Genomic DNA, 56,800 nt, shown 5'->3' on the forward strand with positions numbered 1-56,800 from the left:
CCTGCTCAAGGGCAAGCGCGGTGTCCAGGCAGTTGGCAGCGTGGCCAAGTAAACGCCTGAGCAGATAGACCCAAGCCCGATGCCGGATAACTGGCATCGGGCTTTTTGTTGCCTGTTCGGGCCTCATCGCAGGCTGTCGCCAGCTCCCACAAAGACCGCGCACAGCTACCCTATCGAGGCCTGACCCGGATTCCTGTGGGAGCTGGCGACAGCCTGCGATGGGGCCAGCACAGGCTTCAGATCTGCTCCAGCAACCAGCTGCGAAACGCCCGCAATGATGGCAGTGCTTCGTTGCGCGGCGGGTAGATCAGGTAGTAGCTGCGCTGGCTGGCAAAGGGCTCGCCGGCGCTGTGCAGCTCGCCGTTGGCCAGTTCCTCCTGCACCAGAACCCGCGGCACCAGGCCGATGCCGATGCCGGCGCGGACCGCCTGGATCAAGTGCGAGGTCAGCTCGAAGCTTGGCCCCAGGCGCATCGAACGATGCGCCAAGCCGTGATGGGAAAACCACTCGCCCCATGCATGGGGGTTGTTGGCGACATTCAGCAGCACCTGCCCGCTGACTTGCAAAGGCCCCCACGGGCCCTCGGCCGCGCCCTGCGGTGGCAGAATCACCACCAGTTCCTCGGCGTGCAAACGATGGCAGATCAGCCCCGGCAGGTCGTGGCTGGCAACGCCAATGGCCGCGTCGATCTCGCAGGCTTCGAAGTTGATCGCTTCGATGCGGGAATGAATGTGTACCAGCATGCCGGGGTGAGCACGGTAAAAGTCATGCAAGCGCGGCAGCAGCCATTTCGAGCCGAAGGTCGGCAACGTGGCCAGGCGCAGGGTGCCAACCCCGGACTGGTAGGCCAATGCCTGTAATGTCGCGCTGCGGATGCGCCCCAGCGCTTCGCTGAGTTCGCGCTGGTACAGGCGGCCGACGTCGGTCAATTGCACTTGGCGGCCCTCGCGGCGGAACAAGGTCAGCCCCAATTGCTGCTCCAGCGCCTGCACCTGCCGGCTGACCGCGCTTTGGGTCAGCGACAGCTCCGCGGCGGCGCGGGTGTAGCTTTCGTGCCGCGCCGCTGCCTCGAAGGCCAGCAGCAACGACATCGACGGCGTCAGGTGGCGGTAATTCATTCATAAAGCTCATTGATAGCGGCAGGAATATCCGTTTGCCCCTGGCGCAAAACTACAGGAACATTGGCACATTCGTCATCTGTACAGCCTGCAATCATGCCGGCTGTGCATTCAACACCGTGAATTCGCCCTATACCAAGAGGCCATCCCCCGATGATCGCCCAGCTCGCCACCCGTGCACCTGCCGCCAACTACCCAGAATTCCTCCAAGCCCTGCAAGCCAGTGGCTTCCGTGGCCAGATCAGTGCCGACTACGCCACCCGCACGGTGCTGGCCACTGATAACTCGATCTACCAGCGCCTGCCGCAGGCAGCGGTGTTCCCGCTGGATGTCGATGACGTCACGCGCGTAGCCACACTGATGGCCGAGCCGCGTTTTCGCGACATTCGCCTGACCCCACGCGGCGGTGGCACCGGCACCAACGGCCAGTCGCTTACCGACGGCATCGTTGTCGACCTGTCGCGGCACATGAACCAGATTCTCGAAATCAACGTCGAGGAGCGCTGGGTACGGGTGCAGGCCGGTACCGTCAAAGACCAGCTCAACGCTGCGCTCAAGCCCCACGGGCTGTTTTTTGCCCCTGAGCTGTCCACCTCCAACCGCGCCACTGTCGGCGGCATGATCAACACCGATGCCAGCGGCCAAGGCAGCTGCACCTACGGCAAGACCCGCGACCACGTGCTCGAACTGCACAGCGTGCTGCTGGGGGGCGAGCATTTGCACAGCCTGCCGCTGGCGGACGCCGAGCTTGAGCAGGCCTGCGCCGCGCCCGGCCGGGTGGGTGAGGTGTACCGCATGGCGCGGGATATCCAGCAAACCCAGGGCGAGCTGATCGAAAGCACCTTCCCCAAGCTCAACCGCTGCCTGACCGGCTACGACCTGGCGCACCTGCGCGACGAGCAGGGCCGCTTCAACCTCAATAGCGTGTTGTGCGGTGCCGAGGGTTCGCTGGGCTACGTGGTCGAGGCCAAGCTCAATGTGCTGCCGATCCCCAAGTATGCGGTGCTGGTCAACGTGCGCTACACAAGCTTCATGGATGCCCTGCGCGATGCCAATGCGTTGATGGCGCACAAGCCGCTGTCGATCGAAACCGTCGATTCCAAGGTGCTGATGCTGGCGATGAAAGATATCGTCTGGCACAGCGTTGCCGAGTATTTCCCCGCCGACCCCGAGCGCCCGACCCTGGGTATCAACCTGGTGGAGTTCTGCGGTGACGAGCCGGCCGAGGTCAATGCCCGCGTGCAGGCGTTCGTCGATCACCTGCAGGCCGACACCAGTGTCGAGCGCCTGGGGCATACCCTGGCCGAAGGCGCTGAAGCGGTGACCCGGGTCTATGTCATGCGCAAGCGCTCGGTAGGGCTGCTGGGCAACGTCGAGGGCGAAGTGCGCCCGCAGCCGTTCGTCGAAGACACCGCCGTGCCGCCAGAGCGCCTGGCTGATTACATTGCCGATTTTCGTGCGCTGCTCGATGGCTATGGCCTGGCGTATGGCATGTTCGGCCATGTCGATGCTGGCGTGCTGCACGTACGCCCGGCGCTGGATATGAAAGACCCGGCGCAGGCCGCGCTGGTGAAGCCCATTTCCGACGCCGTGGCGGCGCTGACCAAAAGCTATGGTGGCTTGCTGTGGGGCGAGCACGGCAAAGGCCTGCGCTCTGAATATGTGCCGGAATACTTCGGCGAGCTGTATCCGGCGTTGCAGCGCCTCAAAGGCGCGTTCGACCCATACAACCAGCTCAACCCCGGTAAAATCTGCACTCCACCAGGCAGCGCCGAGGGCCTGACCAAGGTCGATGGCGTGACCCTGCGCGGCGACCTGGACCGTACCATCAGCGAGCGGGTGTGGCAGGACTTCCCCAGCGCAGTGCATTGCAACGGCAACGGTGCCTGCTACAACTACGACCCCAACGATGCCATGTGCCCGTCGTGGAAGGCCACCCGTGAGCGCCAGCACTCGCCCAAGGGCCGTGCATCGCTGATGCGCGAATGGCTGCGCCTGCAAGGTGAAGCCAACGTCGATGTGCTGGCTGCCGCGCGCAGCAAGGTGTCCTGGCTCAAGGGGCTGCCGGCGCGGCTGCGCAACAACCGCGAGCGCAGCCAGGGCCAGGCGGACTTTTCCCACGAGGTGTATGACGCCATGGCCGGCTGCCTGGCGTGCAAATCCTGCGCGGGGCAGTGCCCGATCAAAGTCAATGTGCCGGACTTCCGCTCGCGTTTTCTGGAGCTGTACCACGGCCGCTACCAGCGCCCGCTGCGTGACTACCTGATCGGCTCTTTGGAATTCACCATCCCGTACCTGGCCCATGCGCCGGGGCTGTACAACGCGGTGATGGGCTCGAAGTGGGTAAGCAAACTGCTGGCCGAGCAGGTCGGCATGGTCGACAGCCCGCTGATCAGCCGTTTCAATTTCCAGGCAACCTTGAGCCGCTGCCGTGTGCAAGTGGCCAGTGTGCCGGCCCTGCGTGAGCTCACCCCGGCCCAGCGCGAGCGCAGCATCGTGCTGGTGCAGGACGCGTTTACCCGTTACTTCGAGACGCCGCTGCTGGCGGCGTTCATCGAGCTTGCGCACCGCCTGGGGCATAAAGTGTTTCTGGCGCCCTACAGTGCCAATGGCAAGCCGCTGCATGTGCAGGGTTTTCTCGGTGCTTTCGCCAAAGCTGCCATCCGCAACGCCAGCCAGCTCAAGGCCCTGGCCGACTGCGGCGTGCCCTTGGTGGGCCTGGACCCGGCAATGACGCTGGTGTATCGCCAGGAATACCAGAAGGTCGAAGGCGTCGATTGCCCGCAAGTGCAATTGCCGCAGGAATGGCTGATGAGCGTGCTGCCTGAACAGGCAGCGGCGGCCAGCGGCACGTTCCGCCTGATGGCGCACTGCACGGAGAAAACCAACGTGCCGGCCAGTACCCGGCAGTGGGAGCAGGTGTTCGCACGCCTTGGGCTGAAGCTTGTGACCGAGGCAACCGGTTGCTGCGGAATGTCCGGCACCTACGGGCATGAGGCGCGTAACCAGCAGAGTTCGAAGACTATCTTCGAGCAGTCCTGGGCGACCAAGCTGGACAAGCAGGGCGAAGCGCTGGCGACCGGTTATTCGTGCCGCAGCCAGGTCAAGCGCATGACCGACAAGCAATTGCGCCACCCGCTGGAAGTGGTGCTGCAGTACGCCCAGCGCTGACCGGGCGGCCCTTCGCGGGGCAAGCCCGCTCCCACGACCGCGCTGGGCATCACCATCCAGCGTGGCTTGCGCCTTCAGCGCGTGGGAGCGGGCTTGCCCCGCGAGGCTTTCTGTCGGTACAGGTACACACTCAACATCAGCCCGCAAGCCGCCGCCCCGGCGGCGAACAGGAACATCGAAGCAAAGCCGAACCCTGCCGCCACCGCGCCTACCAGTGGCCCGGTGATCCCCAGCGACAGGTCGATAAACAGCGAATACGCCCCCACCGCCGCGCCGCGGTTGGCTGCTGACACCTGATTCACCGCCTCAACCCCAAGCGCCGGGAACACCAGCGAGAACCCGAAGCCGCTCAGCGCAGCGCCGGCCAGGGCCGTGTGCGCATCGGGCGCCAGCCACAACATCAGCAGCCCGACGGTTTCGACCGAGAGGCAGACAATCGCCACGCGGAAACCGCCCAGACGGTTGATCATGTTGCCGAACAACAGCCGCGCGCAGATGAAGCTTGCGCCGAACAGGCTCAGCGTCAGCGCTGCATCGGGCCAGCTGCGGCTGGCGTAATACAAGGTAATGAAGGTCGCGATGGTGCCAAAGCCGATGGCGCCCAACGCCAGCCCCGAGCCGTGGGCGAACACCTTGCCCAGCACCTGCATGAACGGCAGGCGGACCCCACTCACCACCGGTGCAGCACGCTTGGGCCAGGCGATCAGCAGGCCGATCACGCCGAGCAGGATGATGCTCACGCCCATGCTCCACAGGCCTAGCTTGCCGACCATCCACACGCCCAGCGGCGCGCCGACGGCCAGTGCGCCGTAGCTGGCGATGCCATTCCACGAAATCACCTTGGCGGTATTATCGGCGCCCACGCGGCCGATGGCCCAGCTGATCGAGCCCGAACCCACCAGGCTTTCAGCGCTGCCCAGCACCAGCCTGCCGACCAGCAGGCACATCAGGCTCAGCCATGGCCATGGTGTCAGAACGTAGCAGGCGAGCATGAATACGCCGCTCAGGCCGCAACCGGCCAGGCCCCACATGACGGCCTTCTTGCTGCCGAGGTTATCGATGATACGGCTGGCGGTGGGGCGGCTGAGCAAGGTGGCCAGGTACTGCACGCTGATCACCAGCCCTGCGATCACGGCGCTGAAGCCTAGCTGGTTGTGCACATAGCCGGGCAGCACCGCGAGTGGAATGCCGATGTTGAGGTAGCCGATGAAGGTGAAAAGCACGATGGACACCACCTGCGCGGTGATCGCCAGTGATGAGGGAGACTGTTGCGGCATGGGTGGTTCCGAAAGCGTTGGCGCGTGTTGGCAGGGCCGGGAGGCATGTGGCGGTGTGAAAACGCGTTGGCGTGGAGTGGCTCGCAGGCCAGCCGTTTTCACACTGCCGGGGGCGCGTGGTTATTCCTGATCGGCGCTGGATTGATCGTCGCTGGCCTGGTCGACGGCTGGCGTCGGTTCGCAGTGGGCGGCAACGGGTTGCTCTTCGGGGTTCAGGCTTGGGAAGGGCAGATTCGGGATTTCATGCATCTCGTCGTCCTCGCAAGTGTGAGTGAAAAGGCAGCGCTTGGCGCATCGAAGGGTGGGTGAAACGGGGGCAGGATACCGCAGTCTGGATGACAGTTTGAGGTTTTTGCGTTGCGCTTGTCGGCTGGGTGGGGTTGTCAGAGGGCGTTGCAGGCTTAAGTACCGGTCAACTTCACGCGGTCTCTTGTGTAGAAAATCACCCAGTCCTTCCGGGCTGCGCTGCCGCGAAGAGAGCTGGGCAGCGTGGGAGATTCTATGGTTTTGTACAAACCTGTTCCCGGCAGACATACCTCCTTGCGGCGAGCTCCTTTGTGGCGAGCGGGCTTGCCCCGCGATGGATGGCACCGGCTCCGCAGGCAGTCGTGGTGCCTGCGATGCCGCTGACGCGTTGTTACTTGCGACCTTCTGCGGTCTTGGCCACTTCATCGGTGCGAGCGCACATGATGAAGTCGTTGCGGTGCAGGCCTTTGATCGAGTGGCTCCACCAGGTCACGGTGACTTTGCCCCATTCAGTCAGCAGCCCAGGGTGATGCCCTTCGGCTTCGGCGATTTCGCCCACTGCATTGGTAAAGGCCAGCGCATGCTTGAAGTTCTTGAACAGGAACACCCGCTCAAGCTCCATGTGCCCGTCGCGGGTTTCAATGTTCCAGTCCGGGATGTCGCGGATCAGCGTTGCAAGTTCGTCATCACTGACCTTCGGTGCGTCGGCTTGGCAGGCTTCGCAGTGTTCTTTAGTCAAGGCATTCATGGCTGTTTTCCGATTTTGAGTTGTAATCGACAGGGCGGCTCAGGCCGCAACTTTCGGTGGAAACTTGGGGGCGTGCAGCCCCAGCTGCATAGCCTGTTGGACCATCCCCATGATGTCCTCATGGGCCAGGTCGAACAGCCGTTTCATGCTGGGCAGAACAAAATAGACCGGTTGCAGGATGTCGATGCGATAAGGCGTGCGCATGGCCTCGATCGGGTCGAATGCCTGGTGCTCAGGTTCGCTGGAAAGGCTGTAGACGGTCTCTTTTGGCGAGGAAAGAATGCCGCCGCCATAGATCTTGCGGCCTTGGGCGGTTTCCATCAGGCCGAACTCGATGGTCATCCAGTACAGCCGCGCCAGGTACACCCGCTGCTCTTTGCTGGCCGCAAGGCCCAGCTTGCCGTACGTGTGGGTGAATTCGGCAAACCAAGGGTTGGTCAGCAGCGGGCAATGGCCGAAGATCTCATGGAAGATATCCGGCTCTTGCAGGTAGTCCAGCTCCTGCGGGGTGCGGATGAACGTCGCCACCGGGAAGCGTTTGCTGGCCAGCAGTTCGAAGAAGGTCTGGAACGGGATCAGCGCCGGCACGCGCGCAACTTGCCAGCCGGTGGTAGCGCCGAGCACCTTGTTCACTTCGCCCAGTTGCGGGATGCGCTCATGGGGCAGCTTGAGCTGCTCGATGCCGTCGAGGTATTCCTGGCACGCCCGACCCTCGATCACTTTCAGTTGGCGAGTGATCAGCGTGTTCCAGACCTGATGCTCGGTGTCTGGGTAGTCGATAAAACCTTGCGCATCGGGCTCGCGGGCCACGTAGTGCGTCTGTTTCATGTGGCTCTCCTGGTGAGGGCTTTTCTTGTTATGTGCAGACTTGCAACAGGAATAGCTCGACAGGGGAGGGTTGGAAAGAGCTCTCAGGCGGTGAGAAAACTCGAATAGGCTTCTTTTTGTAACGATAATTTTACAATTTCGGGCAAGTGTCGGAAGATTCGGGGCATCACGTGGGCCGTACGGCCATTTTTGTCAGCTTATCTTTACAACTTTTATGCGCGGCGGTTAAAAACCCCTGCGCTTCGAGAGCTTTCATGCGTATCAAAGTGCACTGCCAGAACCGCATTGGCATCCTTCGCGACATCCTCAACCTGTTGGTGGAGTACGGCATCAACGTGCTGCGCGGCGAGGTGGGCGGCGACCATGGCAATGCTATCTACCTGCACTGCCCGAACCTGATCAACCTGCAGTTCCAGGCGTTACGGCCCAAATTCGAGTCGATTGCCGGGGTGTTCGGGGTCAAGCGAGTCGGCTTGATGCCCAGCGAGCGGCGCCACATGGAGCTCAATGCGCTGCTGGGGGCACTGGACTTCCCGGTATTGTCCGTGGACATGGCGGGCAGCATCGTGGCTGGCAATCGTGGCGCGGCGCAGTTGCTCGGGGTACGGGTGGATGAGGTGCCGGGTTTGCCGCTGGCCCGTTACGTCGAGGACTTCGACTTGCCGGAGCTGGTGCGCGCCAACCAGTCGCGCATCAATGGCCTGCGGGTCAAGGTAAAGGGCGATGTGTTTCTGGCTGATATCGCCCCGTTGCAGTCCGAGCACGATGACAGCGAGGCCCTGGCGGGCGCGGTGCTGACGCTGCACCGCGCCGACCGCATCGGCGAGCGCATCTACAACGTGCGCAAGCAAGAGCTGCGCGGCTTCGACAGCATTTTCCAGAGTTCGCGGGTAATGGCCGCTGTGGTGCGCGAGGCGCGGCGCATGGCGCCTTTGGATGCGCCGCTGCTGATCGAAGGCGAAACCGGCACCGGCAAGGAACTGCTGGCGCGCGCCTGCCACTTGGCCAGCCCGCGCGGCCAGGCACCGCTGATGGCGCTTAACTGCGCCGGGCTGCCGGAGTCCATGGCCGAGACCGAGCTGTTCGGGTATGGCCCAGGGGCGTTCGAAGGGGCGCGGGCCGAGGGCAAGCTGGGTTTGCTCGAGCTTACCGCTGGCGGCACATTGTTCCTGGATGGGGTAGGGGAGATGAGTCCGCGGCTGCAGGCGAAGCTGCTGCGCTTTTTGCAGGACGGGTGCTTTCGCCGGGTAGGCAGCGACGAAGAGGTTTACCTGGATGTGCGAGTCATCTGCGCGACCCAGGTCGATTTGTCCGAATTGTGCGCACGCGGTGAGTTTCGCCAGGACCTGTACCACCGGCTCAACGTACTGTCGCTGCATATCCCGCCGCTGCGCGAGTGCATGGATGGCCTGCAAGGGTTGGTCGAGCATTTCCTCGATCAGGCCAGCCGGCAAATCGGCTGCCCGCTGCCGCGCCTGGCGCCAGCGGCGTTCGACAAACTTTCGCACTATCAATGGCCGGGGAATGTTCGGCAATTGGAGAACGTATTGTTTCAGGCGGTCTCATTGTGTGAGGGCGGCATTGTTAAAAGCGAACATATTCGTTTACCTGAATATGGTGCGCGTCAGCCGTTGGGTGAGTTCTCGCTGGAGGGGGATCTTTCGGATATTGTCGGGCGCTTCGAAAAAGCGGTACTTGAACGTTTGCTGGGCGAGTTTCCAAGTAGCCGTGCGCTGGGTAAAAGACTGGGGGTTTCACATACGACCATTGCCAACAAGTTGCGTGATCACGCGCTGAGCAAGTCGTCAGATTGAACAGCCTTGAAGTTATCCTGTGGCGGGCGCTGGTCATTTAACGGCGAAGGGCCCCAAAGGGGCCCCATGCAAGGCTTAGCCGTTGGAGCAGCCATTGCCCATTACGCGGTATTCGAGGACGTGCCGCTGGCCCTTGGAATCTTCATAGGTCATACGGGCGGGTACAACTTCACAGACATTGGGTACTTCGCTCATTGAGATAACACGGGCGATGTCCAGGTGCTGAGAGTACGTGTAGTGTTCAACCGGAATGTGCTCGGCATCTTTTGCTTCGCCCGCCATTGCCGCGCCGCAAAAACTACCCAGTACCAATACCAGTAAAGCTTTCATTTTAAAGTTACCTGCCTAAGGTCGTGAGGGGGCTCGCAGCGCTTGTGGCGCCGCGAATACAACATGTTTTATCGATCAGGATATACGCAGATTAACGGGTGCCTTCGTGGGGGCTGTTACCTGAAGTTAATCGCGTTGCCGTTGCTGGCGAGGTGAATTCTAGGGCGCTGCCTGCCGCCGAAACAGAGCGGGTTTTGATAAAGACTGTTGGCAGAATCCGTAACAATCGCCTGGCGCATTCGGCCCGGTATTCGAGGTGCTGGCTGCGTGCCACGTTCTAGAGCGGTCGTGGCCGCTGCAGGGGCGGCCGGTTCGTCGTGTTAAGACCAACGTCGAATGGTGTATACCGCTCTGGTACAGTTACAAACGGTCCCATACAAAAACAACTATTACACCGAGGTAACACAGATGAGTGCGGCTCCACTGTATCCCGTTCGTCCCGAAGTTGCGGCCACTACCCTGACCGACGAGGCCACCTACAAGGCCATGTACCAGCAATCGGTGATCAACCCGGACGGCTTCTGGCGCGAGCAGGCCCAGCGTCTGGACTGGATCAAGCCGTTCACCAAGGTCAAGCAGACCTCGTTCGACGACCACCATGTCGACATCAAGTGGTTCGCCGACGGCACTCTGAACGTTTCCTCCAACTGCCTTGACCGCCACCTCGAAGAGCGCGGCGACCAGTTGGCAATCATCTGGGAAGGCGACGACCCTTCCGAGCACCGCAACATCACCTACCGCGAACTGCACGAGCAAGTGTGCAAGTTCGCCAACGCCCTGCGTGGTCAGGACGTGCACCGTGGCGACGTCGTCACCATCTACATGCCGATGATCCCGGAAGCCGTGGTGGCCATGCTGGCCTGTGCCCGTATCGGCGCCATCCACTCGGTCGTGTTCGGCGGCTTCTCGCCTGAGGCGCTGGCCGGTCGCATCATCGACTGCAAGTCCAAGGTCGTCATCACTGCCGACGAAGGCGTGCGTGGCGGGCGCCGTACGCCGCTCAAGGGTAACGTCGACCTGGCGCTGACCAACCCTGAAACCAGCAGCGTGCAGAAGATCATCGTGTGCAAGCGCACCGGTGGCGAGATCGCCTGGCACCAGCACCGTGACATCTGGTACGAAGACCTCATGAAGGTCGCCTCCAGCCACTGTGCCCCCAAAGAGATGGGTGCCGAAGAAGCGCTGTTCATCCTTTATACCTCCGGCTCCACCGGCAAGCCCAAGGGCGTGCTGCACACCACTGGCGGTTACCTGCTGTACGCCGCCCTGACCCACGAGCGCGTGTTCGACTACCGCCCAGGCGAGGTCTATTGGTGCACCGCAGACGTTGGTTGGGTGACTGGCCACAGCTACATCGTCTACGGGCCGCTGGCCAATGGCGCCACCACCGTGCTGTTCGAAGGTGTGCCGAACTACCCGGATATCACCCGCGTGTCGAAGATCATCGACAAGCACAAGGTCAACATCCTCTACACCGCGCCAACTGCCATCCGCGCGATGATGGCCGAGGGCGAGGCGGCGGTTGCCGGTGCCGATGGCTCCAGCCTGCGCCTGCTGGGCTCGGTGGGTGAGCCGATCAACCCGGAAGCCTGGAACTGGTACTACAAGACGGTCGGCAAAGAGCGCTGCCCGATCGTCGATACCTGGTGGCAGACCGAAACCGGCGGCGTACTGATCAGCCCGCTGCCGGGCGCCACCGCGCTCAAGCCGGGCTCGGCTACCCGTCCGTTCTTCGGCGTGGTGCCGGCGCTGGTGGACAACCTGGGCAACCTGATCGACGGCGCCGCCGAGGGCAACCTGGTGATCCTCGATTCCTGGCCAGGCCAGTCGCGTTCGCTGTACGGCGACCACGACCGCTTCGTCGACACCTACTTCAAGACCTTCCGCGGCATGTACTTCACCGGTGACGGTGCCCGTCGCGACGAAGATGGCTACTACTGGATCACTGGCCGGGTGGACGACGTACTCAACGTTTCCGGCCACCGCATGGGTACCGCCGAAATCGAAAGCGCCATGGTTGCCCATCCGAAGGTTGCCGAAGCTGCGGTGGTGGGTGTGCCGCATGACCTCAAAGGGCAGGGCATCTATGTCTACGTCACCCTCAATGCCGGGGTGGAATCGAGCGAGCAGCTGCGCCTGGAGCTTAAAAACTGGGTGCGCAAGGAAATCGGCCCGATCGCCTCGCCGGATGTTATCCAGTGGGCGCCCGGGTTGCCCAAGACCCGTTCGGGCAAGATCATGCGCCGTATCCTGCGCAAGATCGCCACGGCCGAGTACGATTCGCTGGGCGACATCTCCACCTTGGCCGACCCAGGCGTGGTGCAGCACCTGATCGACACCCACAAGGCGATGAACCTGGCCACGGCGTAAGCCGAGTCAAGCCTTGAAACAAACCCCGTCGGGCAACCGGCGGGGTTTTTGCTTTACTGGGACACTGTTACCCCGACATACATCGGTAACCGCCGCTAGCGGGTTTTTCGCAACAGAGTGGGGCGTGAGGGAACAGCCACGCCCTGCCAAGGTGCATTTTGCTGCCTGATTTACCTTAGGTGCCACGCTACACTTGCCGGAATACAAGGCTTTGCCAATAATGGGCGCGCTTATTGCTTTGGATAAAGGTTATTTTCTTTTTGCGCTTGCATAATTTGCAAGAGCTGTCAACATCGCCCGCCGCAGTTTCAGGCGCTTCTATAACTAGTTGTCGCTTTGAAGAAATATCGACTTCCGGGCTGTCGCTAGAATGCCACTCACTCGCTCGTGGTCTGCGACCTTGGTCGAAACCTGCGCGGCTCGCGTTGTACCCATTTGCATATCGGGCAGCTGTTGCAACTGCCTTGGATTGCCCCGTACCGATGGAGTCACCTGATGAAGAAGCTCGCACTGTTCGGCGCCCTGGCGCTTTCCGTGTTTTCCCTGGTAGCGCAAGCCGATGAAAAGCCGCTGAAGATCGGCATCGAAGCTGCCTACCCTCCCTTCGCCTTCAAGCAGCCTGACGGCAGCATCGCCGGCTTCGATTACGATATCGGCAACGCCCTGTGCGAAGAGATGAAAGCCAAGTGCACCTGGGTCGAGCAAGAGTTCGACGGCCTGATCCCGGCACTGAAAGTGCGCAAGATCGACGCCATCCTGTCGTCCATGTCGATCACCGAAGACCGCAAGAAGTCGGTCGACTTCACCAAGCGCTACTACCTCACCCCGGCGCGTCTGGTCATGAAGCAGGGCGTTACCGTCAGCGACAGCCTGGATGAACTCAAGGGCAAGAAAATCGGCGTACAGCGTGGCTCGATCCACGACCGTTTCGCCAAGGAAGTGCTGGCTCCGAAGGGCGCCACTGTCGTGCCTTACGGTACCCAGAACGAAATCTACCTCGACGTCGCCGCTGGCCGTCTGGACGGTACCGTTGCCGACGCCACCTTGCTCGAAGACGGTTTCCTAAAAACCGACGCCGGCAAGGGCTTTGCCTTCGTTGGCCCAGCGTTCACCGACGTGAAGTACTTCGGTGACGGCATCGGCATCGCCGTACGCAAGGGCGACACCGCCAACGCCGAGCGCATCAACGCCGCAATCGATGCCATCCGTGCCAACGGCAAGTACAAAGAAATCGAGAAGAAGTACTTCAGCTTCGACATCTACGGCCCTGACGCCAAGTAAATCGTCGAGTTTCACCTGTGCAATGGTGCAAACAGCAGAGGCTCTGAGGTTTGCACCATTTTTCATTCCCAAGCCCTGAGGAATCCCGAACATGTTGAAAGGCTATGGGGCAGTCATCCTCGATGGGGCGTGGCTGACGCTACAGCTCGCCCTGTCGTCGATGGCCCTGGCCGTCGTCCTTGGCCTGATCGGCGTGGCGCTGCGCCTGTCGCCGGTGCGCTGGTTGGCCTGGCTGGGTGATCTGTATTCCACGGTGATCCGTGGCATCCCTGACCTGGTGTTGATCCTGCTGATCTTCTATGGCGGCCAGGACCTCCTCAACCGCGTGGCGCCGCTGCTCGGCCATGACGACTACATCGACCTGAACCCTCTGGCGGCCGGCATCGGCACCTTGGGCTTCATCTTCGGTGCGTACCTCTCGGAAACCTTCCGTGGTGCCTTCATGGGTATCCCCAAGGGCCAGGCTGAAGCCGGCGCGGCCTATGGCATGAGCGGTGTGCAAGTGTTCTTCCGCATCATGGTGCCGCAGATGATCCGCCTGGCGATCCCGGGTTTCACCAACAACTGGCTGGTCCTGACCAAGGCCACCGCGCTGATTTCGGTGGTGGGCCTGCAGGACATGATGTTCAAGGCCAAGCAGGCGGCCGATGCCACCCGCGAACCCTTCACCTTCTTCCTGGCGGTCGCGGCCATGTACCTGGTGCTGACCAGTGTCTCGCTGCTGGCGCTCAAGGCCCTTGAAAGGCGCTACTCGGTGGGCGTCAAGGTGGCAGAGCTATGATCTTCGACTACAACGTCATCTGGGAGGCCATGCCGCTGTACATCGGCGGCCTGCTGACCACGCTCAAGCTGCTGGCGCTGTCGCTGTTCTTCGGCCTGCTGGCGGCTATTCCGCTGGGGCTGATGCGGGTTTCCAAGCAGCCGCTGGTGAACATGACCGCCTGGCTGTACACCTATGTGATCCGCGGCACGCCAATGCTGGTGCAGCTGTTCCTGATCTATTACGGGTTGGCCCAGTTCGAGGCGGTGCGCGAGAGCTTCATGTGGCCGCTGCTGTCCAGCGCAACCTTCTGTGCGTGCCTGGCATTTGCCGTCAACACCAGCGCCTACACCGCCGAGATCATCGCCGGCAGCCTGCGCGCCACGCCGCACGGTGAAATCGAGGCGGCCAAGGCCATCGGCATGTCGCGCATGAAGATGTACCGCCGCATCCTGTTGCCTTCGGCGCTGCGCCGCGCGCTGCCGCAGTACAGCAACGAAGTGATCATGATGCTGCAGACCACCAGCCTTGCCTCGATCGTCACCCTGATCGACATCACCGGCGCTGCGCGCACGGTCAATGCCCAATATTACCTGCCTTTCGAGGCCTACATCACGGCGGGCGTGTTCTATCTGTGCCTGACCTTCATCCTCGTGCGCCTGTTCAAGATGGCCGAACGCCGCTGGCTCGGCTATCTGGCGCCGCGCAAGCACTGACCGCTCTGTGAGAACCGACAGCATGTACAAACTGCAAATCCAAGACCTGCACAAGCGCTACGGCAGCCATGAGGTGCTCAAGGGCGTCTCCCTCGAAGCCAAGGCAGGCGACGTGATCAGCATCATCGGCTCCAGCGGCTCGGGCAAATCGACCTTCCTGCGTTGCATCAACCTGCTGGAGCAGCCGCATGCCGGCCGTATCCTGCTCAACAATGAAGAGCTCAAGCTGGTGGCCGGCAAGGATGGTGCGCTCAAGGCGGGCGACCCGAAGCAGCTGCAACGCATGCGCTCGCGCCTGTCGATGGTGTTCCAGCACTTCAACCTGTGGTCGCACATGACTGCGCTGGAAAACATCATCGAAGCGCCGGTGCACGTGCTCGGCGTGAGCAAGAAGGAAGCACTGGAAAAAGCCGAGCACTACCTGGCCAAGGTGGGTGTAGCGCATCGCAAGGACGCCTTCCCGGGCCATATGTCCGGTGGCGAGCAGCAGCGTGTGGCGATTGCCCGGGCACTGGCCATGGAGCCTGAGGTGATGCTGTTCGACGAGCCCACCTCGGCGCTGGACCCGGAACTGGTCGGCGATGTGCTCAAGGTAATGCAGGCCTTGGCCCAGGAAGGCCGCACCATGGTGGTGGTGACCCACGAAATGGGCTTTGCTCGAGAGGTGTCCAACCAGCTGGTGTTCCTGCACAAAGGCGTGGTCGAAGAGCGTGGCTGCCCGCGCGAAGTGCTGGTCAACCCGCAGTCGGACCGGCTGCGTCAGTTCCTCTCCGGTAGCCTGAAGTAAAGGCTGCACTTTTGCACCAGTTTGGGGCATGCTGCGCAACGCGCGCAGTTTGCTCCGGCGCCACCCTTTCTCAGGTTTCGGATCACGCCCTATGACCACCCAGCGAATCGGCTTTCTCATCTGGCCCGGCACCCGGCCGCTGACCCTGGCGCTGGCCGAAGAAGTGTTGCTGGTGGCGCAGCGGGTGCATCCGGATGTGGCCTACGAGCTGACCTTCTTGCAGGCCGAGCCTGCCGAGGAGGGCGCCTGGCGCTTGCCGGGCGAGGCCTGGAATGGCCGCCTGGACGGCTGTCACAAGCTGTTTCTGCTGGCTGACGAGCCGCCCGGGCCGATGAATTCTGCGCTGTCTGCGGCGCTCAAGCAGCTTGCTCGTGGTGGCTGCATGATCGGTGGGATGTCGGCGGGGGTGTATCCATTGGCCGCGCTGGGCTTGCTCGATGGTTATCGGGCGGCAGTGCACTGGCGCTGGCAGGACGACTTTGCCGAGCGCTATCCCAAGGTGATTGCCACCAGCCACCTGTTCGACTGGGACCGTGACCGGCTGACCGCCTGCGGCGGCATGACCGTCACCGACCTGCTGCTGGCGGTGCTGGCCCGTGATCATGGCGCCGAGCTGGCTGGCGCGGTGTCCGAGGAGCTGGTGGTCGAGCGCATTCGCGAAGGCGGCGAGCGTCAGCGTATTCCGCTGCAGAACCGCCTGGGTTCCAGCCACCCCAAGCTCACCCAGGCTGTGCTGTTGATGGAAGCCAACATTGAAGAGCCGCTGACCACCGATGAGATTGCCCAGCATGTGTGCGTGTCGCGCAGGCAGCTGGAGCGGATCTTCAAGCAGTACCTGAACCGCGTGCCGAGCCAGTATTACCTGGAGCTGCGCCTGAACAAGGCGCGCCAGATGCTGATGCAGACCAGCAAGTCGATCATCCAGATCGGGCTGTCGTGTGGGTTCTCTTCAGGGCCGCACTTCTCCAGTGCCTATCGCAATTTCTTTGGCGCCACCCCGCGCGAAGACCGCAACCAGCGCCGCAGCAGCAGCCCGTTCGAGCTGAGTTCGGCGCCGGCCGAAAAGGGCTGATTATTTTGCTGCCTGGGCTGGCCTCTTCGCGGGGCAAGCCCGCTCCTACGCTCATGCAAATTGCCAGGCTCTTGTGGGAGCGGGCTTGCCCCGCGAAGAGGCCAGCCCAGGCAACCATCTTCTAAATGTGACCACCCGTTCACCCAGCCCCGCTCTGCCAGTACACTGCGCGATTGCGACACTGTTTGTCGCATTGCCGAAAGCCTTGGTAAAACAGGGTTTGGCGCTGTAACAAGTTGTCGCCTGGCAGCAAGGACAGGCGCCGATCAGTCCTTACAATCCCCCCATCGCTCGCCACTTCCAGGCCAGCGTTCCTCTTCAGGAGACTCAGATGTCCGTTGAGCAAGCCCCGGTGCAACGTGCCGATTTCGACCAGGTCATGGTTCCCAACTATTCGCCGGCGGCCTTCATTCCTGTGCGAGGCGAGGGTTCCCGAGTCTGGGACCAGTCGGGCCGCGAGCTGATCGACTTCGCCGGTGGCATCGCCGTCAACGCCCTCGGCCATTGCCACCCGGCGCTGGTCAAGGCGCTGACCGACCAGGCCAACACCCTTTGGCACGTCTCCAACGTCTTCACCAACGAACCGGCCCTGCGCCTGGCGCACAAGCTGGTCGACGCAACCTTTGCCGACCGCGCGTTCTTCTGCAACTCCGGGGCCGAGGCCAACGAGGCCGCCTTCAAGCTGGCCCGCCGTGTTGCCCACGACCGCTTTGGCGCCGACAAACACGAGATCATTGCCACCGTTAACAGCTTCCACGGCCGTACCCTGTTCACCGTGAGCGTTGGCGGCCAGCCGAAGTACTCCGACGGTTTCGGCCCGAAGATCACCGGCATCAGCCACGTCCCGTACAACGACCTCGAAGCGCTCAAGGCGCAGATTTCCGACAAGACCTGCGCCGTGGTCATCGAGCCGATCCAGGGCGAGAGCGGTGTGGTGCCGGCAGATCTGGCCTACCTGCAAGGCGCGCGCAAACTGTGCGACGAGCACAATGCGCTGCTGATCTTCGATGAAGTGCAGACCGGCGTTGGCCGTACCGGCTCGCTGTTCGCCTACCAGCACTACGGCGTTACCCCCGATATCCTGTCCAGCGCCAAGAGCCTGGGCGGCGGTTTCCCGATTGCCGCCATGCTCACCACCAACGCGCTTGCCAGCCACCTGGCGGTCGGTACCCACGGCACCACCTATGGCGGCAACCCGCTGGGCTGCGCCGTGGCCGCTGCAGTGCTGGATGTGGTCAACACCCCTGAGACCCTCGCCGGGATCAAGGCCAAACACACCCGCTTCAAGTCGCGCCTGGAAAAAATCGGCCAGGAAACCGGCCTGTTCTCCCAGGTGCGCGGCGTCGGCCTGTTGATCGGCTGCGTGCTGAGCGATGCCTGGAAGGGCAAGGCCAAGGACGTGCTCAACGCCGCTGAAAAAGAAAACGTGATGGTGTTGCAGGCTGGCCCTGACGTTGTGCGCTTTGCCCCAAGCCTGGTGATCGAAGACGCCGATATCGATGAAGGTCTTGACCGCTTCGAACGCGCCGTCAAGCAGTTGGCCCAGGCCTGACCGGCCTTGTCGCAGGCCCTGCACAGGGCCTGCGACACCGAATTCCAATGCGGGCACCTGCTTGCAGGTAGTGGCGTGTGCCCGCTGTTTTTCCGTGCCGATGTGAGCGGCACGCTATCCCGAAAGGAGTGACACCATGCTGGTGATGCGCCCCGCGCAAATGGCTGACTTGAACGAAGTGCAGCGCATGGCTGCCGACAGCCCGGTTGGTGTCACCTCGCTGCCGGACGATGCCGGCCGCCTGGGCGACAAGATCGCTGCCTCGGAAACCTCCTTTGCCGCCGAAGTGAGCTTCAACGGCGAAGAAAGCTACTTCTTCGTGCTCGAAGACAGCGCCACCGGCAAGCTGGCCGGCTGCTCGGCCATTGTGGCCTCGGCGGGCTACTCCGAGCCGTTCTACAGCTTTCGTAACGAGACCTTCGTGCACGCCTCGCGCGAGCTGAAGATCCACAACAAGATCCACGTACTGTCGCTGTGCCACGACCTCACCGGCAACAGCCTGCTGACCAGCTTTTACGTCCTGCCGGAACTGGTCAACAGCGGCTGGGCCGAGCTCAATTCGCGCGGGCGCCTGCTGTTCATGGCCGCACACCCCGAGCGCTTCGCCGATTCGGTGGTCACCGAAATAGTCGGCTACAGCGACGAACAGGGCGAATCGCCGTTCTGGGACGCCATTGGCCGCAACTTCTTCGACCTCAACTATTCCCACGCCGAGCGTCTGTGCGGGCTGAAAAGCCGCACCTTCCTCGCCGAACTGATGCCGCACTACCCGATCTACGTGCCGCTGCTGCACGACGAGGCCCAGGAGGCCATGGGCCAGGTGCACCCGCGGGCACAGATCACCTTCGACATCCTGATGCGCGAAGGCTTCGAGACCGAGCACTACATCGACATCTTCGATGGCGGCCCCACGCTGCATGCGCGCACCTCGAGCATCCGCTCGATTGCCCAGAGCCGCGTGGTGCCGGTCAAGGTCGAGGATGCCGCGGTCAAGGGCGGGCGCCCATACCTGGTGTGCAACGGCCAGTTGCAGGATTACCGCGCCGTGTTGCTTGAGCTTGACTGGGTGCCGGGCAAGCCGGTCAGCCTGAGCGCAGAAGCTGCCGACGCCCTTGGCGTGGGTGAGGGCGCCAGCGTGCGCCTGGTCGCCGTCTGAGCCCACGCCAACTGCAACAGTGAGTTTTGCGGCGGGCGCCGTCCGCCGCACAAGGAGATAGCATGATCGTTCGTCCTGTACGCAGCAGCGATTTACCCGCGCTGATCGAGCTTGCCCGCAGCACTGGCACCACCGGGCTGACCACGCTGCCGGCCAACGAAGAGCGCCTGGCGCGCCGGGTTGGCTGGGCGGAAAAAAGCTTTCGTGGCGAAGCCGAGCGCGGCGACACCGACTACCTGTTCGTGCTGGAAAACGACGAAGGCCTGGTGGTAGGCATCAGCGCCATTGCCGGCGCCGTCGGGCTGCGTGAGCCCTGGTACAACTACCGGGTTGGCCTGACCGTCAGCGCCTCCCAGGAGCTGAACATCTACCGGGAAATCCCCACCCTGTTCCTGGCCAACGACCTGACCGGCAACTCCGAGCTGTGTTCGTTGTTCCTGCGCAGTGACTACCGCAGCGGGCGCAACGGCCACTTGCTGTCCAAGTCGCGCATGCTGTTCATTGCCGAGTTCCCCGACCTGTTCGGCAAGAAGATCATCGCCGAAATGCGCGGCATGTCCGATGAAGCCGGGCGCTCGCCGTTCTGGGAGAGCCTGGGCCGGCATTTCTTCAAGATGGAGTTCAGCCAGGCGGATTACCTGACCGGCGTTGGTAACAAGTCGTTCATCGCCGAGCTGATGCCCAAGTTCCCGCTCTACACCTGCTTCCTGTCCGAGGCGGCGCGCAGCGTGATCGGCCAGGTGCACACCGACACGGAGCCGGCGCTGGCGATGCTCAAGCGCGAAGGCTTCAACTACCAAGGCTACGTCGACATCTTCGACGCAGGCCCGGCCATCGAGTGCGCAACCACCAGCATTCGCGCGGTGCGCGAGAGCGAAACCTTGGTGCTGGCCGTGGGCACGCCGGGCGATGACGCCACCCCGTACATCATTCACAACCGCAAGCGCGAAGACTGCCGTATCACTGCCGCGCCCGCACGCCTGGCGGCCGGCACCCTGGTGGTCGACCCGCAGACCGCCAAGCGCCTGCGCCTGGGCGCTGGTGACAATGTGCGCGCAGTGCCGCTGTCCGCCGCTCGGGAGGCCAAGTAAATGACCACGCATTTTATCGCCGGCCAGTGGCTCGCCGGGCAGGGCGAGGCCTTGCAATCGCTCAACCCGGTCACCCAGACAGTGGTCTGGGCCGGGCAGGGCGCTGATGCCGCCCAGGTCGATGCCGCCGTGCAGGCGGCGCGCAAGGCGTTCCCAGGTTGGGCGCTACTTGGCCTGGATGCGCGTATCAGCGTGCTGGAAGCCTTCGCTGACAAGCTCAAGGCGCGCGCTGACGAGCTTGCTCGCTGCATCGGTGAAGAAACCGGCAAGCCACTGTGGGAATCGGCCACAGAAGTGACCAGCATGGTCAACAAAGTGGCGATTTCAGTACAGAGCTACCGCGAGCGCACCGGTGAAAAAAGCGCCCCGCTGGGCGATGCCAATGCCGTGCTGCGCCACAAGCCGCATGGCGTGGTTGCGGTGTTTGGCCCTTACAACTTCCCAGGGCACCTGCCCAACGGGCATATCGTGCCGGCGCTGCTGGCCGGTAACTGCGTGGTGTTCAAGCCCAGTGAACTCACGCCCAAGGTCGCCGAGCTGACCGTGCAGTGCTGGGTTGAGGCCGGATTGCCCGACGGGGTGCTCAACCTGGTGCAGGGTGCGCGCGAAACCGGCGTGGCACTGGCGGCCAATGCCGGTATCGATGGCCTGTTCTTCACCGGCTCCAGCCGAACCGGCAACCTGTTGCACCAACAGTTCGCCGGGCGCCCGGACAAGATCCTTGCCTTGGAGATGGGCGGCAACAACCCGCTGGTGGTCGATGAGGTCAAGGACCTGGACGCTGCGGTGTACACCATCATCCAGTCGGCCTTCATTTCGGCAGGCCAGCGCTGCACCTGCGCCCGCCGCCTGCTGGTGCCTGAAGGTGCCTGGGGCGATGCGCTGCTGGCGCGCCTGGTAGAGGTCAGCCGCAGCATCAGCGTGGGGGCCTTCGACCAGCAACCAGCGCCGTTCATGGGCTCGGTCATCTCGTTGCAGGCCGCGCAGGCATTGCTGGCGGCGCAGGCCGACTTGCTGGGCAAGGGCGCCCTGGCGCTGCTTGCGATGACCCAACCGCAACCGGGCGCTGCGCTGCTGACCCCCGGGATTATTGATGTAAGTGCGGTGGCCGAGCGCGTCGACGAAGAGTTCTTTGGCCCGCTGCTGCAAGTGGTGCGTTACGCCAACTTCGAGGCGGCCATCGATGAAGCCAACAACACCCAGTACGGCCTGGCCGCCGGACTGCTGTCGGACTCCCATGCCCGCTACCAGCACTTCTGGCTGCGCAGCCGCGCCGGCATCGTCAACTGGAACAAGCAGCTGACTGGCGCTGCCAGCAGCGCGCCCTTTGGCGGGGTGGGTGCCAGCGGCAACCACCGCGCCAGCGCTTACTACGCGGCTGACTATTGCGCCTACCCCGTGGCATCGCTGGAGACCGCCAGCCTTGCATTGCCGGCGGCCCTGACGCCGGGCGTCACCCTATAACAACAGGTCTCGGAGCCTAGCCGATGAAATCCTACGAAGTGAATTTTGATGGCCTGGTGGGGCCAACCCACAACTACGGCGGCCTGTCGTACGGCAACGTGGCCTCGCAAAGCAACAGCCAGCAAGGTTCGAACCCCCGTGAAGCGGCGCGCCAGGGCCTGGCAAAAATGAAGGCGCTGATGGGCATGGGCTTTGTCCAGGGCGTGCTCGCGCCGCAGGAGCGCCCGGACGTCGCCGCTTTGCGCCGCCTGGGCTTTACCGGCAGTGACGCCGAGGTGATCCGCCGCGCCGCCAAGGAAGACATGCCGCTGTTGGTGGCCAGTTGCTCGGCATCGAGCATGTGGGTGGCCAACGCGGCCACCGTCAGCCCCAGCGCCGACACCGCAGATGGCCGCGTGCATTTCACCGCCGCCAACCTCAACTGCAAATACCACCGCAGCATCGAGCACCCGACCACCAGCCGCGTGCTCGGCGCCATGTTCAACGACGACAAGGTCTTCGCCCACCACCCGGCGTTGCCGGCCGTTGCGCAGTTCGGTGATGAAGGCGCGGCCAACCACACGCGTTTTTGCCGCAGCTATGGCGAGGCCGGTGTCGAGTTCTTTGTCTATGGCCGCAGCGCGTTCGACGCCCGTTACCCGGCGCCGCAGAAATACCCGGCGCGCCAGACCCTGGAAGCCTCGCAGGCCGTTGCCCGGCTGCATGGCTTGAGTGAGGGCGGGGTCGTCTACGCTCAGCAGAACCCTGCGGTGATCGACCAGGGTGTGTTCCACAACGACGTGATTGCGGTGGGTAACGGCGAGGTGCTGTTCTACCACGAGGATGCCTTCCTCGACACCGACGCGGTGCTTGCGCAACTGCAAGCTAAACTGGCCAGCAAGGGCGGTAACTTCCAGGCCATCTGCGTGCCGCGTGCGGCGGTAACGGTCGAAGATGCGGTGCGCTCCTACCTGTTCAACAGCCAGTTGCTCAGCCGCGCCGACGGCTCGATGCTGCTGGTGGTGCCAGAAGAGTGCCGCAACAACGAGCGGGTCTGGGCCTACCTGGCGCAGCTCGCCAGCAGTGGCGGGGCAGTCAAGGAGGTCAAGGTGTTCGACCTCAAGCAGAGCATGCAGAACGGCGGTGGCCCGGCTTGCCTGCGTTTGCGCGTGGCGCTGAAAGAATCGGAACTGGCGGCGGTCAACCAAGGCGTTATCATGACCGCCCCGCTGTACGACACCCTGGTGCAATGGGTCGACAAGCACTACCGCGATCGCCTCGTCGAGGCGGACCTTGCCGACCCGCAGTTGCTGGTTGAATGCCGCACGGCACTGGATGAACTGACCGGCATTCTCAAGCTGGGCTCGGTCTATCCGTTCCAACGCCAACCTTGATAGAGAGAATTAGCAATGTCCGACGCCCTGCAACTGATCCTGGAAGATGAAGACGGCACCCAGCTGGAAACCTCCTGCACCCGCTTTGCCGTAATGTGGCAAGGCAAGGAAGTGTGGATCCAGCAAGACGGCCGTGGCCAACTGCTGATCGGCGTCGATGTCGACGAAAACGACACCGAGTACGCCAACCTGTTGCTGCGCCCGATGGCGACCAACCTGGTCAGCCTGCAACTGGAAATGGAACCGGCTGAGGTCGGTGAAGACGACGATCATGTCCACGGCCCTGACTGCGGCCACCACCACTAAGGAAGCGCCCATGCTCGCCCTTGGCAAACTGCTTGAGCTGACCCTGACCGACCGTGAACCGGCCGAGAAGACCCAAGTGACGAGCCGGGGCGTGCGTTTGCGCTGGCTGGGCGAAGGTGCACTTGAAGTGCGCCCCCCAGAAAGCGACGACAGCGGCCTCGATGTGCTGCTGTCAGCGGGCATCCATGGCAACGAGACAGCGCCCATCGAGCTGCTCGAAGAGCTGTTGCATGGTGTTGCCAGTGGGCAGATCACGCCCAAGGCTCGGGTGTTGTTCCTGTTCGGCAACCCGGCGGCCATTCGCAAGGGCGAGCGTTTCATCGAGCAGGACATCAACCGCCTGTTCAACGGGCGCCATGAGCTGACCAGTGGTTTCGAAGCGCTGCGTGCGGCTGAACTGGAACAGTTTGCCCGGGTGTTCTTCAGCAAGCCCGGGCGCACCCGCCTGCACTATGACCTGCATACCGCCATACGCGGCTCGAAGATCGAGCAGTTTGCCCTGTACCCGTTCAAGGAGGGGCGCAAGCATTCGCGTAACGAACTGGCGCGCCTGGCGGCGGCCGGCATGCAAGCCGTGCTGCTGCAGAGCAAACCTTCGATCACTTTCAGCGCGTTTACCTACGAGCAGCTCGATGCCGAGGCTTTTACCTTGGAGTTGGGCAAGGCGCGGCCATTTGGGCAGAACGAGCAAGTCAACCTCGATAAGCTGCACACCCGCCTGGTGCAGATCATCGAAGGCACTGAGCCGCAGGCTGATGCCTCGCTTGCCGGGCTCAAGCTGTTCAGCGTGGCCCGCGAAATCATCAAGCACAGCGACAGCTTTCACCTGCACCTGCCGGCGGACATCGAAAACTTCTCCGAACTGAGCAAAGGCTACCTGCTTGCCGAAGACCTGGCCGAAATGCGCTGGGTGGTCGAGGAAGAGGGCGCGCGCATCATCTTCCCCAACCCCAAGGTCCGCAACGGGCTGCGCGCGGGCATTCTGGTAGTGCCGGATTCGGGGCAGCGGCTCGGTTGAGTACCGGGTTTTTTGGATCCGATGGCCGATGAAAACCTTTTAATTCACCGGCTGTTCCATTTTCCCTTGGCATGGGCGGTAATAGGCTTGCCAGTGGCGAAACGCTGCATTTAGCATCGCCCCATGTCATTTTCTGTTTGAACACGCTCAAAACCGTCCGATTGGCGGTTTCTTGCACATAAACACACTGCACCGAGCCTGCAGGACCGATATAATGCGGCCCTTTGCCGTCGTTTCGACGATTCGACGTGGCCGCCGTTTCCGTGGAAGAACCTATGAAAAGCGCTGAAATCCGTGAAGCCTTCCTTCGCTTCTTCGAAGAGCAAGGGCACACCCGCGTCGCCTCCAGCTCTCTGATTCCGGGCGACGACCCGACCCTGCTGTTCACCAACGCCGGTATGAACCAGTTCAAGGACTGCTTCCTGGGCCAGGAAAAGCGCGCCTATACCCGCGCTGTGAGCAGCCAGAAATGCGTGCGTGCCGGCGGCAAGCACAACGACCTGGAAAACGTCGGCTATACCGCGCGTCACCACACGTTCTTCGAAATGCTGGGCAACTTCAGCTTCGGTGACTATTTCAAGCGCGATGCAATCACCTTCGCCTGGACCTTCCTGACCTCCGAGCAGTGGTTGAACCTGCCCAAGGAAAAGCTCTGGGTCACCGTCTACGCAAGCGATGACGAAGCCTACGATATCTGGACCAAAGAGGTCGGCGTGCCGGCCGAGCGCATGGTGCGCATCGGCGACAACAAAGGCGCCCCGTACGCCTCCGACAACTTCTGGACCATGGGTGATACCGGCCCTTGCGGCCCGTGCACCGAGATCTTCTACGACCACGGCGCCGATATCTGGGGTGGCCCGCCCGGCTCGCCAGAAGAAGACGGTGACCGCTACATCGAGATCTGGAACAACGTCTTCATGCAGTTCAACCGCACCGCCGACGGCGTGCTGCACCCGCTGCCGGCGCCGTCGGTGGACACCGGCATGGGCCTTGAACGCATCAGTGCGGTCATGCAGCACGTGCACTCGAACTACGAGATCGACCTGTTCCAGAGCCTGCTGGCTGCCGCCGCCGAGGCCATTGGCTGCAACAACGAAGAGCAACCATCGCTGAAGGTGGTCGCCGACCACATCCGTTCGTGCGGCTTCCTGATCGCCGATGGCGTGCTGCCTTCGAACGAAGGCCGTGGCTATGTGCTGCGCCGCATCATTCGTCGCGCCTGCCGCCACGGTAACAAGCTGGGCGCCAAGGGCAGCTTCTTCCACAAGATCGTCGCGGCGCTGGTCAACGAGATGGGCGAAGCCTTCGTTGAGCTGAAAACCCAGCAGGCGCACATCGAGCGCGTGCTCAAGACCGAAGAAGAGCAGTTTGCTAAAACGCTGGAGCAGGGCTTGCGCATCCTCGAGCAGGACCTGGCGCAGTTGCAGGGCAGCGTGGTTCCGGGTGATGTGGTGTTCAAGCTGTATGACACCTTCGGCTTCCCGATGGACCTGACCGCCGATATCGCCCGCGAGCGCGAGTTGACCATCGACGAAGCCGGTTTCGAACGCGAAATGGACGCCCAGCGTGAGCGTGCGCGCTCCGCCAGCGCCTTCGGCATGGATTACAACAGCCTGGTCAAGGTCGATACCGCCACAGATTTCCTCGGCTACGAGGCTACCGAAGGCCAGGGCAAGATCATCGCCTTGTACAAGGACGGCCAGGCGGTCGACCAGCTTGGTGAAGGCGAGCAGGGCGTCGTGGTGCTGGACCGCACCCCGTTCTATGCCGAATCCGGCGGCCAGATTGGCGACACCGGCTTCCTGCAGGCTGACGCTGCGCGCTTTGACGTGCGTGATACCACCAAGACCGGCGGTGCCTTCCTGCACCACGGCGTGGTTGCCAGCGGCGCGCTGCTGATCGGTGCGCCGGTCGAGGCCAAGGTTGACGCCCAGGTGCAGCACGCCACGGCGCTGAACCACTCGGCGACCCACCTGCTGCACGAAGCGCTGCGCCAGGTGCTGGGCGAGCACGTCCAGCAGAAGGGCTCGCTGGTCGACAGCCAGCGCCTGCGCTTTGACTTCAGCCACTTCGAGGCGGTAACCCCTGCGCAAATCAAGGCGCTGGAGGACATCGTCAACCGCGAAGTGCGCCGCAACACCCCGATTCAGACCGAGCTGACCGACATCGAAACTGCCAAGGCCAAAGGCGCCATGGCGCTGTTCGGTGAAAAGTACGGCGACACCGTGCGCGTACTGAGCATGGGCGGCGACTTCTCCGTTGAGCTGTGTGGCGGTATCCACGCCAAGCGCACCGGCGATATCAGCCTGTTCAAGATCATCAGCGAAGGCGGCGTAGCCTCTGGCGTGCGCCGTATCGAAGCGGTCACCGGCGCCGTTGCGCTGGCCTACCTGAACGCTGCTGAAGAGCAGGTCAAGGAAGCCGCCCAACTGGTCAAGGGCAACCGTGACAACCTGATCGACAAGCTGTCGGCTGTGCTTGAGCGCAACCGTCAGCTGGAAAAGCAGCTCGAACAGTTGCAGGCCAAGGCCGCCAGCGCCGCAGGGGATGATCTCTCCAGTGCGGCTGTTGAGGTCAAGGGTGCCAAGGTCCTTGCCGCCCGCCTTGATGGGCAGGATGGCAAGGCACTGTTGGCGCTCGTCGATCAACTGAAGAACAAGCTCGGCCACGCAGTGATCCTGCTGGGCAGCGAGCATGAGGGCAAGGTCGTGCTGGTGGCTGGCGTGACCAAGGACCTCTCCGGCCAACTCAAGGCTGGCGACCTGATGAAACAAGCCGCTGCGGCGGTCGGTGGCAAGGGCGGTGGTCGCCCTGACATGGCTCAGGGTGGTGGCGTTGATGTCGCCGCGCTGGACAAGGCCCTGGCCCTGGCAGTGCCGTTCGCCGAGCAGGGACTTTGAGATGGAGCGGCCGCCGTGTGAACGGTGGTCGCGCCATGTTGGATTGTTTTTTGGGGCCCCTGGTGGGCTGAGGCACCTTTGAAATGGCGTTGATCGTACAGAAATTTGGCGGTACCTCTGTCGGTTCCATCGAGCGGATCGAGCAGGTAGCCGACAAGGTCAAGAAATTCCGTGAGTCGGGCGACGACCTGGTCGTCGTGCTGTCGGCCATGAGCGGGGAAACCAACCGCCTGATCGACCTGGCCAAGCAGATCACCGAAAAGCCTGAACCGCGTGAGCTTGACGTGATCGTGTCGACTGGCGAGCAGGTGACCATTGCACTGCTGACGATGGCCCTGATGAAGCGTGGCGTGCCTGCGGTGTCCTACACCGGCAACCAGGTGCGCATTCTCACCGACAGCGCGCACAACAAGGCGCGCATCCTGCAGATCGACGACCAGAAGATCCGTGCCGACCTCAAGGCTGGCCGTGTGGTGGTGGTTGCTGGTTTCCAGGGCGTCGATGAGCAAGGCAACATCACCACCCTCGGTCGTGGCGGCTCCGACACCACTGGCGTTGCCCTGGCGGCGGCGCTGAAGGCTGACGAGTGCCAGATCTACACCGATGTCGATGGTGTCTATACCACCGACCCACGTGTGGTGCCGCACGCGCGGCGTCTGGAGAAGATCACCTTTGAAGAGATGCTGGAAATGGCCAGCCTCGGTTCCAAGGTGCTGCAGATCCGTTCGGTGGAGTTCGCCGGCAAGTACAACGTCCCGCTGCGCGTGCTGCACAGCTTCAAGGAGGGTCCGGGTACCCTCATTACCATTGATGAAGAGGAATCCATGGAACAGCCGATCATTTCCGGTATCGCCTTCAACCGTGATGAAGCCAAGCTGACCATTCGTGGCGTGCCGGATACCCCAGGCGTTGCGTTCAAGATCCTCGGCCCGATCAGTGCTTCGAACATCGAAGTCGACATGATCGTGCAGAACGTCTCGCACGATAACACCACCGACTTCACCTTCACCGTGCACCGCAACGAGTACGACAATGCGCTGAGCGTGTTGCAGAAGACCGCCAACGAAATCGGCGCGCGTGAAGTGATCGGCGACACCAAGATCGCCAAGGTGTCGATTGTCGGCGTTGGCATGCGTTCCCACGCAGGTGTTGCCAGCCGCATGTTCGAAGCCCTGGCCAAGGAGAGCATCAATATCCAGATGATCTCCACCTCCGAGATCAAGGTCTCGGTGGTGATCGAAGAGAAGTACCTCGAACTGGCTGTACGTGCGCTGCACACCGCGTTCGAACTCGACGCACCTGTACGACAGAGCGAGTAACACGTAGCCCAAAGGGGCGCGGCTTGCCGCGCCCTTCGCGTTTCTGGCTATCAGAGGGGCTCCTGTCCAGGTGCCTCTGGTGGCCATTACGGGCCCGTGCCGTCGTCCCCGGCCGGGCCCTGCTTACCAAAGACTGTTGTCCCTGAAAGATTCGTTAAGGAGAAATGTATGTTGATTCTGACTCGCCGGTGCGCCGAGAGCCTGATCATTGGCGATGGCGAGATCACCGTAACGGTGCTTGGCGTCAAAGGTAATCAGGTGCGTATTGGTGTGAGCGCGCCCAAGGAAGTGGCCGTTCACCGCGAGGAAATCTACCTGCGCATCAAGAAAGAGAAGGACGAAGAACCAAGCCTTTAATTTTTTTGAAGTTTTTTTCAAAAAAGGGTTTGCAAACGGGGAGGGGTCTGGTTAATATACGCCCCGTGTTGCGGTGAGGTGGCCGAGTGGCCGAAGGCGCTCCCCTGCTAAGGGAGTATACCTCATAAGGGTATCGGGGGTTCGAATCCCCCCTTCACCGCCATTATTCGCTTAGTGCGCTGTAAACGGTCAAAAACTTAAGTCGTTGAATTTAAACGGAAAAGTTCTTGATAAAACGATATAGCGACCTATAATGCGCGGCAAGACACGGACTCATAGCTCAGCTGGATAGAGTACTCGGCTACGAACCGAGCGGTCGGAGGTTCGAATCCTCCTGAGTCCGCCACTTTTGAAGTGGCTTTGTTTCAAAGCTGCTTCAGGCACCAGTGGTAATCTGGTCTAAAACTACCCCACGGACCCATAGCTCAGCTGGATAGAGTACTCGGCTACGAACCGAGCGGTCAGAGGTTCGAATCCTCTTGGGTCCGCCACTTTTGAAGTGGTTTTGCTTGCAAAGCTGTTTCAGCGCCAGTGGTAATCTGGCATAAAAAATACCACCTACGGACTCATAGCTCAGCTGGATAGAGTACTCGGCTACGAACCGAGCGGTCGGAGGTTCGAATCCTCCTGAGTCCGCCACATCTGAAAAGCCCGCTTATATAAGCGGGCTTTTTCTTTTCCGCCTTTTCTGTGCGGTATCGAAATAGCGTCGGCCAGCCTTGGCTAGACTGCATTCAACTCCCTTCAATGCCCGCGCCGCGATTGTGCTTTTAACCCTCCAGATGCTATTGCACGGATGGCCTTGAGCGTTGTCATAGTTTCGTTGCGCAGACGATTGTTCCGGCCAAAAATTTAGGCGAACCAACAGCTTGTACAGTGTATGATTGCGCCCGTCAGCCCCGCCGGGGCTTGTGGAATACCACCATGGACTTACCCAGTAGTTACTCGCCAACACGCTTGAAACAGCCAGATCTGACCGATTGATTCTCCCGGCGTGCTCCGCTGCTGGGGGTGGAGTTCGCCTATGACCGAAATCGAAGTAAAAAAATCTCAAGACAGCCTGCAGGATCGCCTGGCCCAGGTGATCGAACTGCTGCAGCGTCAGCGCGTGGTCGAAGACCTGACGCACCGCCAGGAAGGCCATCATCAGGACCTGGTAGAAAACCTCGTTCACCGCCAGAACCTGGTCGAGCTGCAACGCAAGCTCGATGACCTGCACCCTGCCGACATCGCCTACATCCTCGAAGCATTGCCCCTGGAAGACCGCCTGGCGGTCTGGCAGCTGGTGCGCTCGGACCGCGATGGCGACATTCTGCTTGAAGTCTCCGACGCCGTTCGCCAATCCCTGATCGCCGACATGGACGATCACGAGCTGTTGGCAGCGGCCAAGGAGATGGACGCCGACGAACTCGCTGACCTGGCGCCTGAGCTGCCGCGTGACGTCGTCCACGAGTTGATGGAAACCCTCGACGCCCAGCAGCGCGAACGTGTGCGCTCGGCCCTGAGCTACGACGAGGACCAGATCGGCGCGCTGATGGACTTCGAGATGGTCACCATCCGCGAAGACGTCAGCCTCGAAGTGGTGTTGCGTTACCTGCGTCGGCTCAAGGAGCTACCTGGGCACACCGACAAACTGTTCGTGGTCGATTCCGACGGCAAGCTCAAGGGCGTGCTGCCGATCAAGCGCTTGCTGGTCAACGACCCAGAAAAACAAGTCGCTGAGGTCATGGCCAATGACCCGGTGGCTTTCCACCCTGACGAAGACGCCTACGACGCCGCCCAGGCCTTCGAACGCTACGACCTGGTATCTGCCCCGGTAGTCGACAAGAACGACCGCCTGATCGGCCGTTTGACCATCGATGAGATGGTCGACCTGATCCGTGAGGAGAGCGAGAGCGAAGTGCTCAACATGGCCGGTCTGCGCGAAGAAGAAGACATCTTCGCCTCGGTCTGGCGTTCACTGCGTAACCGCTGGGCGTGGCTTGCGGTCAACCTGATCACTGCTTTCCTGGCTTCGCGGGTGATCGGCCTGTTCGAGGGCTCCATCGAGAAGCTGGTGGCACTGGCGGCACTGATGCCGATCGTGGCCGGCATTGGCGGCAACTCGGGCAACCAGACCATCACCATGATCGTACGCGCCATGGCGCTGGACCAGGTGTCGCCGGGCAATACCAGCCGCCTGATGCGCAAAGAGCTCGCGGTATCGCTGCTCAATGGCCTTATCTGGGGCACCGTCATCGGTGTGGTTGCGTTCTGGCTGTATGGCAGCTGGTCGCTGGGCCTGGTCATGACTGCGGCGATGACCTTGAACCTGTTGCTGGCCGCGCTCATGGGGGTGCTTATCCCGATGACGCTGACCCGCCTTGGGCGCGACCCGGCCATGGGGTCGAGCGTGATGATCACGGCGGTGACCGACAGCGGTGGCTTCTTCATCTTCCTGGGCCTGGCCACGCTGTTCCTGCTCTGAGTGCCGCGCAAAACACGGGGCAATAAAAAAGCCAGCTTGCGCTGGCTTTTTCGTGTGCGGCGGTAAGGCGTGATCAGGACGCGTCTGCGGCCATTTCCACATCGTGGGCTATCAGCGCCACCAGCGCATTCTGCTGGCGGTGGGACAGTTGGCGGAAGCGCTGCAGCAATTCACGTTCGTGCAGGCTGAGCTCTGGGCTGTCCAGGCGCATGCTCAGCTCGTCGCCCAGCGCGCCTTCCTGGATAAGGCTCTGTTCCAGGCGCGCGATGATCTCGGAGTTCATGCTGCGGTGGTGGTTGCGCGCTACCTCGGCAATGCGCTCACGCATGCCGTCTGGCAGGCGGACGACGAATTTGTCGGCGGTGCGGCTCGAATAAATAGCCTGTTTCATTGGGCGCATATAAATTGACCGGTTGTTCTGGTTCAGGGGGAGCGGTTGTCAGATTGGCCGCACGGTGGTGGTACGACCACTGCGACGACAAAATGTTCAACCATCGTTTGATTTAGGTTTGCCATCTTGCCTCAAGGTTGCCGTTTCCTTGGCGTCAATTCTGTGACAAATAGTGATCTCGATAAAGGCTTTTTGCCAGTACCAATTATCAGAAATGCGCACTGGTTTGAAAAGTTTTACCTTTATCTGATCCCGTGGGTGTCAGACCTTTGTCGTCAAAATCTGGTAACTGGCAGCAAAGGCAAGGGAAAAAGCCTAGAATGCGCCGGTTCTCCCTCACATTGAGCATAGTGGCTATGCAACATGACGCAAGCGGCAAATTGCCGGTAGCGGCACGCCTGATCTACCTGATCGGACCGTCTGGTTCGGGAAAAGATTCCCTGATCGACGCCGCGCGTGGCCACCTGCAGGCCGCTGGGGTAGAAATCGCCCGCCGGGTGATCACCCGCTCTGCCGAAGCCAAGGGTGAAGCCGCGCTCAGCGTCACTCCAGAGCACTTCGAGCACATGCGCAGCACCGGGGCGTTCGCCTTGCATTGGCAGGCCAATGGCCTGTGCTATGGCATCCCCGCGCAAATTGACACCTGGCTTGCCAGCGGCCGCCCGGTGCTGGTCAATGGCTCGCGGGGGTATTTGGCCGAGGCTCGTCGGCGTTACCCTGATTTGCTCGCTGTGGGGCTTCGCGTATCGCCCGAGGCCTTGCGTGCACGGTTGCTGGCGCGGGGCAGGGAAGGGGTGGTTGAGATCGAGCAGCGCCTTGCGCGCAACGCCAGCGTTCTGCCCTATGACGATGGGGTGCAGGTGCTGGATAACTCCGCAGACTTGCAAGCCACGGTGCAGGCCTTGCTGGAGCTTCTGCGCGAGCAGCACGTGTTGTAGCAAAGCCCGACAGGCGATGTGCCCGATTCAGGCATGACAAACGGCTTGATGCTGGTTAACATGCACGCCGTCCCACGCACGCGGCGACGCCTGCGTTGCACACGTCTCAGTAGCTCAATTGGATAGAGCATCCCCCTCCTAAGGGGAAGGTTGCAGGTTCAAATCCTGCCTGGGACGCCACCTCCCGTCACTGCGCCATCCGCCGCAGTGGCCCCGACCAGCAGGGCCCGCGTCCACTACGCCTACAGCTCGGCTGTCTTCTGCTTCTGGCTGTCATCCGCGTCCGCTGCTGCTACCGCAGCGCTGGCGCCTGCCTGTTCAGACTCGGCCTGTTGCTCGATCTTGGCCTGGGTCTTGATCTGCACATCTTCCTGAAGCCGTTCAGTGATCTGCTCCATGACCTTGGCCTTCTGTTCGGGGGGCAGGGCCTCGAACTCGTCTTCGGTCAGGCCCAGTTCCTGGAGGATCTTCTCCTTGATCTTCTCCTCAGGCGACTTGGCCATGTAATCGCGGAACTCCTGCACCGCGTTACTGGCTTTCTGCTTGCCGACACTGGCTTGCTCGCGCGCCTCGGTGTCGGGGTTTTGCAGCATTGCCATCAGCTTGGCGAAGGCTTCTTTTTGGTTGTCTTCAGCATTGCCTGCGGTGCTGCCCTTGCTGTTGTGCTGCGCTGTAGTACTGCCGATAGGCGCTACCGGCCGCTGCGGCATGAACCCGCCTTGCGCCTGTTCAGCGCCGGCGCGGGAAGGTAGCGGGGTGTTGGCGTACCAGCCCAGCCCGTTGAATGCATTGACCATGTGTCCCTCCTGGAACAATCGATAGGCGCCAATAACCGGGCAAGAGCTGTGCCAGCGGTCGCAAGCCATTGAAATCTCGGGTGGCAGCTATTCCGGTCGCGGCGCGCTCGGCATATGCTTGCCCAACAGAGGAAAGGGATTGCCGCTGGCGGCAACCCGCAGCGCATCGGCAGTACCGAGATGGCGCGCAGTTGCTGGGCAACGGAGGGAGTGTCCATGAGTCAGGTACCAAAGCCGGTTCCAACCGGTTTCACTGAGCAGCAGCTGCACACTTTGTTCGAACTGATCAGCGACGGCGTCTGGGATTGGCATGCCAACACCGGCTATGTCTATCGCAATCCGGCCTGGTACGCGATGCTGGGCTATGACGGCCACTCGCTGGACAACTCCGTACTCACTTGGGAAAACGTGATCCACCCGGAGGACTACCCGCGGGTGATGGCGCATTTCGAGGCCTACCTCGAGCAGCGTAGCGAGGCGTATTGCATCGAGTATCGCTGCATCCGGCGTGATGGCAGCCATTTGTGGGTCGAGGACCGTGGTTACATCATTGCCCGCAACGAGGACGGCACGGTGGCGCGTATGCTCGGCGCCCATCGCAACATCGATGACCGCAAGCGGCTGGTGGTACAGCTTGAGTTGCGCAATCAGTCGCTGGAAAGCCTGGTGGCCGAGCGCACCCGCGAGCTGTCCTGGGTCAACCAGCAGTTGCTGCGCCAGCTAGACGAGAATCGACAGTTGGCCGAACGCGATTCCCTTACTCGCACGGCTAATCGCTACCATCTGGAAAAGACCCTGCACCAGGAGTGTGAGCGGGCGCGTCGCTTTCGCGAGCCGCTGGCGCTGATTGCCATGGACCTGGACAACTTCAAGCCAGTCAACGACCTGTACGGCCACGCCCGTGGCGACGCGCTGCTGATAGAGCTCGTCGAGCAGGTGCGCCCGCATTTGCGTGAGCAGGACATGCTGGCGCGCTGGGGTGGCGATGAGTTCGCCGTGGTGCTGCCCGGCACCACGCTGACCCAGGCCTGTGAAACGGCCCAGCGCATCCGCAAAGCGGTGGCCGAGCTTGCGCCGGTGGGCGAGTGCCGGCTGACCATGAGCTATGGCGTGGTGCAGTGGCGCGAAGGAGAGAACCAGCACAGCCTGTTGGCCCGTGCCGACCAGGCGCTGTATCGGGCCAAGGCGGCGGGCAAGAATATCGTCGCCGAATAAGGCCTTGGGGTAATTCCAGCCAGTCAGGCCCATCGCGGTGGTTCGGCATTCCGAGCAAGCCCGCTCCCACAGAGCTTGCCCATCCCCATATCGATGTCGTCTACGCGGTCAGTGTAGGAGCGGCCTTGTGTCGCGAAAGGGCTGCGAAGCAGCCCCAGCGATTCTGCTGGGTACACAGATCCTGGGGCTGCTTTGCAGCCCTTTCGCGACACAAGGCCGCTCCTACATAATCAAGAGCGACTTGCCCGAAACCATAGAATCCCCCACAGAATAGGCTTAGCTGACTGGGACTAGGCTTGGCGGGTTTCTGGCAGGCAAAAAAATGCCTGCAGCGTCTGGTAACGCTGCAGGCCAACTCGGCTTTCGCCGCCTCAGTGTGCTTGCCCTAGATGTGCAGTGCGTGCCCCAGCGCCCTCAGCGCCGCTTCCTGCACCGCCTCGCCGAGGGTCGGGTGAGCGTGAATGGTCCCGGCGATGTCCTCCAGGCGTGCGCCCATTTCCAGCGACTGGGCGAAGGCGGTGGACAGCTCCGAAACCGCCACGCCCACCGCCTGCCAGCCCAGAATCAGATGGTTGTCGCGCCGCGCGACCACCCGCACGAAGCCGCTTTTCGCTTCAAGGCTCATGGCCCGACCATTGGCGGCAAAGGGGAACTGCGCAACGATGCAGTCCAGCCCCTGCTGCGCGGCCTGCTCAGGCGTGGCGCCGGCCACCACCACCTCGGGGTCGGTAAAGCACACGGCAGCAATGGCGTTGGGTGCAAAGCGGCGTGCCTTGCCATGGATCAGCTCGGCGACCATTTCCCCCTGGGCCATGGCGCGGTGTGCGAGCATCGGCTCGCCGGCCACGTCGCCTATCGCCCAGACGTTGCGCATGCTGGTCTGGCAGCGCTGATCAATGGCGATGGCCGCGCCGTTCATCGCAAGGCCCAGGCTTTCAAGGCCAAAGCCCTGAGTGTGCGGGCGGCGCCCGACCGCCACCAGTACCTGGTCGGCCTCGATACGCAGCAACTCGTCCTGGCCATTGCGCGCCAGCAGGCAGCCGTCGGCGTAGCCCTCCACGCGATGCCCGAGGTGCAGGCCGATACCGAGTTTTTTCAGCGACTCGGCCACCGGTGCAGTCAGTTCGGCGTCATAGGTGGGCAGAATGCGTTCGCGCGCCTCGACCACACTCACGCGTACCCCCAGCTTGCGGTAGGCGGTGCCAAGCTCCAGGCCGATATAGCCACCCCCGACCACCACAAGGTGCTGCGGCAGCGCCTTGGGCGCCAACGCTTCGGTGGAAGAGATGACTGCGCCGCCCAGCGGTAGCATCGGCAGTTCGACCGAGCTTGAACCGGTGGCCAGCAGCAGGTGCTCGCACTGAATGCGCTGGCCGTCGACCTCGACCTGTTTGCCATCGATGATCTGTGCCCAGCCGTGAATCACCTTAACCCCGTGCTTTTTCAGCAGTGCCGCGACGCCACTGGTCAGGCGGTCGACGATGCCGTCCTTCCACTGCACGCTCTGGGCAATGTCCAGGCGCGGGGAGGCGACGCTGATGCCCAGCGGCGATGGCTCGGTGAAGCGGCTGGCCTGATGGAACTGCTCGGCCACGTGAATCAGCGCTTTGGATGGAATACAACCAACGTTCAGGCAGGTGCCACCCAAGGCCTGGCCTTCCACCAGCACGGTCGCAATGCCCAGTTGCCCGGCGCGAATGGCGGCCACATAGCCACCGGGGCCGCCACCGATGACCAGCAGGGTAGTGTTGAGGATCGGTTGCATGGTCACTCCACGAACAGGCAGGCAGGTTGCTCCAGCAGGCCGCGCACAGCCTGGATGAACAGTGCAGCGTCCATACCGTCGACCACGCGGTGATCGAACGAGCTGGACAGGTTCATCATCTTGCGCACAACGATCTGGCCGTCTATCACCACCGGCCGTTCGACCATGCGGTTGACGCCGACAATCGCTACTTCGGGGGTGTTGACCACGGGCGTGCTGACGATGCCGCCGAGCGCGCCGAGGCTGGTCAGGGTGATGGTCGAGCCAGTGAGTTCTTCACGGGTCGCCTTGTTGCTGCGCGCAGCCTGCGCCACACGGGCGATCTCGCTGGCGTTAGTCCACAGGCTGCCGGCCTCTGCGTGGCGCAATACTGGCACCATCAGGCCGTTGTCACCTTGCGTGGCGATACCCACATGCACCGCGCCGTGGCGGGTGATGACCTGCGCTTCGTCGTCGTAGGTGGCGTTGATCTGTGGGAAGTCCCGCAGCGCCACCACCATGGCGCGCACCAGAAACGGCAACAGGGTCAGTTTGCCGCGGCTTTCGCCATGACGGCTGTTGAGTTGCTGGCGCAGCGCTTCAATGGCGGTCACGTCGATTTCCTCGACGTAGCTGAAGTGCGCAACGCGGCGCTTGGCATCCTGCATGCGCTGGGCGATCTTGCGGCGCAGGCCGATCACCGGCACCTGTTCGCTGTCGCTGCGCCTGGCATAACCGCCTGGGGCTTGCCCGGCGCTGCTCTGGGGTTTGCTGATGAACGCGTCGAGGTCTTCGTGCAAGATGCGCCCGGCCGGGCCGCTGCCGTGTACATAACGCAGTTCGATACCGGCATCCAGCGCGCGCTTGCGCACAGCCGGGGAGGCCAGCGGTTTGTCGTGGGCCTCACGCGGTGCGATGGGGGCGGCGGTGTGCTGAGCGCTCGGCTGCGGCGCTTCGCGGCGTGGCTCGGGCGCGGCCTGTGGCGCTGCGGCTACCGGTTCCGGCGCCTTGGCCTGCGGGGCGTCGACATGGTTGCCGCTGCCTTCGACCTCGATGCGGATCAACTCGCTGCCCACCGCCATGACTTCACCGGGCTGGCCGCCCAGGGCCAGCACCTTGCCGCTGACCGGCGAAGGGATTTCAACGGTGGCCTTGTCGGTCATGACATCGGCCACCACCTGGTCTTCGTTGATGATGTCGCCGACTTTGACGAACCATTCCACCAACTCCACCTGTGCGATGCCTTCGCCGATGTCCGGCATCTTGATGACGTGCGTGCCCATTCAGACCTCCATGACCTTTTTCAATGCCGCGCCTACCCGCGAAGGGCCTGGGAAGTAAGCCCATTCCTGTGCGTGGGGGTAGGGGGTGTCCCAGCCGGTAACGCGCTCGATTGGCGCTTCGAGGTGATGGAAGCAGTGTTCCTGCACCAGTGCGACCAGTTCGGCGCCAAAGCCGCACGTGCGGGTGGCCTCGTGCACTACCACGCAACGGCCGGTCTTTTTCACCGAGTCGACGATGGTTTCCAGGTCCAGCGGCCACAGGCTGCGCAGGTCGATCACTTCGGCATCGACACCAGCTTCTTCGGCGGCCACCTGGGCGACGTAGACCGTAGTGCCATAGGTCAGCACCGTGACATCGTTGCCGGGGCGGGTAATCGCCGCCTTGTCCAGCGGCACTTGGTAATAGCCATCGGGTACGGCGCTATGAGGATGCTTGGCCCAAGGCGTAACCGGGCGGTCGTGATGGCCGTCGAACGGGCCGTTGTACAGGCGCTTGGGCTCCAGGAAGATCACCGGGTCGTCGCATTCGATCGAGGCGATCAGCAGGCCCTTGGCGTCATAGGGGTTCGACGGCATGACGGTGCGCAGGCCGCAGACCTGGGTGAACATCGCCTCGGGGCTCTGGCTGTGGGTCTGGCCGCCGTAGATACCGCCGCCGCAAGGCATGCGCAAGGTCAGCGGCGAAATGAACTCGCCGGCCGAGCGGTAGCGCAGGCGCGCCATTTCCGAAACGATCTGGTCGGAGGCTGGGTAGAAATAGTCGGCGAACTGAATTTCCACCACCGGGCGCAGGCCGTAGGCGCCCATGCCGACCGCGGTGCCGACGATGCCGCTTTCGGAAATCGGCGCATCGAACACCCGCGACTTGCCGTATTTGTTCTGCAGCCCTTCGGTGCAGCGGAACACGCCGCCGAAGTAGCCGACGTCCTGGCCGTACACCACCACATTGTCATCGCGCTCCAGCATCACGTCCATGGCGGAGCGCAAGGCCTGGATCATGGTCATGGTAGTGGTGGACATGGCGTTTTCCAGGTCGATTGCATTGATTTGATCGTTCATCTCAAACCCCCAGTTCCTGGCGCTGACGGCGCAGGTGGTCAGGCATGTCCTTGTACACGTCCTCGAACATCGAAGCGGCGCTGGGGATATGGCCGTTGCTCAGGGTGCCGAACTGCTCGGCCTCTTTCTGCGCGGCGATGATCTCGGCTTCAAGTTCGGCGCTGACAGCCTGGTGCTCTTCATCGGACCAGTGGCCGATCTTGATCAGGTGCTGCTTCAGGCGGGCAATCGGGTCGCCCAGCGGGAAGTGGCTCCAGTCGTCGGCAGGGCGGTACTTGGACGGGTCGTCGGAGGTGGAGTGCGGGCCTGCGCGGTAGGTGACCCATTCGATCAAGGTTGGGCCCAGGCCGCGGCGGGCGCGCTCGGCGGCCCAGCGCGAGGCGGCGTAGACGGCAATGAAATCATTGCCATCGACCCGCAGCGAGGCGATGCCGCAGCCCACGCCGCGCCCGGCGAAGGTGGTCGACTCGCCACCGGCAATGGCCTGGAAGGTGGAAATCGCCCATTGGTTGTTGACCACGTTGAGGATCACCGGGGCGCGGTAGACGTGGGCGAAGGTCAACGCGGTGTGGAAGTCGGACTCAGCAGTTGCGCCGTCGCCGATCCAGGCCGAGGCAATTTTGGTGTCGCCTTTGATCGCCGAGGCCATGGCCCAGCCGACTGCCTGCACAAACTGCGTGGCCAGGTTGCCGCTGATGGTAAAGAAGCCAGCCTCGCGCACCGAGTACATGATCGGCAACTGGCGGCCCTTGAGCGGGTCGCGCTCGTTGGACAGCAACTGGCAGATCATCTCGACCAGCGACACATCGCGGGCCATCAGGATGCTCTGTTGGCGGTAGGTGGGGAAGCACATGTCACTGCGGTTGAGTGCCAGGGCCTGGGCACTGCCGATGGCTTCCTCGCCCAGGCTCTGCATGTAGAACGACATCTTCTTCTGCCGTTGGGCCACGACCATGCGGCTGTCGAACAGGCGCGTCTTGAGCATGGCGCGCATGCCTTGGCGCAGCACCTGCGGGTCGATGTCGGCGGCCCATGGGCCAAGGGCATTGCCCTGCGCATCGAGCACGCGCACCAGGCTACCGGACAGGTCGGCGGTGTCGGCGGGTTCAACGTCGATGGGCGGTTTACGGACGGTACCGGCGTCGTTCAGGCGCAGGTAGGAAAAATCGGTCTGGCAGCCTGGCCGGCCTGTAGGCTCGGGCACATGCAAACGCAGGGGGGCGTACTCGTTCATGCTGTTTACGCTCGCTCGAATATTGTTTTTGTGAGCTCTGAAGCGGTCGCCGCTGGTGCCGGCTTGTGACTGGCAGGTCAGCGTCTGTTACATCATAGGGGGGCGGCTGGAGAATTTTTCTCTCATGTTCATTGCCTTTGTCTTACCAGGGAGATAAACATTCCGCACAAACACAAAAGCCAGGTGAATTTGTCTCATGCGCAAACTGGATCGTACCGATATCGGCATTCTCAACAGCCTTCAGGAAAACGCCCGCATCACCAACGCAGAGCTTGCGCGGTCGGTGAACCTGTCGCCCACGCCGTGCTTCAACCGGGTCAAGGCCATGGAGGAGTTGGGGGTGATTCGCCAGCAGGTGACCTTGCTGTCGCCCGAAACCCTGGGGCTGGACGTCAACGTGTTCATCCACGTGAGCCTTGAGAAACAGGTCGAGCAGTCGTTGCACCGCTTCGAGGAAGAAATTGCCGAGCGGCCCGAGGTGATGGAGTGCTACCTCATGACTGGCGACCCCGACTACCTGCTGCGCGTGTTGTTGCCCAGCATCCAGGCGCTGGAGCGGTTTCTTGACTACCTGACACGCCTGCCGGGGGTGGCCAATATCCGCTCCAGCTTTGCCCTCAAGCAGGTGCGTTACAAGACCGCGTTGCCGTTGCCAGCCAATGGCATGACGCTGCGCGATTGAACTTGGCTGGCCTGGGCGCGACGAAAGCTGTTACAGGCGCGCCGTGACGCGCTTTTTCAATGGCCGGGGCCTGCACTGGGCAGGTTTTGCCCTTATGCTTGGCTGCACCGCCGCCACCTGACCTGGGAGCTTTTCGGGACGCATGCGACACATCTGGAAGTCATTTCGCTCGCTGTATTTCGCCGCCCTCATGATGCTGATCGGCTCCGGCCTGCTCAGCACCTACCTTGCCCTGCGCCTGGCTGCCGAAAATGTCGACAGCCTGTGGGTGGGTGCACTGATGGCCGCCAACTATTTCGGCCTGGCCCTGGGCGGCAAGGTCGGCCACCGGCTGATCGCCCGTGTCGGGCATATTCGCGCCTATGCGACCTGCGCCGGTATCGTCGGTGCGGCAGTGCTCGGCCATGGCCTGACCAGTTGGCTGCCCGCCTGGATCGGGCTGCGCATGATCGTCGGCCTCGGCATGATGTGCCAGTACATGGTCATCGAAAGCTGGCTCAACGAGCAGGCCGACGCCAAGCACCGCGGTGCGGTGTTCAGCTGCTACATGATCGCCTCTTACCTGGGGCTGGTGCTTGGCCAGTTGATCCTGGTGGTGCACCCGCAGCTTGGCCCGGAACTGCTGATGCTGGTGGCCATGTGCTTTGCCCTGTGCCTGGTGCCGGTGGCCATGACCCGGCGCATTCACCCGGCGGCCTTGCGCCCGGCGCCGATGGACCCGAAGTTTTTCATCAAGCGAGTGCCGCAGTCGTTGTCGACGGTGTTGGGTGCAGGGCTGATCGTGGGGTCTTTCTACGGCTTGGCGCCGGTGTATGCAGCCAGCCAGGGGCTTAGCACCGAACAGATCGGTCTGTTCATGGGTAGCTGCATTTTTGCAGGCCTGGTGGTGCAGTGGCCGCTGGGTTGGCTGTCGGACCGCTATGACCGTGCGGTGCTGATCCGCAGCGTGGCCATTGGCCTGGCCCTGGCCTCGGCGCCCTTGGCGATTCTGCCTGGCGTGCCGCTCGAACTGCTGTTCGGCATTGGCTTTGTCATCTCGCTGCTGCAGTTCTGCCTGTATCCGCTGGCCGTGGCGTTTTCCAATGACCACGTCGAAAGCGAGCGGCGTGTATCACTGACCGCGATGCTGTTGGTGACCTACGGGGTAGGCGCCTGTATCGGGCCGTTGGCTGCGGGTGTGCTGATGAAGCTGCTGGGCGCGCAGATGCTCTATGCATTCTTTGTGTGTTTTGCGCTGGTGTTGGTGTGGCGTATCCGGCCCAAGGCGGTTACCGGCCTGCACCAGGTGCAGGATGCCCCGCTTGGGCACGTGGCGATGCCTGCTGCCGGTTCGCCGCTGTCGGCGGCGCTTGACCCGCGGGTGGATGAGCAGACCGTGCAGGACGTGATGCAGGCGCCGGTGGCGGCTGAAGATACGGAAGAAGAGGCGCAAGAGGCAGGTGAGGTGGCGCCGCAGCAAGATCCGCAGCGCAGCTAGTTGCAGGCCGGTGTTGCAGGGCGCAGATAAGCAGCAAGGCTATCGCGGGGCAAGCCCGCTCTCATAGAACAAACGCTAACTATCTGATTTACATGGATAACGTGGGAGCGGGCTTGCCCCGCGATAGCGATAGCACTGCCAACATCGCATCGCGGGGCAAGCCCGCTCCCACGGTGCCCAGTTCTCTGCGCGACAGCGCAGCCCGGAAGGGCTGGGTGATCTCCCACAATGGTTGCCACTAGGGCCAGGTGTGGGGCGGGTTTGATCGGCGAAGGGGTGGAGCGAAGGGCGATCAGTAATCGTCTTTGTCGAACCGGCGCGCTTCACGTTGCAACTGGTACACGAAGCTCTCGATCTTGCGCTGCGCCTGGCCGCTGAGGTTATGGAAGCGCACGCCGGCAAAGGTGGTGTTGATGCGTTCTTCAAAATGCAGGTGGCGCAGTTCGACCATGGTGTCGGAAAGGCCCAGCGGGTTGGCCGCCTTGAAGTTCTCATACACCTGGCCCAGTTGCAGGCGGTGCTCGATATTGCCTTCGAAGCGCAGTTTGCAGCCGGTGGCCGAGATATCCAGCAGCTTGCCGCGTACAGCACCATCGCCCTTGAGGTAGGTGCCGTCGATGGCCACATCGACCAGTTGCGAAAGCTTGAGTGCAGCGCGGAATGCATTACGGCGCTGGTGGTAGACCACTTCTTCCGGCAGCGGGCCGCGGTAGCAGCGGTGGCCGTCGATCTGGGTAATGGTCAGCGGGGTACTGCATTCCCAGGCGATACGGACGCCATCATGGAAGCCTTCGACGCGAAACGGCTCGCCGTTCTCGATGAATTTTTCGCCATCGCGGGGGATCATTTCGTCAAGCGCCACCACACCGGTGTCGCGGTCGACGTGCACCACGTAGCTCTGGAACCGTTGACTGCGCTCAGGGAAGCTGATGATCAGCGGGTCGTGGCTTTCCAGCAACTGGCGCAGGTTGGCCGCAATCTCCAAAGGGGTACTGAGCACCTTCGGTGGCTGGGGGGCATCGGTCTCATTGAACACGGGTAATCAATCTCCAGGCAAAAGCTACACACGCAAGAAAGGCATTTTGCCAGTATGTTCCGTGCCTTGAATACTATTAATCACACTTGGCTGAGGGCCCGGGGCTTGGCCATCGGCGAAGTGGCGCCACGGCTGTCGTACAGCGACGGAGAATCGCCACCGTTGAGGATGCGGATCTGGTTGGCCGTGGCGTTCTGCTGCATCTGGATAATCCGCCCGTTGGTCTCGTTGACCTTCTGGCAGGCATCCATCAGCTGCGTCAGCACGTCGAGCTGCTGCATGATCAGTTCACCATTGGGCGACTGCGCCGCGACGGCCTGCACACCGGCACGATCAGCACTTAGGCCGAGGCTGGTGAGCACGTGGTTGCGGCGCTGCCCCTGCTGTTCGAGCAACACGATCAATGACTGTTTGCGTGCCAGGATCTGCTCCAGCACGGGCATGTCGCGGCCATGCAGCGCCACTGCTTCCTTTTGTAGAAGGTCGAGCAGTTCGTGCGTGGGGGCGATGTCGTCTTCGATCAGTTGCAGCAGGGTTGTGTCGTGCATGGCTAACTCTTGGCTATGTTGCGTCCTTGAAGTCAGCGCGCCGGAGCGTTAGCGCTGCGCTTCGAATTGGAGCAGTTTACCGGCGACCCGGCCGGCATCGACCTGGTAGCTGCCGTCTGCGATGGCCTGCTTCAACTCGGCCACACGGGCGCTGTTGACGGTAGGCTGGTCGCGCAGCTTATCGCTGATCTTTTGCAACTGCTGAGCCTCTTGGCTGAAATGAACCGTTTCGCCGCTTTCGCTGGCGCGCACTGGCGTTTCACCAGTTGGCGCGGCTTTCTCGCTGCTGCCGTTGGCGGCAGTGCCACGCACGCCGCCTGCAACCGACGGAGAATTATTCAAACGACTGAAGTCGATGACCATGATCAGAACCTCTGGGTATTTGGACGCATGCCTTGTTTTCGGCCAACCCGAAACAAACTTTAGGCGCGAATACGCGACCGCTTGTCTGCTCGCATGCATGACCCGATTTCTGACCTAGTTTAGGGGGCGCGGTTCCGCCCCGCCAGTCTTCTGTCGTTTGCCGGCATCTGTTTGCCGGCCAGTGGTTACATTGACACCTCGACCTGGCCCGGCCCGGTCACCCGCGCCTTGACTACACGTTTTGAATTGAGATTGCGCACGCGGATCTGCTCCTGCAGCCCGCCCTTGGTCAGGGCCTCGCCTGGCATGCGTACGCTCAGGCTGCCGCTGCGGGCAATGATAACCACCTGGTCACCTTTGCGAACCACTTCGGCCTGCTCCAGGTGGACTTGGGTCAGCACCTGGTCGACCACCACCGGGCGAATCAGCTTCATGCCCAGGGCCTGGTCCAGTTGGGTCAGGTACCCAGGCCCCAAGGTACCGACATCGCGCTCACGCAGGCCTACGTCGGCATCGCTGATCACGCTTTCACGGCGCAGCGGGCGGGTCATTACCACCACGTCGCGCAGCAGCCGCACCTGGGCCGGGACAAACACCGTCCATGGCGAGCTGCCATCGCAACGCACCTTCACCGTGACTCGCCCCAAAGGCGTGGTGCTTTCCAGGGACGCGTCAAGTTGCTGGCTACACTGCGGCATGCGCAGGCGCGGGTCGAGGTTGTTCACCTGGATCTCGTAACGGCCTTGGGTCTGGGTGGTCGCCAGATAATCTTCGACTGTGAATTCAAGAAACCCTTGGGTGACACCGATAAGCTGTTCAGGCAAGGTGAACGCGTCCGCCTGCGGCTGAAGGCCAGGCGCCACTACGCACAGCGCGGCAAGCGAGCCGGTCAGCCAGTGCGTCAGTCGTCGGGAAAATGTCGTTTTCGTGTACATGGTGCTCAAAAAAGCAATCCCCGTGCCGACTTGGTACGCAGGCAATCGTTGAAGGAGTCCGGCATGGCTGGAGTAATGGATTCGGTCAACCAGCGCACACAGCTGGTGGGGCAGAATCGCCTGGAGCTGCTGTTGTTTCGCCTCAATGGCGACCAGCTCTATGGCATCAATGTATTCAAGGTCCGCGAGGTGCTGCAGTGCCCGGCGCTGACCTTGCTGCCCAAGGCGCACCCTGTGGTGCGTGGGGTGGCCAACATTCGCGGGGCGACCATTCCGATTCTGGACCTGTCGATGGCCACCGGCTTGCCGGGCCTGCGTGAAGAACTGCGCAACAGTTTCGTGATCATCACCGAGTACAACACCAAGACCCAAGGCTTCCTGGTGCATTCGGTGGAGCGCATCGTCAACATGAACTGGGAAGAGATCCACCCGCCACCCAAGGGTACCGGGCGTGACCATTACTTGACGGCAGTCACTCGGGTCGATAACCGCATGGTTGAAATTATCGACGTGGAAAAAGTGCTTGCCGAGGTTTCGCCGTCGTCACAACAGGTCTCGGCCGGTGTGGTGGATGCCGAGGTTGCCGACAAGGCGGTGTTGCTGCGGGTACTGACGGTCGACGATTCGTCGGTGGCGCGCAAGCAGGTCAGCCGTTGTCTGCAAACGGTCGGCGTGGAGGTGGTGGCGCTGAACGACGGTCGCCAGGCGCTGGACTACCTGCGCAAGCTGGTCGATGAAGGCAAGCGGCCAGAGGACGAGTTTTTGATGATGATTTCCGACATTGAAATGCCGGAAATGGACGGCTATACCCTCACGTCAGAGATTCGTAGCGATCCACGCATGCAAAAACTGCACATCTGCCTGCATACTTCGCTGTCCGGGGTATTCAACCAGGCGATGGTGAAAAAGGTCGGGGCTGATGACTTCCTGGCCAAGTTCAGGCCGGACGACCTTGCTCAGCGGGTAGTCGACCGGATCAAGGCAACTCATTGAAACAGCCGGGGCTCGCCCCGGCGTTAGCGAATAGAAAGAGGCGGCAGCTGTGTCTACGGGTAATTTGGATTTCGAACAGTTCCGGGTCTTCCTGGAAAAAGCCTGTGGCATCCTGCTGGGCGAGAATAAGCAGTATCTGGTCTCCAGCCGTCTCAACAAGCTGATGGAGCAACAGGGTATCAAGTCGTTGGGTGAACTGGTGCAGCGCATCCAGACCCAACCGCGCAGCGGTTTGCGCGAGCAGGTGGTCGACGCCATGACCACCAACGAAACCCTGTGGTTCCGCGACAGCTATCCATTCGAAGTGCTCAAGAACAAGGTCATCCCCGAGTTCATCAAGGGCAACCCAGGCCAGCGCCTGCGTATCTGGTCGGCGGCGTGCTCGTCCGGCCAGGAGCCGTACTCCATCTCGATGACCATCGATGAGTTCGAGCGCGGCAACCTTGGGCAGCTGAAAATGGGTGCGCAGATCGTTGCCACCGACTTGTCTGGCTTGATGCTCAACAACTGCAAGACTGGCGAATACGACAGCCTTGCCATTGCCCGGGGCTTGTCCCAGGAGCGCCTGCAGCGCTATTTCGACCCGAAAGGGCCGGGCCGCTGGGCGATCAAGGCGCCGATCCGCAACCGCGTCGAGTTCCGTTCCTTCAACCTGCTCGACAGCTACGCATCGCTCGGCAAGTTCGACATCGTGTTCTGCCGCAACGTGCTGATCTACTTCTCGGCCCAGGTCAAGAAGGACATCCTCATGCGCATTCACAGCACCCTCAAGCCGGGCGGCTACCTGTTCCTGGGGGCTTCCGAGGCGCTGAATGGGCTGCCGGACCATTATCAGATGGTGCAGTGCAGCCCAGGCATCATCTACCAGGCCAAGTAAGGCGGGTGGGTGGTAGAAAGAGGCCGGTATCGAAAGATGCCGGCCTTTTTTGTTGTTTTTCCCTAGGTTCCCGAGCAGGCCTGTGCCGGCCTCATCGCAGGCTATCGCCAGCTCCCACAAAGACCGTGCTCAGCCTCGATGCTGATGGCCAGCACCGAACCCGTGGGAGCTGGCGATAGCCTGCGATGAGGCCGGCACAGGCTTGCCGCTAACCCCGCCGCAACCCACGTCAATTTTTTGTTTTGCCGCTGTTGCCGCCTGGCAATTGCCGCTTGCCTGCGCCAAGGCGGAAGCGCTTTGCCGCTTTTCTGGCAGCCGGCAAACCCCAATACCCAGCGCAGCCCGCAGATTCCGGGCTTTGGTGAAAGTGGCACAGCCCTTGCTAAAGCTTTGCCAACGAAATTCCGGTCAACCTCTGAAGGTTTCCCAGACATGAGCATCAGCTTCGACAAAGCCCTTGGCATCCACGAAAAGGCATTGGGCTTCCGCGCCCAGCGCGCCGAGGTGCTGGCCAACAACATTGCCAACGCCGACACGCCTAACTACAAGGCGCGTGACATGGACTTTTCCTCCGTGCTCGCCGCCGAGGCGGACAAGCAGCAAAAAGGCCGCATCGCCCTGGATCGCACCAACACCCGGCACATCGAAGCCGAAGGCCTGGCCATGGCTGACGACACCCTGAAGTTCCGTACCCCGACCCAGCCGTCGGTGGACCAGAACACCGTCGATGCGCATATCGAGCAGTCCAACTACACCGAAAACGCCATCGGCTTCCAGGCCAGCTTCACCTTGCTCAACAGCAAATTCAAAGGGCTGGTGTCAGCCCTGCGCGGAGAATAAGCATGTCCCTGTCCAGTGTCTTCAACATCGCCGGCAGCGGCATGAGCGCGCAGAACACCCGCCTCAACACCGTTGCCTCCAACATCGCCAACGCCGAGACCGTCTCGTCGAGCATCGATCAGACCTACCGTGCCCGCCACCCGGTATTCGCCACCACCTTCCAGAACGCGCAAGCAGGCCAGTCGCTGTTCGAAGAGCAGGGTGAAGCGGGGCAGGGCGTCCAGGTGAAGGGCATCATCGAGGACCAGAGCAATCTGGAAGCCCGTTACGAGCCCAATCACCCGGCGGCGAACAAGGACGGCTACGTCTACTACCCCAACGTCAATGTGGTCGAGGAGATGGCTGACATGATCTCCGCCAGCCGTGCGTTCCAGACCAACGCCGAGCTGATGAACACCGCCAAGGCCATGATGCAGAAAGTTCTGACCCTGGGTCAGTGATAAGGAATCCGAACCATGGCAACGACTTCTACCAGCGGTGTAAACCTCAACGACGTGATCGCCTCCTCGGGCGTGAGTTCCGGTAACGCCGCCAACAAGAAAAGCCTCAGCGGTACCAACGACAACAGCACCCTGGGCAAGGATGCATTCCTGCAGTTGCTGGTTACCCAGATGCAGCACCAGAACCCGCTCGATCCGCAGGACAACGGCGAGTTCGTGGCCCAGCTTGCGCAGTTCAGCAGCCTCGAAGGCATCACCTCGCTGAACGAGTCGGTGACCAACATCACCAGCGCCATGGCGTCGTCCCAGGCGTTGCAGGCCTCGTCCCTGGTCGGGCGCTCGGTGATCGTGCAGAACACCAAGGCGGTGGTCGATACCGCCGAAAGCTTCAACGCCCAGTTTGTCGTGCCGCAGGCCATCAACGAGGCCAAGGTCACTGTCACCGACAAGGACGGCAATACCGTCAAGACCATCGAGTTGGGCGAGCAGAAAGCCGGCTACGCCGACTTTATCTGGGACGGCACCAACGCCAAGGGCGAGAAGGTCGCGCCGGGTACCTACACCTTTACCGCCACCACCACGGTGGACGGCAAGTCGGTGCAGATGAACACCCTGCTGCCGGCCAAGGTCACCAGCGTCAGCTTCAACACCACCGGCGAGATGGTTCTCAACCTCGCAGGTGTGGGCAAGGTTTCCCTGTCCGACGTACAAACCATCGGTATCTAAGGCCGACAGAACGGCAAAAGGAGCAACAGCATGTCTTTCAATATCGGCCTTAGCGGTCTGTACGCAGCCAACAAACAACTCGACGTTACCGGCAACAACATCGCCAACGTCAACACCACTGGTTTCAAGTCCTCGCGTGCCGAGTTCGCCGATGTGTACGCCGGCGCCAACCGTCTGGGCGTGGGCAAGAACCAGGTCGGTAACGGCGTGCGCCTGGCTGCGGTTTCCCAGCAGTTCAGCCAGGGTGACGTGAACAACACCGGCAACGTGCTGGACATGGGTATCCAGGGGCAGGGCTACTTCGTTCTGTCGGACAACGGCGCGCAGGTTTACACCCGTGCCGGTGCGTTCCAGAACAACAAGGACAACTTCGTCGTTACCTCCGACGGCCTGCGCCTGCAGGGCTATGCGGCTGATGAAAACGGCAACATCAAGAAGGGCATCCTGACCGACCTGAAGATCGACACTTCGGCGCTGGCGCCTAAGGCTACCACCCTGATCGATCAGGGCATCAACCTGAACTCCGAAGCCGACATCATTGCCCTGCCGATCATCCCAGCGCCTGCTCCTCCGGCAGATGCGGGTGGCCCGGCCTTCGACCCTTCGGACGACACGACCTACACCAAGTCGTTCCCGACCAAGGTGTACGACAGCCAGGGTAACGAGCACACCATGGAGCAGTTCTATCGCAAGACCGGCACCAATGAGTGGACCATGTACACCCTGGTCGACGGCCGTAACCCGCTCGACCCGACCAGTACCGACCCGCTGGAAGGTACCATCAAGTTCAAGTCCGACGGCAGCGTGCTGTCGATGGCTGCCGAAGCGGTGACCCCGCCTAGCGCGTGGACGGTGACCAACAACACCTTCACGCTCAATGGCTGGGTCCCTGCGGCCAAGGATGCTACCGGCAACTGGGCGTCGAACGGTTCGGCTGCGGCCACTGGCGGCATGCGCTTGTCGATGAACAGCACCACCTCGTACAACACCGAGACCGCGCGTATGTCGCAGTCCCAGGATGGCTACGCCACCGGTATCCTGTCGAGCCTGTCGATCGACTCCACCGGCGTGATGTTCGCAAGCTTCAGCAACCAGCAGTCGCGGGCCATTGGCCAGGTAGCGCTGGCGAGCTTCGCTAACGACCAGGGCCTGCAGCAGATCGGCGGTACCCGCTGGACCGAGACCTTCGCTTCGGGCATTCCGGGTATCGACTCGCCGAAGACCGGCACCCTGGGCAGCGTCGAGTCCAACTCGCTGGAAGCTTCCAACGTCAACCTGACCGCAGAGCTGGTCGAGCTGATCAAGGCGCAGAGCAACTACCAGGCCAACGCCAAGACCATCTCCACCGAAAGCACCATCATGCAGACTATCATCCAGATGAGCTAATGCTGGCTGAGCGGGACTGGACGAACCCCTTCACTGAAGGGGTTCGTCATTTTTGCAGGAGCGCTTATGAAAAAGCTGCTGGTCATGCTGCTGGCTGTGTTCGGCCTTTATCAGGCGCAGGCGGCTATGGCGCCTTGGTGGCGCTGGGAAAGCCAGGCCGATGGGCGCTTGGTGTGCGCGCAGTGGGCGCCGGGGGAGGGCTGGAAGAAGTTTGCCGGGCCCTTTAACAATGCCGGTTGCCGGGACTTGAACAACTGAATCTCCCCCCGGCTGTCGATCCGGGCTTTGTGTGTAGGAGCGGCCTTGCGTCGCGAAAGGGCTGCGCAGCAGCCCCAGGATCTCGGGTTCATGCACAATCGCCGGGGCTGCTTGGCAGCCCTTTCGCGACGCAAGGCCGCTCCTACGAGGGATCGCGTCGCGTGGGGGCTGTATTGCCGCAAGCGGCAACCCAGCGCCGGTTATCCGGCACGCCACGCCCGAGCTTATCGACGCAAAGCCCGTATCCACGGGCTTTTTCAAGTTTTTCAAAAGTTGGTTCGGAACTTGCTTTGTAGCCTGCATAGCAGCGGCGAGCGGCAATCGAACGCCAGTGCAGCGGAGGAAGACTGTGGACAAGATGCTTTACGTGGCCATGACCGGCGCCAGCCAGAACGCGCTGGCGCAGAAGGCCCATGCCAACAACCTGGCGAACGTTACCACCAATGGTTTCCAGCGTGACCTGGAGCAGGCGCGCTCGATGCCGGTATTCGGCGACAGCTTTCCGTCGCGCGCCTTCGCCATGACCGAGCGTCCCGCCACCGACTTCAGTGAAGGGCCGATGATCGAAACCGGCCGTGACCTCGACGTCGCCGTCGGCGGCCACGGCTTCATCGCCGTGCAGGCGCCCGATGGCAGCGAAGCCTATGTGCGCACCGGCAGCCTGAACATTGACGCCCTTGGCGTGCTGCGTACCGGCAATGGCATGCCGGTCATGGGCAACGGTGGCCCGATTGCCATTCCGCCTGAGCAAAAGGTCGAAGTGGGCGCTGACGGCACCATCAGCATCCGTTCGATGGGCGAAGACCCGCGGGTGATGGCCGAGGTCGACCGCATCAAGCTGGTCAACCCCGACATCAAGACCATGACCAAAGGCCCTGACGGCCTGATCCACACCCAAAGCGGCCAGGCGGCACCGGCTGACGGCACAGTGCGCGTCGTGTCGGGCTTCCTGCAAGGCAGCAACGTCAACGCCGTTGAAGAAATGACTTCGGTACTGGCGTTGTCGCGTCAGTTCGAGCTGCACGTAAAGATGATGAGCGCTGCCAAAGAAGGCGATGAAGCCATGGCGCGTGTTTTGCAAATCGGCTAACCACACTTGAACGGGTGCCGTAAAACAGGCGCACGAGGAGAATACTGATGCTTCCGGCTCTTTGGGTCGCTAAAACCGGCCTGTCCGCCCAGGACACCAACCTGACCGTCATTTCCAACAACCTGGCCAACGTCTCGACCACCGGCTTCAAGCGTGACCGTGCCGAGTTCCAGGACTTGCTCTACCAGATCAAGCGCCAGCCAGGTGCGCAGTCCACCCAGGACAGCGAGCTGCCTTCGGGCCTGCAGGTCGGTACCGGTGTGCGTGTCGTCGGCACCCAGAAAAACTTCCAGACCGGCAGCCTGCAAACCACCGAGAACCCGCTGGACCTGGCCGTCAATGGCCGTGGTTTCTTCCAGGTTCTGCAGCCGGACGGCACTGTTTCCTACACCCGTGACGGTACTTTCCACCTGAACTCCGATGGCCAGGTCGTGACCGTCAATGGTTTTGCCCTGGAACCTGCGATCGTCGTACCGAACGATGCCAAGACCTTCACCGTCGGCCAGGACGGTACCGTGTCGATCACCACCGCCGGCAACCCGGCCTCCCAGGTGATCGGCAACCTGCAGACCGCTGACTTCATCAACCCGGCCGGCCTGCAGGCGATCGGCGACAACCTGTTCCTGGAAACCGCAGCCAGCGGCGCGCCGCAGGTCGGTACCCCGGGCCTGAACGGTTTCGGCACCACGCTGCAGCAGACCCTGGAAAACTCCAACGTGAGCACCGTGGAAGAGCTGGTCAACATGATCACCACCCAGCGCGCCTACGAGATGAACTCCAAGGTCATCTCCGCCGCTGACAAGATGATGTCGTTCGTCACCCAGCAGCTGTAAGCCAAACTCAGTAACACCGTGAGGTATGTCATGAAGCGTCTGTTGTTCGTTTTCGCCCTGGGGGGGGCGGTGTCGCTGGCCGGTTGCGTCGCGCCGACGCCCAAGCCCAACGACCCGTACTATGCGCCGGTTCTGCCGCGCACCCCGTTGCCGGCGGCGGCCAACAACGGTTCGATCTACCAGTCCGGTTTCGAGCAGAGCCTGTACACCGACCGCAAGGCGTTCCGGGTCGGTGACATCATCACCATTACCCTGAACGAGCGCACCTCGGCCAGCAAGAACGCAGGCTCGCAGATCGCCAAGGACAGCAAGGCCAATATCGGCCTGACGTCGTTGTTCGGTGCCATCCCCAACACCAACAACCCGTTGGGCAGCGGCGACCTGACGCTCGATGCCGGTTACGAAGGCACCCGGGCGACCAAGGGCGCAAGCTCGGCGTCCCAGGGCAACACCCTGACCGGCTCGATTACCGTGACCGTGGCCGAAGTGCTGCCTAACGGCATCATCGCCGTACGCGGCGAAAAGTGGATGACGCTGAACACCGGTGAAGAGCTGGTGCGTATCGCTGGCATGATTCGCGCCGACGATATCTCCACCGACAACACCGTGCCGTCCACCCGGGTTGCCGATGCGCGCATTACCTATTCGGGGACCGGCTCGTTCGCCGATGCCAGCCAGCCTGGTTGGTTCGACCGGTTCTTCCTCAGCCCGCTCTGGCCCTTCTGAGTACGGATGACCATGTTCAACGCTAGACGGTTGATTGCCGCGACACTGCTACTGACCTGCGCCTTCGCAGCCCATGCCGAGCGGCTGAAGGATATCGCCAGTATTTCTGGCGTACGGTCCAACCAGCTGATCGGCTACGGCCTGGTGGTGGGCCTGAACGGCACCGGCGACCAGACCACGCAGACCCCGTTCACCCTGCAGACCTTCAACAACATGCTGTCGCAGTTCGGCATCAAGGTGCCGGCCGGCTCCGGCAACGTGCAGTTGAAGAACGTCGCGGCGGTGTCGGTGCATGCGGACCTGCCGGCGTTCGCCAAGCCGGGCCAGGTGGTCGATATCACCGTGTCCTCCATCGGTAACTCCAAGAGCCTGCGCGGCGGCAGCCTGTTGATGACCCCGCTCAAGGGTATCGACGGCAACGTCTACGCCATCGCCCAGGGCAACCTGGTGGTGGGCGGCTTCGATGCCGAGGGCCGTGACGGTTCGAAGATCACCGTCAACGTTCCGTCGGCAGGCCGTATTCCTGGCGGTGCCAGCGTCGAGCGAGCGGTGCCGAGCGGTTTCAACCAGGGCAACAGCCTGACCTTGAACCTCAATCGCCCGGACTTCACCACTGCCAAGCGCATCGTCGACAAGGTCAACGAACTGCTTGGCCCAGGTGTCGCCCAGGCCATGGACGGGGGTTCGGTGCGGGTCAGTGCGCCGATGGACCCAAGCCAGCGCGTCGATTACCTGTCGATCCTGGAGAACCTGGAGATCGACCCAGGCCAGGCCGTGGCCAAGGTCATCATCAACTCGCGTACCGGCACCATCGTCATTGGCCAGAACGTCAAGGTGTCGCCGGCAGCGGTGACCCACGGCAGCCTGACCGTGACCATTACCGAAGACCCGATCGTCAGCCAGCCTGGCCCGTTCTCCAATGGCGAGACGGCCGTGGTGCCGCGCTCGCGGGTCAATGCCGAGCAGGAAACCAAGCCGATGTTCAAGTTCGGCCCTGGCACCACGCTGGATGAAATCGTCCGTGCCGTGAACCAGGTGGGCGCAGCCCCCGGTGACCTGATGGCAATCCTCGAAGCCCTGAAGCAGGCCGGCGCGTTGCAAGCCGACCTGATCGTGATCTGAGGACCCGCCATGGACTCCAAGAGCCTGATTTCCGGCAAGCCCGACAGCGGCGCCTACACCGACCTCAACCGCTTGAGCTCGCTCAAGCTTGGCGACCGCGACAGCGACGCCAACGTGCGCAAGGTCGCCCAGGAGTTCGAGTCGCTGTTCGTCAGTGAAATGCTCAAGGCCTCTCGCAAGGCCACCGACGAGCTTGCCGACGAAGACAGTGTGTCGAACAGCTCCTCGGTCAAACAGTACCGCGACATGTATGACCAGCAGCTGGCCGTCAGCATGTCCCGCGAGGGCGGCGGTATTGGCCTGCAGGACGTGCTGGTGCGCCAGTTGTCGAAAAACAAGGCGGCGCCCCCTAATACCAGCCCGTTCCCGCGCATTGAAGGTGCGGCGCCGGCGCTGTGGGGCACCAAGGTGGTCGATGCGGCCAACCTTGCGCAGAACGGCAACCACCGCAATGACGTGGCGGCGCTCAACTCGCGGCGCCTGGCGCTGCCGGGCAAGCTCACCGACCGTCTGCTGGCCGGGATCGTGCCCTCAACCGCCACCAACACCGCCCCCGTGCCGGCCCGTGAAGGGCAGCCGCTGGTCAACGGTGTGGCCAAGGGTGACTGGGAGCCGGCGCAGGCGTTTGCCGCCGGTAGCGATGGCACGCGCATCCTTGGGCGCGCCGTGGCCCAGCCACCGTTGGCACCGAAAAAAGCCTTCGCCGGCAGCGACGAGTTCGTTGCCACCATGCTGCCGATGGCCGAGCAAGCCGCCAAGCGTATTGGCGTCGACCCACGCTACCTGGTCGCCCAGGCAGCGCTGGAAACCGGTTGGGGCAAGTCGGTCATGCGCAACAGCGATGGCTCCAGCAGCCACAACCTGTTTGGCATCAAGGCCACCGGCAATTGGCAGGGTGGCGAGGCACGGGCGATTACCAGCGAGTTCCGTGATGGCCAGTTCGTCAAGGAAACCGCAGCGTTCCGTTCCTACGATTCGTACCAGGACAGCTTCCACGACCTGGTCAGCCTGTTGCAGAACAACTCGCGCTATCAAGAAGCGGTGAAGTCTGCCGATAAACCAGAACAGTTTGTGCGAGAGCTGCAAAAGGCGGGGTATGCCACCGACCCGAACTACGCCAGCAAGATCTCGCAGATCGCAAGACAGATGAAGTCGTACGAGAGCTACGCGTCGCTCGGTACCACAACGAAACTTTAAGGGCTTGAACCATGGCGAGTTTACTAAACATTGGTATGTCGGGGCTTGGCGCCGCGCAGTCGGGGCTTTACACCCTCGGTAACAACCTTGCCAACGCCGATGTCGACAGTTATTCGCGCCAGCAGAACGTGCAGAAGACCAAGGGCGGCCAGCAGGCCGGCCAGGTGTTCATTGGCTCCGGCACCACGCTCGCCGACGTGCGCCGTGTGTACAACTCGTTCCTTGAGAACCAGCTGCGCACCACCACCGCGCTGTCGGCCGATGCCACCAGCTACCTGAACCAGATCGCCCCGCTGGATACCGCCCTGTCCAGCGCCGATACCGGCATTACCGCTGCCCTGCAAAGCTTCTTCAGTGCCCTGCAGGACGCCTCGGCCAAGCCGACCGAAGACGCCTCGCGCCAGCTGCTGCTGACCAGCGCGCAGTCGCTGGCCAAGCGCTTCAACACCTTGTCGGCGCAGTTGAACCAGCAGAACGACAACGTCAACAGCAACATGGCATCGCTGGCTACTCAGGTGAACAACCTGACCAAGACCATCGCTGACCTGAACGGCCAGATTTCCAAGATGTCGGCCATTACCGGCCAGCCCAACGACCTGCTCGACCAGCGCGATGGCGCGGTGCGCGAGCTGTCCAAGCTGATCGGCGCCGATGTCGTCGAACAGAAGAACGGCAACTACGACGTCTACCTGAAAAACGGCCAGGCGCTGGTACTGGGCAACACCACCCAAACCATCGGCGTTGCCGCCAGCAGCACCGACCCGACGCGCATGAGCCTGATCCTCAACCGCGGCTCGACGCAGATGGACATTACCAACGGCACCACTGGCGGCGAGCTGGGCGGGTTGATCCGTTACCGCAAGGAAACCCTGGACCCTGCGCTGAACGAGCTGGGCCGTGTGGCACTGGTGGTGGCCGATGCCATCAACAGCCAGCTGGCACAAGGTATCGACAAGAACGGCGAGTTCGGTGCCAGCCTGTTTGCTGACATCAACAGCGACAAGGCCATCGCCGGGCGCAGCATTGCCAAGTCGGGCAACAGCGCAGGCTCCGGCAACCTCGATGTGACCATCAAGGATACCGGCAAGC

Annotated in this window: 53 protein-coding genes and 5 tRNA genes (2 of these 58 cut by a window edge); 42 read left to right on the forward strand and 16 right to left on the reverse strand. The window is 62.1% G+C overall.

Going from position 1 to position 56,800, the window contains the following annotated elements:
* Positions 1-52 carry the end of an amino acid permease gene (locus HU719_RS19360; RefSeq protein ID WP_186522512.1) on the forward strand. 1,358 nt of this gene lie to the left of the window's left edge, so only the last 52 of its 1,410 coding nucleotides appear in the window; the start codon falls outside the window, past its left edge; its stop codon occupies positions 50-52.
* Positions 53-236: 184 nt separating this feature from the next.
* Here the strand turns inward: HU719_RS19360 and HU719_RS19365 are convergent, their stop codons facing one another.
* Complete coding sequence (locus HU719_RS19365) at positions 237-1,118, reverse strand: LysR substrate-binding domain-containing protein (protein WP_186537242.1); 882 nt, start codon at positions 1,116-1,118, stop codon at positions 237-239.
* A gap of 153 nt (positions 1,119-1,271) precedes the next feature.
* Between HU719_RS19365 and ydiJ the strand changes: the two genes are divergently transcribed.
* Positions 1,272-4,289: a D-2-hydroxyglutarate dehydrogenase YdiJ gene (gene ydiJ / locus HU719_RS19370; protein ID WP_186537243.1), complete on the forward strand. Its 3,018-nt coding sequence runs from the start codon at positions 1,272-1,274 to the stop codon at positions 4,287-4,289.
* 74 nt (positions 4,290-4,363) lie between these two features.
* On the opposite strand, the gene HU719_RS19375 is transcribed toward ydiJ, so the two are convergent.
* The 4 genes from HU719_RS19375 to phhA all read right to left on the reverse strand — a co-directional run bounded on the left by HU719_RS19375 (position 4,364) and on the right by phhA (position 7,388).
* Positions 4,364-5,566 carry an MFS transporter gene (locus HU719_RS19375; protein ID WP_186522515.1) on the reverse strand — a complete coding sequence of 401 codons (1,203 nt, stop codon included), beginning with the start codon at positions 5,564-5,566 and terminating at the stop codon, positions 4,364-4,366.
* Positions 5,567-5,686: 120 nt separating this feature from the next.
* Complete coding sequence (locus tag HU719_RS23695; RefSeq protein WP_264081755.1) at positions 5,687-5,815, reverse strand: hypothetical protein; 129 nt, start codon at positions 5,813-5,815, stop codon at positions 5,687-5,689.
* Positions 5,816-6,203: 388 nt separating this feature from the next.
* The gene (locus HU719_RS19380; protein ID WP_186523181.1) at positions 6,204-6,560 is read right to left on the reverse strand and encodes a 4a-hydroxytetrahydrobiopterin dehydratase; all 357 of its coding nucleotides are present in this window, start codon (positions 6,558-6,560) and stop codon (positions 6,204-6,206) included.
* A 39-nt stretch (positions 6,561-6,599) separates the two neighbouring features.
* The gene (gene phhA, locus HU719_RS19385; protein ID WP_186537057.1) at positions 6,600-7,388 is read right to left on the reverse strand and encodes a phenylalanine 4-monooxygenase; all 789 of its coding nucleotides are present in this window, start codon (positions 7,386-7,388) and stop codon (positions 6,600-6,602) included.
* A 254-nt stretch (positions 7,389-7,642) separates the two neighbouring features.
* Here phhA and HU719_RS19390 point away from each other — a divergent pair, with 254 nt between their 5' ends.
* Positions 7,643-9,202 carry a sigma-54-dependent transcriptional regulator gene (locus tag HU719_RS19390; protein ID WP_186537058.1) on the forward strand — a complete coding sequence of 520 codons (1,560 nt, stop codon included), beginning with the start codon at positions 7,643-7,645 and terminating at the stop codon, positions 9,200-9,202.
* A gap of 75 nt (positions 9,203-9,277) precedes the next feature.
* On the opposite strand, the gene HU719_RS19395 is transcribed toward HU719_RS19390, so the two are convergent.
* Positions 9,278-9,532 (reverse strand): DUF2790 domain-containing protein, encoded by a 255-nt coding sequence (locus HU719_RS19395; protein WP_186537059.1) that lies wholly within the window; start codon positions 9,530-9,532, stop codon positions 9,278-9,280.
* Between the two features lie 408 nt (positions 9,533-9,940).
* On the opposite strand from HU719_RS19395, the gene acs reads away from it, so the two are divergent.
* The 21 genes from acs to mgtE all read left to right on the forward strand — a co-directional run bounded on the left by acs (position 9,941) and on the right by mgtE (position 31,521).
* Positions 9,941-11,902, forward strand: coding sequence for an acetate--CoA ligase (gene acs, locus HU719_RS19400; RefSeq protein WP_186523176.1), 1,962 nt, complete (start codon positions 9,941-9,943; stop codon positions 11,900-11,902).
* A 495-nt stretch (positions 11,903-12,397) separates the two neighbouring features.
* Positions 12,398-13,183, forward strand: coding sequence for an ABC transporter substrate-binding protein (locus HU719_RS19405; protein ID WP_186537060.1), 786 nt, complete (start codon positions 12,398-12,400; stop codon positions 13,181-13,183).
* A 91-nt stretch (positions 13,184-13,274) separates the two neighbouring features.
* The gene (locus HU719_RS19410) at positions 13,275-13,964 is read left to right on the forward strand and encodes an ABC transporter permease (protein ID WP_186523174.1); all 690 of its coding nucleotides are present in this window, start codon (positions 13,275-13,277) and stop codon (positions 13,962-13,964) included.
* Positions 13,961-14,659 (forward strand): ABC transporter permease, encoded by a 699-nt coding sequence (locus tag HU719_RS19415; protein ID WP_186523173.1) that lies wholly within the window; start codon positions 13,961-13,963, stop codon positions 14,657-14,659. Before HU719_RS19410 ends, HU719_RS19415 begins: the two co-directional genes overlap by 4 nt.
* 22 nt (positions 14,660-14,681) lie before the next feature.
* Positions 14,682-15,446 carry an ABC transporter ATP-binding protein gene (locus HU719_RS19420; RefSeq protein ID WP_186537061.1) on the forward strand — a complete coding sequence of 255 codons (765 nt, stop codon included), beginning with the start codon at positions 14,682-14,684 and terminating at the stop codon, positions 15,444-15,446.
* Between the two features lie 91 nt (positions 15,447-15,537).
* The gene (gene argR, locus HU719_RS19425; protein ID WP_186523161.1) at positions 15,538-16,518 is read left to right on the forward strand and encodes a transcriptional regulator ArgR; all 981 of its coding nucleotides are present in this window, start codon (positions 15,538-15,540) and stop codon (positions 16,516-16,518) included.
* 331 nt (positions 16,519-16,849) lie between these two features.
* A complete protein-coding gene (locus HU719_RS19430) occupies positions 16,850-18,070 on the forward strand; it encodes an aspartate aminotransferase family protein (protein ID WP_186523159.1) in 1,221 nt (406 codons plus the stop codon).
* Between the two features lie 136 nt (positions 18,071-18,206).
* A complete protein-coding gene (aruF, locus tag HU719_RS19435; protein WP_186520218.1) occupies positions 18,207-19,226 on the forward strand; it encodes an arginine/ornithine succinyltransferase subunit alpha in 1,020 nt (339 codons plus the stop codon).
* A 62-nt stretch (positions 19,227-19,288) separates the two neighbouring features.
* Entirely contained in the window at positions 19,289-20,317 is a 1,029-nt protein-coding gene (astA, locus tag HU719_RS19440) for an arginine N-succinyltransferase (protein ID WP_186537062.1), read from the forward strand.
* The gene (gene astD / locus HU719_RS19445; protein WP_186537063.1) at positions 20,318-21,781 is read left to right on the forward strand and encodes a succinylglutamate-semialdehyde dehydrogenase; all 1,464 of its coding nucleotides are present in this window, start codon (positions 20,318-20,320) and stop codon (positions 21,779-21,781) included. It abuts the gene before it with no gap.
* 23 nt (positions 21,782-21,804) lie between these two features.
* Entirely contained in the window at positions 21,805-23,154 is a 1,350-nt protein-coding gene (astB, locus tag HU719_RS19450; RefSeq protein ID WP_186537064.1) for an N-succinylarginine dihydrolase, read from the forward strand.
* Positions 23,155-23,169: 15 nt separating this feature from the next.
* On the forward strand, positions 23,170-23,460 hold the full coding sequence (locus tag HU719_RS19455; RefSeq protein ID WP_186520214.1) for a topoisomerase II: 291 nt from the start codon (positions 23,170-23,172) through the stop codon (positions 23,458-23,460).
* A 10-nt stretch (positions 23,461-23,470) separates the two neighbouring features.
* Positions 23,471-24,478, forward strand: coding sequence for a succinylglutamate desuccinylase (astE, locus tag HU719_RS19460; RefSeq protein ID WP_186537066.1), 1,008 nt, complete (start codon positions 23,471-23,473; stop codon positions 24,476-24,478).
* 275 nt (positions 24,479-24,753) lie between these two features.
* Entirely contained in the window at positions 24,754-27,378 is a 2,625-nt protein-coding gene (gene alaS / locus HU719_RS19465) for an alanine--tRNA ligase (RefSeq protein ID WP_186537065.1), read from the forward strand.
* Positions 27,379-27,461: 83 nt separating this feature from the next.
* Complete coding sequence (locus tag HU719_RS19470) at positions 27,462-28,697, forward strand: aspartate kinase (protein WP_186520212.1); 1,236 nt, start codon at positions 27,462-27,464, stop codon at positions 28,695-28,697.
* A gap of 168 nt (positions 28,698-28,865) precedes the next feature.
* The gene (csrA, locus tag HU719_RS19475) at positions 28,866-29,054 is read left to right on the forward strand and encodes a carbon storage regulator CsrA (protein ID WP_003254503.1); all 189 of its coding nucleotides are present in this window, start codon (positions 28,866-28,868) and stop codon (positions 29,052-29,054) included.
* 72 nt (positions 29,055-29,126) lie between these two features.
* Positions 29,127-29,217 (forward strand) — tRNA-Ser (locus tag HU719_RS19480).
* Between the two features lie 106 nt (positions 29,218-29,323).
* A tRNA-Arg gene (locus tag HU719_RS19485) sits at positions 29,324-29,400 on the forward strand.
* Positions 29,401-29,468: 68 nt separating this feature from the next.
* Positions 29,469-29,545 (forward strand) — tRNA-Arg (locus tag HU719_RS19490).
* Positions 29,546-29,616: 71 nt separating this feature from the next.
* Positions 29,617-29,693, forward strand: a tRNA-Arg gene (locus HU719_RS19495).
* Positions 29,694-30,078: 385 nt separating this feature from the next.
* Positions 30,079-31,521 (forward strand): magnesium transporter, encoded by a 1,443-nt coding sequence (gene mgtE, locus HU719_RS19500; protein ID WP_186520211.1) that lies wholly within the window; start codon positions 30,079-30,081, stop codon positions 31,519-31,521.
* 73 nt (positions 31,522-31,594) lie between these two features.
* Here mgtE and HU719_RS19505 read toward each other — a convergent pair whose 3' ends face one another.
* Positions 31,595-31,921, reverse strand: a complete 327-nt coding sequence (locus HU719_RS19505; RefSeq protein WP_003254499.1) for an Arc family DNA-binding protein — start codon at positions 31,919-31,921, stop codon at positions 31,595-31,597.
* A gap of 347 nt (positions 31,922-32,268) precedes the next feature.
* Between HU719_RS19505 and phnN the strand changes: the two genes are divergently transcribed.
* Both phnN and HU719_RS19515 read left to right on the forward strand, forming a co-directional pair.
* A complete protein-coding gene (gene phnN, locus HU719_RS19510) occupies positions 32,269-32,850 on the forward strand; it encodes a phosphonate metabolism protein/1,5-bisphosphokinase (PRPP-forming) PhnN (protein WP_186537470.1) in 582 nt (193 codons plus the stop codon).
* Positions 32,851-32,953: 103 nt separating this feature from the next.
* Positions 32,954-33,030: transfer RNA gene (locus tag HU719_RS19515), tRNA-Arg, on the forward strand.
* Positions 33,031-33,092: 62 nt separating this feature from the next.
* On the opposite strand, the gene HU719_RS19520 is transcribed toward HU719_RS19515, so the two are convergent.
* Positions 33,093-33,647 (reverse strand): hypothetical protein, encoded by a 555-nt coding sequence (locus HU719_RS19520; protein ID WP_186520209.1) that lies wholly within the window; start codon positions 33,645-33,647, stop codon positions 33,093-33,095.
* 216 nt (positions 33,648-33,863) lie between these two features.
* Here HU719_RS19520 and HU719_RS19525 point away from each other — a divergent pair, with 216 nt between their 5' ends.
* On the forward strand, positions 33,864-34,862 hold the full coding sequence (locus tag HU719_RS19525) for a sensor domain-containing diguanylate cyclase (protein WP_186537471.1): 999 nt from the start codon (positions 33,864-33,866) through the stop codon (positions 34,860-34,862).
* Positions 34,863-35,247: 385 nt separating this feature from the next.
* On the opposite strand, the gene lpdA is transcribed toward HU719_RS19525, so the two are convergent.
* Genes lpdA through HU719_RS19545 form a run of 4 tightly spaced genes read right to left on the reverse strand, consistent with a single transcriptional unit; the run spans position 35,248 to position 40,182 of the window.
* Entirely contained in the window at positions 35,248-36,627 is a 1,380-nt protein-coding gene (gene lpdA, locus HU719_RS19530) for a dihydrolipoyl dehydrogenase (RefSeq protein WP_186520207.1), read from the reverse strand.
* Positions 36,628-36,629: 2 nt separating this feature from the next.
* Positions 36,630-37,889 (reverse strand): dihydrolipoamide acetyltransferase family protein, encoded by a 1,260-nt coding sequence (locus tag HU719_RS19535; RefSeq protein ID WP_186537441.1) that lies wholly within the window; start codon positions 37,887-37,889, stop codon positions 36,630-36,632.
* Positions 37,890-38,948, reverse strand: coding sequence for an alpha-ketoacid dehydrogenase subunit beta (locus tag HU719_RS19540; RefSeq protein ID WP_189660056.1), 1,059 nt, complete (start codon positions 38,946-38,948; stop codon positions 37,890-37,892).
* A gap of 1 nt (position 38,949) precedes the next feature.
* Entirely contained in the window at positions 38,950-40,182 is a 1,233-nt protein-coding gene (locus HU719_RS19545) for a 3-methyl-2-oxobutanoate dehydrogenase (2-methylpropanoyl-transferring) subunit alpha (protein ID WP_186520205.1), read from the reverse strand.
* A 196-nt stretch (positions 40,183-40,378) separates the two neighbouring features.
* On the opposite strand from HU719_RS19545, the gene bkdR reads away from it, so the two are divergent.
* Together bkdR and HU719_RS19555 are read left to right on the forward strand one after the other, a co-directional pair.
* Positions 40,379-40,864, forward strand: coding sequence for a Bkd operon transcriptional regulator BkdR (bkdR, locus tag HU719_RS19550; RefSeq protein WP_186520204.1), 486 nt, complete (start codon positions 40,379-40,381; stop codon positions 40,862-40,864).
* Between the two features lie 142 nt (positions 40,865-41,006).
* Positions 41,007-42,341, forward strand: coding sequence for an MFS transporter (locus tag HU719_RS19555; protein WP_186537442.1), 1,335 nt, complete (start codon positions 41,007-41,009; stop codon positions 42,339-42,341).
* 292 nt (positions 42,342-42,633) lie between these two features.
* On the opposite strand, the gene HU719_RS19560 is transcribed toward HU719_RS19555, so the two are convergent.
* The 4 genes from HU719_RS19560 to flgA form a co-directional block, all read right to left on the reverse strand.
* A complete protein-coding gene (locus HU719_RS19560; protein ID WP_186536540.1) occupies positions 42,634-43,377 on the reverse strand; it encodes a flagellar regulator YcgR PilZN domain-containing protein in 744 nt (247 codons plus the stop codon).
* A gap of 80 nt (positions 43,378-43,457) precedes the next feature.
* Complete coding sequence (locus HU719_RS19565) at positions 43,458-43,925, reverse strand: flagella synthesis protein FlgN (protein ID WP_186520201.1); 468 nt, start codon at positions 43,923-43,925, stop codon at positions 43,458-43,460.
* A 48-nt stretch (positions 43,926-43,973) separates the two neighbouring features.
* Positions 43,974-44,288, reverse strand: a complete 315-nt coding sequence (gene flgM / locus HU719_RS19570; RefSeq protein WP_186520219.1) for a flagellar biosynthesis anti-sigma factor FlgM — start codon at positions 44,286-44,288, stop codon at positions 43,974-43,976.
* Between the two features lie 185 nt (positions 44,289-44,473).
* Positions 44,474-45,223 (reverse strand): flagellar basal body P-ring formation chaperone FlgA, encoded by a 750-nt coding sequence (flgA, locus tag HU719_RS19575; RefSeq protein ID WP_186520200.1) that lies wholly within the window; start codon positions 45,221-45,223, stop codon positions 44,474-44,476.
* Positions 45,224-45,286: 63 nt separating this feature from the next.
* Between flgA and HU719_RS19580 the strand changes: the two genes are divergently transcribed.
* The 13 genes from HU719_RS19580 to flgK all read left to right on the forward strand — a co-directional run.
* Positions 45,287-46,216: a chemotaxis protein CheV gene (locus tag HU719_RS19580; RefSeq protein WP_186520199.1), complete on the forward strand. Its 930-nt coding sequence runs from the start codon at positions 45,287-45,289 to the stop codon at positions 46,214-46,216.
* Between the two features lie 49 nt (positions 46,217-46,265).
* A complete protein-coding gene (gene cheR / locus HU719_RS19585) occupies positions 46,266-47,093 on the forward strand; it encodes a protein-glutamate O-methyltransferase CheR (protein ID WP_186520198.1) in 828 nt (275 codons plus the stop codon).
* Positions 47,094-47,525: 432 nt separating this feature from the next.
* Positions 47,526-47,933, forward strand: coding sequence for a flagellar basal body rod protein FlgB (gene flgB, locus HU719_RS19590; RefSeq protein ID WP_186520197.1), 408 nt, complete (start codon positions 47,526-47,528; stop codon positions 47,931-47,933).
* A 2-nt stretch (positions 47,934-47,935) separates the two neighbouring features.
* On the forward strand, positions 47,936-48,373 hold the full coding sequence (gene flgC, locus HU719_RS19595; RefSeq protein ID WP_186520196.1) for a flagellar basal body rod protein FlgC: 438 nt from the start codon (positions 47,936-47,938) through the stop codon (positions 48,371-48,373).
* A gap of 15 nt (positions 48,374-48,388) precedes the next feature.
* Positions 48,389-49,099 carry a flagellar hook assembly protein FlgD gene (gene flgD, locus HU719_RS19600; protein ID WP_186536541.1) on the forward strand — a complete coding sequence of 237 codons (711 nt, stop codon included), beginning with the start codon at positions 48,389-48,391 and terminating at the stop codon, positions 49,097-49,099.
* A 30-nt stretch (positions 49,100-49,129) separates the two neighbouring features.
* Positions 49,130-50,485, forward strand: a complete 1,356-nt coding sequence (flgE, locus tag HU719_RS19605) for a flagellar hook protein FlgE (RefSeq protein ID WP_186536542.1) — start codon at positions 49,130-49,132, stop codon at positions 50,483-50,485.
* A 66-nt stretch (positions 50,486-50,551) separates the two neighbouring features.
* Entirely contained in the window at positions 50,552-50,743 is a 192-nt protein-coding gene (locus tag HU719_RS19610; protein ID WP_186520193.1) for a hypothetical protein, read from the forward strand.
* Positions 50,744-51,092: 349 nt separating this feature from the next.
* Positions 51,093-51,833 (forward strand): flagellar basal body rod protein FlgF, encoded by a 741-nt coding sequence (locus HU719_RS19615; protein WP_186520192.1) that lies wholly within the window; start codon positions 51,093-51,095, stop codon positions 51,831-51,833.
* 47 nt (positions 51,834-51,880) lie between these two features.
* A complete protein-coding gene (flgG, locus tag HU719_RS19620; RefSeq protein ID WP_186520191.1) occupies positions 51,881-52,666 on the forward strand; it encodes a flagellar basal-body rod protein FlgG in 786 nt (261 codons plus the stop codon).
* Positions 52,667-52,696: 30 nt separating this feature from the next.
* Positions 52,697-53,392: a flagellar basal body L-ring protein FlgH gene (gene flgH, locus HU719_RS19625; protein ID WP_186520190.1), complete on the forward strand. Its 696-nt coding sequence runs from the start codon at positions 52,697-52,699 to the stop codon at positions 53,390-53,392.
* 12 nt (positions 53,393-53,404) lie between these two features.
* Positions 53,405-54,514 (forward strand): flagellar basal body P-ring protein FlgI, encoded by a 1,110-nt coding sequence (locus tag HU719_RS19630; protein WP_422631732.1) that lies wholly within the window; start codon positions 53,405-53,407, stop codon positions 54,512-54,514.
* 9 nt (positions 54,515-54,523) lie between these two features.
* Entirely contained in the window at positions 54,524-55,711 is a 1,188-nt protein-coding gene (gene flgJ / locus HU719_RS19635) for a flagellar assembly peptidoglycan hydrolase FlgJ (protein ID WP_186536544.1), read from the forward strand.
* An 11-nt stretch (positions 55,712-55,722) separates the two neighbouring features.
* Positions 55,723-56,800 carry the 5' portion of a flagellar hook-associated protein FlgK gene (gene flgK / locus HU719_RS19640; RefSeq protein ID WP_186536545.1) on the forward strand. 977 nt of this gene lie beyond the right edge of the window, so only the first 1,078 of its 2,055 coding nucleotides appear in the window; the start codon lies at positions 55,723-55,725; its stop codon lies beyond the right edge, outside the window.

The organism is Pseudomonas farsensis (genome assembly GCF_014268805.2).
Taxonomy (GTDB): domain Bacteria; phylum Pseudomonadota; class Gammaproteobacteria; order Pseudomonadales; family Pseudomonadaceae; genus Aquipseudomonas; species Aquipseudomonas farsensis.

Bases quoted from the DNA above. Each gene is read 5' to 3' on its own strand.
- astD (WP_186537063.1), top strand. From the start codon at position 20,318: ATGACCACGCATTTTATCGCCGGCCAGTGGCTCGCCGGGCAGGGCGAG.
- alaS (WP_186537065.1), top strand. From the start codon at position 24,754: ATGAAAAGCGCTGAAATCCGTGAAGCCTTCCTTCGCTTCTTCGAAGAG.
- csrA (WP_003254503.1), top strand. From the start codon at position 28,866: ATGTTGATTCTGACTCGCCGGTGCGCCGAGAGCCTGATCATTGGCGAT.
- HU719_RS19565 (WP_186520201.1), bottom strand. From the start codon at position 43,925: ATGCACGACACAACCCTGCTGCAACTGATCGAAGACGACATCGCCCCC.
- acs (WP_186523176.1), top strand. From the start codon at position 9,941: ATGAGTGCGGCTCCACTGTATCCCGTTCGTCCCGAAGTTGCGGCCACT.
- flgA (WP_186520200.1), bottom strand. From the start codon at position 45,223: ATGTACACGAAAACGACATTTTCCCGACGACTGACGCACTGGCTGACC.
- aruF (WP_186520218.1), top strand. From the start codon at position 18,207: ATGCTGGTGATGCGCCCCGCGCAAATGGCTGACTTGAACGAAGTGCAG.
- HU719_RS19405 (WP_186537060.1), top strand. From the start codon at position 12,398: ATGAAGAAGCTCGCACTGTTCGGCGCCCTGGCGCTTTCCGTGTTTTCC.
- phhA (WP_186537057.1), bottom strand. From the start codon at position 7,388: ATGAAACAGACGCACTACGTGGCCCGCGAGCCCGATGCGCAAGGTTTT.
- HU719_RS19520 (WP_186520209.1), bottom strand. From the start codon at position 33,647: ATGGTCAATGCATTCAACGGGCTGGGCTGGTACGCCAACACCCCGCTA.
- phnN (WP_186537470.1), top strand. From the start codon at position 32,269: ATGCAACATGACGCAAGCGGCAAATTGCCGGTAGCGGCACGCCTGATC.
- HU719_RS19610 (WP_186520193.1), top strand. From the start codon at position 50,552: ATGAAAAAGCTGCTGGTCATGCTGCTGGCTGTGTTCGGCCTTTATCAG.
- HU719_RS19630 (WP_422631732.1), top strand. From the start codon at position 53,405: ATGTTCAACGCTAGACGGTTGATTGCCGCGACACTGCTACTGACCTGC.
- flgJ (WP_186536544.1), top strand. From the start codon at position 54,524: ATGGACTCCAAGAGCCTGATTTCCGGCAAGCCCGACAGCGGCGCCTAC.
- ydiJ (WP_186537243.1), top strand. From the start codon at position 1,272: ATGATCGCCCAGCTCGCCACCCGTGCACCTGCCGCCAACTACCCAGAA.
- HU719_RS19540 (WP_189660056.1), bottom strand. From the start codon at position 38,948: ATGAACGATCAAATCAATGCAATCGACCTGGAAAACGCCATGTCCACC.
- HU719_RS19390 (WP_186537058.1), top strand. From the start codon at position 7,643: ATGCGTATCAAAGTGCACTGCCAGAACCGCATTGGCATCCTTCGCGAC.
- argR (WP_186523161.1), top strand. From the start codon at position 15,538: ATGACCACCCAGCGAATCGGCTTTCTCATCTGGCCCGGCACCCGGCCG.
- flgD (WP_186536541.1), top strand. From the start codon at position 48,389: ATGGCAACGACTTCTACCAGCGGTGTAAACCTCAACGACGTGATCGCC.
- HU719_RS19375 (WP_186522515.1), bottom strand. From the start codon at position 5,566: ATGCCGCAACAGTCTCCCTCATCACTGGCGATCACCGCGCAGGTGGTG.
- HU719_RS19470 (WP_186520212.1), top strand. From the start codon at position 27,462: ATGGCGTTGATCGTACAGAAATTTGGCGGTACCTCTGTCGGTTCCATC.
- flgC (WP_186520196.1), top strand. From the start codon at position 47,936: ATGTCCCTGTCCAGTGTCTTCAACATCGCCGGCAGCGGCATGAGCGCG.
- HU719_RS19415 (WP_186523173.1), top strand. From the start codon at position 13,961: ATGATCTTCGACTACAACGTCATCTGGGAGGCCATGCCGCTGTACATC.
- HU719_RS19580 (WP_186520199.1), top strand. From the start codon at position 45,287: ATGGCTGGAGTAATGGATTCGGTCAACCAGCGCACACAGCTGGTGGGG.
- HU719_RS19365 (WP_186537242.1), bottom strand. From the start codon at position 1,118: ATGAATTACCGCCACCTGACGCCGTCGATGTCGTTGCTGCTGGCCTTC.
- astA (WP_186537062.1), top strand. From the start codon at position 19,289: ATGATCGTTCGTCCTGTACGCAGCAGCGATTTACCCGCGCTGATCGAG.
- mgtE (WP_186520211.1), top strand. From the start codon at position 30,079: ATGACCGAAATCGAAGTAAAAAAATCTCAAGACAGCCTGCAGGATCGC.
- HU719_RS19380 (WP_186523181.1), bottom strand. From the start codon at position 6,560: ATGAATGCCTTGACTAAAGAACACTGCGAAGCCTGCCAAGCCGACGCA.
- astE (WP_186537066.1), top strand. From the start codon at position 23,471: ATGCTCGCCCTTGGCAAACTGCTTGAGCTGACCCTGACCGACCGTGAA.
- HU719_RS19555 (WP_186537442.1), top strand. From the start codon at position 41,007: ATGCGACACATCTGGAAGTCATTTCGCTCGCTGTATTTCGCCGCCCTC.
- HU719_RS19505 (WP_003254499.1), bottom strand. From the start codon at position 31,921: ATGCGCCCAATGAAACAGGCTATTTATTCGAGCCGCACCGCCGACAAA.
- HU719_RS19525 (WP_186537471.1), top strand. From the start codon at position 33,864: ATGAGTCAGGTACCAAAGCCGGTTCCAACCGGTTTCACTGAGCAGCAG.
- HU719_RS19545 (WP_186520205.1), bottom strand. From the start codon at position 40,182: ATGAACGAGTACGCCCCCCTGCGTTTGCATGTGCCCGAGCCTACAGGC.
- HU719_RS23695 (WP_264081755.1), bottom strand. From the start codon at position 5,815: ATGCATGAAATCCCGAATCTGCCCTTCCCAAGCCTGAACCCCGAAGAG.
- HU719_RS19535 (WP_186537441.1), bottom strand. From the start codon at position 37,889: ATGGGCACGCACGTCATCAAGATGCCGGACATCGGCGAAGGCATCGCA.
- flgH (WP_186520190.1), top strand. From the start codon at position 52,697: ATGAAGCGTCTGTTGTTCGTTTTCGCCCTGGGGGGGGCGGTGTCGCTG.
- flgG (WP_186520191.1), top strand. From the start codon at position 51,881: ATGCTTCCGGCTCTTTGGGTCGCTAAAACCGGCCTGTCCGCCCAGGAC.
- HU719_RS19410 (WP_186523174.1), top strand. From the start codon at position 13,275: ATGTTGAAAGGCTATGGGGCAGTCATCCTCGATGGGGCGTGGCTGACG.
- HU719_RS19430 (WP_186523159.1), top strand. From the start codon at position 16,850: ATGTCCGTTGAGCAAGCCCCGGTGCAACGTGCCGATTTCGACCAGGTC.
- HU719_RS19420 (WP_186537061.1), top strand. From the start codon at position 14,682: ATGTACAAACTGCAAATCCAAGACCTGCACAAGCGCTACGGCAGCCAT.
- flgE (WP_186536542.1), top strand. From the start codon at position 49,130: ATGTCTTTCAATATCGGCCTTAGCGGTCTGTACGCAGCCAACAAACAA.
- HU719_RS19395 (WP_186537059.1), bottom strand. From the start codon at position 9,532: ATGAAAGCTTTACTGGTATTGGTACTGGGTAGTTTTTGCGGCGCGGCA.
- flgB (WP_186520197.1), top strand. From the start codon at position 47,526: ATGAGCATCAGCTTCGACAAAGCCCTTGGCATCCACGAAAAGGCATTG.
- flgM (WP_186520219.1), bottom strand. From the start codon at position 44,288: ATGGTCATCGACTTCAGTCGTTTGAATAATTCTCCGTCGGTTGCAGGC.
- astB (WP_186537064.1), top strand. From the start codon at position 21,805: ATGAAATCCTACGAAGTGAATTTTGATGGCCTGGTGGGGCCAACCCAC.
- bkdR (WP_186520204.1), top strand. From the start codon at position 40,379: ATGCGCAAACTGGATCGTACCGATATCGGCATTCTCAACAGCCTTCAG.
- HU719_RS19455 (WP_186520214.1), top strand. From the start codon at position 23,170: ATGTCCGACGCCCTGCAACTGATCCTGGAAGATGAAGACGGCACCCAG.
- lpdA (WP_186520207.1), bottom strand. From the start codon at position 36,627: ATGCAACCGATCCTCAACACTACCCTGCTGGTCATCGGTGGCGGCCCC.